Origin of the sequence: Nocardia sp. NBC_01009 (assembly GCF_045208035.1) — a bacterium.
In the GTDB taxonomy this organism is placed as follows: Bacteria; Actinomycetota; Actinomycetes; order Mycobacteriales; family Mycobacteriaceae; genus Nocardia.
The window spans coordinates 8,036,593-8,093,577 of record NZ_CP108695.1 but is presented as its reverse complement, the minus strand read 5'-3'; the positions used below and the strand labels follow the sequence as shown (position 1 = coordinate 8,093,577).

Sequence of the window (56,985 nt, the reverse complement as noted above, 5' to 3'; positions counted from 1 at the left end):
TGGTGCGCAGTACCGGCCCCGAGGACCGCAATCAAGCGCGGGTGCTCGACGCCGCCCTGCTGGCATTCCTGGATTTCGGCATCAAGCGCACCAGCATGGTCGAGGTGGCCCGGCGGTGCGGGCTCTCGCTCGCGACCCTCTATCGGCGTTTTGCCAGCAAGTCCGATCTCATCCAAGCGGTCGGGTTGCGTCAAGCGCGTCAGTTCATCGACGAGGTGGACGCCACCCTGCAGCGGCAGGTCGATCGGGACGCGAGCGCCGAGGATCAGATCGTCGAGCTGTTCGTCGCCTTCCTGAACGGGTTGCGCGGCAACAAATTACTGGACCGGCTGCTGAAGACCGAGCCGGAGATCGTGCTGCCGTACCTCACGGTCAAGGGTGCTCCGGTCATCGAAATGGGTCGCGACTATCTCGCCGAATTCATCACTCGGCTCCAGGGCGAAGGCAAGCTGCCCGACTACGACCCGGAGCCGCTCGCCGAAATGATTGCGCGGACGGCGGTTTCGCTGGCGCTCACGCCGCAGACGGTCATTCCGCTGGGTGACGATGTGGCAGCGCGGAAGTTCGCGCGCGACCACGTCGTCGTCTCGTTCCGTGTCACCTGATGGCACTGTCGGACGAAGTCCGCCGACAGCCGCGCCGGGCCGAGCGAAGGCGAGGCAGCCGCCTGATAGGCGCAGCCGGACGTAGTCCGACCGCAGCCGCGCCGGGCCGAGCGAAGGCGAGGCAGCCGCCTGATAGGCGCAGCCGGACGTAGTCCGACCGCAGCCGCGCCGGGCCGAGCGAAGGCGAGGCAGCCGCCTGGATCGTCCGGCCACCCGGGACTCAGGCCAGGCGCAGGCCGAGCCGTCGCCGGATGCGCATGTCCCATAGGAAGGCGTTGACCGGAAAAGTCTTGATCTGCTTCGGCATTCGGCCTTCGATGGCGCCGACCGTGTGCAGCAGCCTGGCCAGCGCTATGTCGTCGCGCGCACTCCAGGTCATACCCATTTCAGCGCGCAGATGTGGGGGCAGTAGTCCGGTGGTCACCCAGCGGTGCAATCGGCCGAAGGTCAGCTGCACCGGGCGCGGGAACATCTTCAGATCGACGATCTCCCAGAAGTATTCGCGGATCGGGGGATCGATGGTCGTCTTCGCCAGGTTCTCCGTCCAGTAAGAATCGAACGCGGACCGGTTGGCGGGCCACAGGTCCGAACGCATCTGCAAGGTGCTACCCAGTCGTTCGGCGTGCCGATAGAACGCGTCGGCGACGGTGTCGTCCATCGGGCCGTGCATGCGCTCGTAGAGGTCGCGAGCCCCCCAATACAGGCAGGCGGCCACCCACAACTGCAGTTTCGGGTCGAAGGCGTTGTACTTCACCGGGCTGTTCGCGGTCGAGTGCACCGGTTTGTGCGAGCGGTTGATGGCGTCGCGATAGGCCGCGCGCTCGTCGTCATCGCCGAGCATGGCGACGGCGAGGTAGGTGAGCGTGGTTCTGGTCCGCTTGATCGGGTGCAGCATGATCTTGCCGCTGTCGACGGTGCTCTCGACTACGCCATAGCCGACCGGTCGAGTGCTGAGCTGCATGATGACGTTCGCGGCGGCGCCGAAGAACGCGGCGGACCCGTCGAGATACTGCCCGACGTCGAACTTCTCGGGCTGCGTCGACGAGTGGGTGGGTGCGCCAAGCGGGCTGGTCATCATCGACCCCGTTCTCGTTGCTGAGAAGGATATGGATCAACGTTCTCACTGCCTCATGGGCGTGTCAACAGCCGCGCACAGGTTCATCGAGCTGTGATCGGCGCGGCCACGCCGGGCGGTGCGACAGGTTCGTGCGCCGCCGAAGTAGCGTGAGCGAATGTCGTTCGGTGCGCCCCTGCTGCTTCGGTCCCTGAATCCGCTCGCGGTCGCCGCCGGGGAGGACATCCCCGATGCGGTCACCATCGACGGCGTGACGCTGTCGCGCAGCGACCTACTCGGTGCGGCGACCTCGGTGGCCGAACGTATCGCCCGTGCGGAGCGAGTCGCGGTGCTGGCCAAGCCGACCGTCGGCACCGTGCTCGCGGTGGTCGGCTGCCTCATCGCCGGGGTCACCGTCGTTCCGGTGCCACCGGACGCCGGGATCGCCGAGCTCGAGCACATGCTGAACGATTCGGGAGCCCAGGCGTGGCTGGGGGAGGCGCCTGCCGGGACGATGCTGCCGGTGGTGCCGGTCCGCGTTCATGCCCGCTCGTGGCACACCTACCCCGAACCCGATCCTGCCGCAGCGGCATTCGTGCTCTACACCTCAGGGACCACCGGCCTGCCCAAGGGCGTTGTGCTCAGCCGCGCCGCCATCGCGGCCGGGCTCGACGCCCTCGCCGACGCCTGGGCGTGGTCCGCGAACGACGTTCTGGTGCACGGGCTTCCGCTGTTCCACGTGCACGGACTGATCCTCGGGGTGCTGGGCCCACTGCGCGTGGGCAGCCCGCTGATCCACACCGGCAAGCCGACCCCGCAGGCATACGCGGACGCGCCGGGCACGCTGTACTTCGGTGTACCCACGGTGTGGTCGCGCATCGCCGAGGATCCTGATGCGGCACGGCAATTGGCGAAGGCACGCCTGCTCGTCTCTGGCAGTGCGCCGTTGCCGGTGCCGGTGTTCGAGCGGCTGCGCGAGCTCACCGGCCACGCACCGATCGAACGGTATGGCATGAGCGAAACAATGATCACGCTGTCCACGCGGGCCGACGGCGAGCGACGACCCGGTTGGGTCGGCGTCCCGGTCGCGGGCGTGCGAACCCGGATCCGTGACGAATCGGGTGTGCCCGTCCCGCACGACGGCGAAAGCATCGGCGGGCTCCAGGTGCAGGGGCCGATGGTCTTCGACGGCTACCTCGACCGGCCCGAGGCGACCGCCGAATGCTGGACCGACGACGGCTGGTTCAAGACCGGCGACGTCGCGGCCATCGACGCCGACGGCTTCCACCGCATCGTCGGCCGGGAATCGGTCGACCTCATCAAGTCCGGCGGCTACCGCATCGGCGCGGGCGAAGTGGAGACCGCGCTGCTCGGGCATCCCGAGGTCGCGGAGGTCGCCGTCGTCGGACTTCCCGACGCCGACCTCGGTCAGCGCATCGTCGCCTATGTCGTACTGCGCAGCGCGGCAACGGATTCCATCGAGAAGGCGCTCATCGAGCACGTGGCCGAGCAGCTCTCGGTGCACAAGCGGCCACGCGAGGTTCGGGTGGTGGCGACGCTCCCGCGCAATGCCATGGGCAAGGTGCAGAAGAAACTGCTCGGGTGAGCGCCGTCGACGCCTCAGGCCAATCGGGCGTCCGACGACCCGGGGGGTGCGGCCGCACAGCGCGACCATGGTGCGGATCAGGTGCGGCTGATCGGCGAACCCGGTCTGGGCGGCCACCTCGGCGGCCGGGCGGAGGGGCAGTTGTAGTCCGGCCTCACGCAGCCGATGCCAGCGCCGCAGTGCGGTCAGCGGTCCACCGATCGTCTGGACCGACAGCATGCTCGGCATCTCACCGCTGCGGCATCTGCTCGTATACCCGCCGCTGCTGCGGAACATCGAGCGGAGATGGCGGCTGCAGACCGCGGAATAAGCCGCACCGACGGATACCGCGCAGCGCGGCCGCGGGACTGAGCGCCGGGTGAACCGGGGCATTTCGGTATTGACCTCTACTTAGGTCGAGGTCTTACAGTCGCGGCATGACCGCAACTCTGACGCCCGAACAGCTCGAATACCTGAACACGCAGCGGCTCGGCCGCTTGGCGACGGTGCGTCCGGATGGATCGCCGCAGAACAGCCCCGTCGGCTTCCGCTATAACGCCGAACTCGGCACGATCGACATCGGCGGCTGGAATATGGGCGCCTCGAAGAAGTTTCGCAACCTCGCCGACAATGATCGGGTGGCCTTCGTGGTCGACGATGTCGCCTCGGTGCAGCCCTGGCGGGTGCGGTGCCTCGAAATCCGCGGCACCGCAGAGGCGCTGACCGGTGTGCAGTCCTACATCGACGGTGAAATCGGCGAGTTGATCCGAATCCACCCGCACCGAATCATTGCCTTCGGGCTCGTCGAAAGCAACTGAGCGCCGTCGGTGTCGAGGGCAGTGAGATGGTGGGTCCGAACCGCATTGTCGGCCACCATTTCACTACGCTCGCCGCTGACGCGGGGTCAGTCGTTGGCGTGCAGGGCGGCGTTGAGCTCGATGCCGGTTCCCTTGCGCGGCACCACTTCGACGGCACCGGTCAGGGAGTTGCGGCGGAACAGGAGGTTGTTCTGGCCCGCCAGCTCCGAAGCCTTGACGACGGTGCCGTCGGGGGTGGCGACCTTGGTGCCCGCGGTGAGGTACAGGCCCGCTTCCAGCACGCAGTCGTCACCGAGCGGGATGCCGAGGCCGGCGTTCGCGCCGAGCAGCGAACGCTCGCCGACGGAGATGACGGTGGTGCCGCCACCGGAGAGGGTGCCCATGATGGAGGCGCCGCCGCCGACGTCGGAGCCGTCGCCGACGACAACGCCCGCGGAAATGCGACCCTCGACCATCGAGGTGCCGAGGGTGCCCGCGTTGAAGTTCACGAAGCCCTCGTGCATGACGGTGGTGCCCGAGGCCAGATGCGCGCCGAGGCGGACCCGGTCGGCGTCGCCGATGCGGACGCCGGAGGGGAGCACGTAATCCACCATCCGCGGGAACTTGTCCACGCTGTAGACGGTGACGGGCCCGCGGGCGCGCAGCTTGGCGCGGGTCAGCTCGAAGCCCTCCACCGCTGCGGGGCCGTGGTTGGTCCACACCACATTGCTGAGCAGACCGAACTGGCCGTCCAGGTTCAGCCCATGCGGGTGAACCAGGCGGTGCGAGAGCAGGTGCAGGCGCAGGTAGACGTCGTGCGCGTCGACCGGGGCTGCGGCGAGATCGGCGATGGTGGTCTGCACCGCGATCACCTCGACGCCGCGGGCATCGTCGAAGCCGACGAGCGCCGCGAGCTCATCGGGAGCCTGGTCCAGCCGCTTGGTGCCCGTCTCGGCGAACTCGCCCAGTTGCGGGTTCGGGTACCAGGTGTCCAGGACGGTTCCGTCCGCGGTCACATTGGCGATGCCGACTGCTGTTGCTCCCTGAATGCTCACGTCAAGAGAGAATACCGACCGCGGTCCTGCGGCCGGACCGCACATCTGTGACGTCGAGCGCACGGTGCGGTCCGGCTATCGGGGTGGACCGGCCGGCGGGCGTTCGCCGCTGCGAGCCGGGCGCGCGGTCGACGGCCGGGTGCCCGTCCTCCCTGCCGATCGCGATGGGCACGGACCTAGGCTGAGGCGGTGACCCTCGATCTGCGCGCCGACCCGATCCAGCTCACCGCCGCCCTCGTCGATATCGCGAGTGTGTCCCGCGACGAGGCGAGGATCGCCGATATCGTCGAAGGGGCGCTGCGCGGGCAGACTGTGGGATTCGAGGTGCTCCGGCACGGCAACGTGGTGCTCGCCCGCACCGATCGTGGCCTGCCGACCAGAGTGATCCTGGCCGGGCACCTGGACACCGTGCCCATCGCCGACAACGTGCCGAGCCGATTCGAGGTGAACGAGGCAGGGGAGCAGGTGCTCCACGGCTGCGGCACCGTCGACATGAAGTCCGGTGACGCGGTGTTCCTGCACCTGGCGGCCACCGTCGCCGAACCGGTGCACGACCTGACCCTGATCTTCTACGACTGCGAGGAGATCGCGGCCGAATTCAACGGACTCGGTCGCATCGAACGCGAGCTCCCGCACTGGCTCGACGGCGATATGGCGATTCTCGGCGAACCTTCCGGCGGCTGGATCGAGGCGGGTTGCCAAGGCACGCTGCGTGTTCGGCTCACCACGGCGGGCGTGCGGGCGCATTCGGCGCGAGCGTGGCTCGGCGACAACGCCATTCATCGACTTGCATCGGTTCTGCAGCGCCTCGCCGACTACAAGGCGCGCGAGGTCGATATCGACGGCTGCGTCTACCGCGAGGGCCTGTCCGCGGTGCGCGTCGGCGGCGGCGTCGCGGGCAATGTCGTCCCCGATGCCGCCGAGGTGGACGTGAACTTTCGCTTCGCCCCCGACCGTTCGGTCGAGAACGCCGTCGATCATGTCCGCGAGGTCTTCGCCGGGCTCGATCTGGCCTTCGAGGTGACTGACTCCGCGGCCGGTGCACTGCCCGGCCTCGCCGCCCCCGCGGCTGTGGACCTCATCGCCTCGGTGAACTCCCATGGCGGCGGCGGCGTGCGCGCCAAATACGGCTGGACCGATGTCTCCCGCTTCGCTGCCCGCGGCATCCCCGCCGTGAACTTCGGCCCCGGCGATCCAAACCTCGCCCACAAGCGCGACGAACACGTGCCCGTCGCGCAGATCACGGCGGTCGCCGCCATGCTGCGCAGCTATCTGACCGGTGCAGTCTGATCGAGATTCGGTACGGGACGGCGGTGCAACCCTGTGCTGCGCCCCGGCCCGGTACCGTGGGCGCCATGTCCACCGAAGCCGCCGATAACGAGGTCGTAAGCACGCCGAAGTCGACACCCAAGTACCGCGGGCCGATCATGTTCCGCCGCGATCGCAAACCGGGCGGCACCGCCGATCAGAATCTGCTGGATCAGCACGGGCCGAGCGACTGGGTGCACACCGACCCGTGGCGGGTGCTGCGCATCCAAGCCGAATTCGTCGAGGGTTTCGGCGCCTTGGCCGAGGTGCCGCGCGCGGTGACGGTTTTCGGTTCCGCGCGCACCCATGCCGGCCACCCGGAGTACCAGGCCGCACGCGCCATCGGCGGCGCGCTCGCGCAGGCCGGTTTCGCGGTGATCACCGGCGGCGGTCCCGGCGTGATGGAGGCGGCCAATCGCGGCGCATCAGAGGCAGGCGGATATTCGATCGGCCTCGGTATCGAGCTGCCGTTCGAGCAGAGCCTCAACGAGTGGGTCGACCTGGGGATCAACTTCCGGTACTTCTTCGCCCGCAAGACCATGTTCGTGAAGTACTCGCAGGCCTTCGTTTGCCTGCCCGGCGGATTCGGCACTCTCGACGAGCTGTTCGAGGCGCTCACCCTGGTGCAGACCCGCAAGATCACCCGCTTCCCGATCATCCTGTTCGGCACCAAATACTGGGCGGGGCTGGTGGATTGGCTGCGGGATTCCCTAGCGGGCTCCGGCAAGATATCGCCGGGTGATCTCGGGCTGATCCATGTCACCGACAACGTCGACGAGGTCTGTGAGATCGTCCTCGCCGCGGCCGAGAACGGTGGGAGCCTGGATGCGGTCGGGACGGAGGATCAGTGGTGAGCGCGGCTGCGGGGTACTCCGTCTGTGTCTACTGCTCGGCCAGCACTGCCGACCCGGCCCACATCGGACTCGCCGCCCGGGTCGGTACCGAAATCGCCAGGCGCGGTTGGCAATTGGTTTCCGGCGGTGGGCACATCTCGATGATGGGTGCGGTCGCTACCGCGGCGCGTGCCGGTGGCGCCAATACGGTCGGCGTGATCCCGAAGCACTTGGTGCACAAGGAAGTCGCCGATGTCGACGCCGACGAACTCGTCGTCACCGACACCATGCGTCAGCGTAAGCAGGTCATGGAGGATCGCGCCGATGCGTTCCTCACGCTGCCCGGCGGTATCGGCACGCTGGAGGAATTCTTCGAGACCTGGACCGGTGGCTATCTCGGGCAGCACGACAAGCCCGTGGTCATTCTCGACCAGGACGGCTTCTACACGGGTCTGTTCCGCTGGCTCGACGAGCTCTACGACCGAAAGTTCGTGTCCCAGTTCGCCAGGGACCGCATCACCGTGGCCACCGATCTGCGGTCGGCCTTCGCAGCGCTGGAACCCCTTGCGGCACTGGACGACAGTGCCACCCCGGACAAGGAGAAGTGACGCGTGAGCACCGACGCCCGCCCGACCGTCAGCTTGCTCGATGTGGCGAAACGACTGCCGGGCATGGCGGTCGACGCTCCCTCCATGCTTCGCGGCGCGATGAGCATGCTGGTCCGACCCGGCGACAGATCCTCGGTCGGGCTGTACTTCCAGCGCAACGCGCACCGTCATCCGGACCGCCCTTTCCTGCGGTTCGAGGGCAAGACCTTCAGTTACCGCGACGCCAACACACAGGTGAACAGGTACGCGAATGTGCTCGCCCAGCGCGGTGTTCGGCGCGGCGACGTGGTCGGCGTGCTGATGACCAACCGGCCGGAAACGCTGTTCGTAGTGCTGGCGACGGTGAAGCTGGGCGCGACCGTCGGACTGCTCAACCATCATCAGCGCGACACGGTGCTCGCCCACAGTTTCGGCCTGCTCGACAGCGTGCTGAATGTCGTCGGCGCGGAATGCGCAGCGGCGTTGGACTCGCTGCCGGGGCCACTCGCCAATGTGCTCGACGCGCAAGAACTGCACGCGGCTGCCGAGTCCGCCGACGCCACCGATCCGCCCAGCTGCGCGCAGATCACCGCGAAGGAGCGGGCTTTCCTGATTTTCACCTCCGGCACCACCGGGTTGCCGAAGGCCAGTGTGATGACACACCTGCGCTGGACCAAGAGCATGGCCGGACTCGGCGGGCTCGGAATTCGCCTGCGCGACACCGACACTCTGTACTGCTGCCTGCCGCTGTACCACAACAACGCGCTGACCGTCGCGTTGTCGTCGGTGCTGGCCGCGGGGGGTACGTTCGCGCTCGGCAGGAAGTTCTCCGTGTCCGGGTTCTGGGACGAGATCATCCGGGAGAAGGCCACCGCGTTCATCTACATCGGTGAGCTGTGCCGGTATTTGCTCAACCAACCCGCGAAGCCGGTCGACCACCGCCACAAGATCCGGCTCGCCGTCGGCAACGGGCTGCGGCCGGAGCTGTGGGACGAATTCAAGAAGCGTTTCGGCATCGACAGGATTGTCGAGTTCTACGGCGCGAGCGAGGTGAACATCGCCTTTGTCAATGCGTTCGGAGTGGACCGGACCGCAGGCTTCGGGCCGCTGCCGTACGCGATCGTCGAATACGACGACACCACCGGAAAAGCCGAGCGCGGCAAGAACGGACGGCTGCGGCGCGTCCCCTCGGGTGGGGTCGGACTGCTGCTCGCCAAGGTCACCACCCGCTCGCCCGCCGACGGTTATACCGACAAGGCCGCCTCCGAGGCCAAGCTGGTCCGCAACGGCTTCAAGGACGGCGACGTCTGGTTCGACACCGGCGACCTGGTCCGCGATCAGGGTATGCATCACATCGCCTTCGTCGACCGGCTCGGCGACACCTTCCGCTGGAAGGGCGAGAACGTCGCGACCACCGAGGTCGAAGGGGCCCTTGCCGCGACCGCAGCGATCTCGCAGGCCGTTGTCTACGGCGTAGATATTCCGGGCGCCGACGGCAAAGCGGGCATGGGCGCGGTGACGCTGTACCCCGACGCCGAATTCGACGGGCATGCGCTCGCCGAGCAGGTCTACGCGCAGTTGCCCGGGTATGCCGTGCCACTGTTCATCCGGGTAGTGCCGGAACTCGAGCAGACCTCCACCTTCAAGAGCCGCAAAGTGGACTTACGCAAGCAGGGCTACCAACCCGACGCCGAGAGCACCCTGTACGTCCTGGCCGGTCGTGCCGAGGGCTACGTGCCCGCCTACGACGATTACGCCACAGACGTGGCCGCGGGGCGCGCACCGAAGTGAGCTGAACGCGACAACTGGTTTCGTCAGCACCCGGGTAACTCGTCGGGTACGCCCAAAACTGATCCGTACCCAAACGCCGGACCTGAGTTCGACCTTTGTGATGCTCGAGTCGTACGGCCTCAATACGCGCCAGACGCGGGCTGTGCAGCGGACAGTCAGGCGGACAGCGAGGTGGGTTAGCTACAGTCGGGGGCATGTTCAGCCCCGTAACGCCGCTCCCGACTTTGTGCGGCAAGCCGGTGGCGACGGATCGCGCGCTCGTCATGGCGATCGTCAATCGCACGCCCGATTCCTTCTACGACAAGGGCGCAACCTTCACCGACGAGGCGGCCATGGACGCCGTCGCGCGTGCGGTCGACGAAGGTGCCGACCTCGTCGATATCGGCGGCGTCAAAGCGGGTCCAGGAACGCTGGTCGATGCGGCCGAGGAAGCCAGCAGAGTGGTCCCGTTCGTCGCGGCGATCCGGGCGAAGTACCCGGAATTGCTGATCAGCATCGACACCTGGCGGGCCGAGGTGGCCGCTGCGGCGGTCGGCGAGGGCGCTGATCTGATCAACGACACCTGGTCGGGCGCCGACCCGGATCTGGTGCGGATCGCGGCGGAATTGGGTGTCGGCATCGTGTGCAGCCACACCGGCGGCGCGATTCCGCGGACCAGGCCGCATCGGGTGCGCTACGCCGATGTGGTGCCCGAAGTGACCGATACCGTGGTCGCGGCCGCAGAGAATGCGGTCGCGGCGGGGGTGCGCAAGGATTCGATTCTGATCGATCCGACCCACGATTTCGGCAAGAACACTTACCACGGGCTCGAGTTATTGCGGGGAATAGACATTCTTGTAAATACCGGATGGCCAGTCTTGATGGCGCTCAGCAACAAGGATTTTATCGGGGAGACTCTAGGTGTCGGTCTTTCCGAACGGTTGGAGGGCACATTGGCGGCAACAGCATGGTCGGCAGCGGCAGGCGCCCGAGTCTTCCGAGTACACGAGGTTGCCGAAACCCGGCGCGTCGTGGACATGATCGCCGCGATTCAGGGCATCCGGCCCCCCGCACGAACCTTGCGAGGTCTGGTATGAAAATCCAACACCGCGAGCCCGCATGGGCGACGACCAATACCTGGGACACACCCGAGTGGACGGTGGACGAACTCGTCGCCGCCAAGAACGGGCGCACCGTTTCTGTAGTGCTGCCCGCGCTGAACGAAGAACGCACCGTCGCCGACGTGGTGGCCAGTATCCGGCCTCTGCTCGGCACGCTGGTGGACGAACTGGTGGTGCTCGATTCCGGGTCGACCGACGCGACCGCCGAACGCGCACGCGCCGCGGGCGCCGACGTGATCAGCCGCGAAGAGGCCGTTCCCGAACTCGATCCGCTGCCGGGCAAGGGCGAGGTGCTGTGGCGCTCGCTGGCGGTGACCAGCGGTGACCTGGTCGCCTTCGTCGACTCAGATCTGATCGACCCGGATCCGGCCTTCGTGCCGAAGTTGCTCGGCCCACTGTTGACGGTCGAGGACATGCAGCTGGTCAAGGCCTACTACCGCAGGCCACTGCGCCAGGGCGCCGCAGTGGACGCGCATGGCGGCGGCCGGGTCACCGAACTCGTCGCCCGCCCACTGCTGGCCGCGCTGCGCCCCGAGCTGTCGGATGTGCTGCAGCCGCTGGGCGGCGAATACGCGGGCACCCGGGAACTGCTGACATCGGTGCCGTTCGCCCCCGGCTACGGCGTCGAGATCGGGCTGCTGCTCGACACCTACGACCAGCTCGGCATGTCCGCGATCGGTCAGGTGAACCTGGGCGTGCGCACCCACCGCAATCGCCCGCTCGCCGATCTCGGCGTCATGAGCCGCCAGATTCTCGGCACTGTGCTCGGCCGCAGCGGCGTGCAGGATTCCGGCGCAGCGCTCACCCAGTTCCCGCTGGTCGGCGACGCCTTCACCGCGCACAGCACCGAGGTGTCGCTGGCCGATCGCCCGCCCATGAACACGCTGCGCCCGGCTCGCGCGGCCGCCTGATGATCGTCGGCTCGGCAAGTCCTGTCGAGTTTGCTGCCGGATCGCTAGTCTGGGTCGCAGTCCGTACCTGGTCGGCAGCCAGCCGCCGGGCTGTCGGGTGCCGCCGCGCACCTGACAGTGGGGAAGCCGGGTCCTAGCGGGCAACCAGGCCGTTTCATCAATTCGACGGTAATGGTCGCTCGAAGAGGCCTCAGTACAACCATTTCACTACCGTCGATACCTGAAGTGCTTGTTACGCAACCACAGCAGTCCTCATGCTGGGAGCTGTGTGTCTGTTTGCCCAGGCTGCGGAAGATCAAGTCGGGTACGGCACCCAACGTGCCAAGCACTGCTCGGTAAACCACTGGTAGGAGCGCCTATTGAGGAGTCTCTAGCTCTGGCGGTCCCGAAGAGGTTTGCCATCCAGCGGATTACCGGGGCAGTGCTGAGCGCGTCAGGTGGGGGTACCCGGTTTACTTTTCCGCAGCTCGGGCACGAAGTGTTGGATTCCAGCATGGTCGACTGGCTGCGGTTGCGGTGTCGGGCTTTTGGGGTCAACCGCAGAGAAATGGTTGCTAGCGGCTTTTTGTCGACCATTCCCATGCGCTCGGCTGAACGGTGGTCAGTAGTGGATGGGGCCGGCGAGCTGGTCGAGGGGGCGTGCCGAGGTGCGCCCGCGTTCGGCGAGGATTTGGGCGGCGATGGAGATCGCTGTTTCGTCGGGGGTGCGGGCGTTGAGATCCAGGCCGAGTGGGCTTTTCAGTCGCGACAATTGGCTGTCGGTCACGCCTGCGGCACGTAGTCGCTCGGTGCGTTCGGCGTGGGTGCGGCGCGAACCCAATGCACCGACGAAGGCGATGTCGGCCATGTTCAGTGCGGCCGCGATCGCGGGCACATCGAACTTGGTGTCGTGGCTGAGGACGCAGACCACGGTGCGCCGGTCGATCCGCCCTGCCGCCCGCTGCGCCTCCAGATATCGGTGCGGCCAGTCGACGACCACCTCGTGGGCGGCGGGGAATCGCGCTGTGGTCGCGAAGGTTTCGCGGGCATCGACCACAGTGACCCGGTAGCCGAGCTGGCGACCGGTCCTGGCGAGTGCGCGCACGAAATCGTTGGCGCCCGCCAGAATCATGCGGGCCGGAACGCCGAAGGTCTGCACGAAGACTCGGGGTCGCGGCGTCTGCGCCGTTTCGCACTCCTGCACGCCGACCACCCCGCTGGCTCCGGCGGTGAGCAGGGCCTGCGCGTCCTTATCCACGCCACGCCATGGCTCGGAATTGCCGGGCCGCAGTAGTTTCCACTCCGCGGCCGAGTCCAGCGTTGTCACAAGCGCCACTGGACTACCCGCGCCGATCTGTTGTCGCAACGCTTCCAACACCGAAAGGCGATCGCTGTCGACCCGTTCGACGAAGACCTCGATCTCGCCGCCGCAGGTCAACCCCACCTCTAGACCGTCGCCGTCGGCGTAACCGAAACGGTCGCTCATCGCATGCCCGGTGGCGAGCACCTGCCGCGCCGACTCGAGGACGGCAGATTCGATGCAGCCGCCCGACAGTGATCCGAATACCTCACCTGCTGCGGTGACCACCATGGCGGCCCCCGGGTCGCGCGGTCCGGCGCCGGTGGCATCCACGATCCGCGCCAATGCCACCGGCCCACGACGGGTCAGCATGATCAACTGCTGGAGCACGGTGCGCACGGAACCAGCCTAGCTACGCAACGGCTATTCGTCGCGGCGCTCGGCCATCCTCACTCGCGGGTCGGCTCGGCGTCGTCGGCGCCGCCTTCCTCGGCCAGGCGTGCCTGCAGGTCCGCCACGGTCAGGTGAGTACGTGGAGAGCGGGTCCGCAACAGGACAGCGGTCAGCATGATGAGCAGTCCGAGCACGATGACGACAGCGCCGACGATGAGCATGTTCACCGTTGCCGCCGCGGGCGGCCGCTTGCTGTTATGGCACGGTGCGGCCGCATCAGCCGAGCACCTCGCGGAGCTGGAAGCCGGGCGGGATGTCGTCGGTATGGAAGTAGGTCGCGAATACCTGCGCGGCGTGTGCGGCGGTGAAGACCTCGTCCGCATACACGCGCAGGAAGTCGGTCCCGTCCGGGATGCAGACGGTCGGCTCGCTGTCGCGACTGCCGGGCAGGCCGACGATGAAGTGCTGCGGTACTCCATCGACGGCAGTCCAGATCTCGATGACCAGCGCGTTCGTCGAGCCCGTGCACTGGACGGCGCTGGCGCCGCGCGCTGAGCCGACGGCCGTGGTGATGTCGGTGGCCGGAAGCGGTGACAGCAGCCTGCTCATGTTCACCGCGTAGCGGTGGTAGCCGTCCAGCCTGCACAGCGGGCGGAGGAAATTGTCGACCGTCTCGTCGGGTCCGATGAACACCTTCAGCCGGTCGCTGTAGGTGACGCGGTGCGTGGCGACCGTCGGCTGTACGCGGGTCGTCGAGTCGGTCGCCACGAGCTCTGTCGGGGCCGCCTCGGCCGGGGATGCGGTATGTGCTGTCATCGAACGTCGAACATTCATCGGGTCCACCTACCACCGATTAGTTATCTTTCAGCTATTGAAACATCGGTGTAGCAATTTCCGTAACGGGACACGCCCGTGACGTGTGACACAGGGCCTTCGAGTTTGGACCGACAGCGGATGGTCGAGACGTGCAACCCGATCCCGACCCCGGGTCGACCTGTCGAGTCCGTGCCGGCTCGGCGGCACGACCCGTGCAGGAAGACCGCCACGGGCCGGGCTCCGAACCGGCACATCATGTTCGACGACCACGAGCTGAATCGTGGAGTCCGGAAACGGCCTCGGCTACGACTCAGCGCCTGCTGCCGGGCAGTGTCGATCTCGGATCGTGGTCGTGCCAGTAGACGGGAGTAAGCAATTCGGCTTCCTGCGGTTCGCCGGTGGAGCGGTCGTAGCGCACCGCAACGAGCACTGAAAACAGATGGGCGGCTGCACGTTCGTGCAGCGTGGCCAAGCGTGTAGCGAGCAGGCGGATGGCGCCGAGTGAACCGGGCGGGTGCAGGCCATCGATGATCAGCACCGTGCCACGACCATCCGGGCGGGGCAGGCGAGCCAGGTAAGCGATGTCGTGCGGTTCGGGGCCGCCGGGCCGGTACACCCGCCGGGCCGCGCGATCCTCGATACCGCGGCGGGCGTCGCCCGCCCGAGCAACCGCGCGGCGCAGGCGCGGGTCGGCCGTGATCAATTGGCGCACACTGGGGGACAGCTCTGGACCGCCGAGCACGATCAGCCCGTCCCGGTTCAGATCGACAGGGCGGCCCGGGAGAAAGTGCTCGACCGCGGCAGCGAAACCGAGCTCGTGCAGCAGCTCGACGAGTCGCTGTGCCGCCGTGGGATCCGGTGCGCCGAGCACCCGGCCACTGCGAACCTCGGGGGCCAGCACGGTGATCGAGCCATGCCCGAAGAACAATCCCTCCGGCGCCGGACCCTGGGTGCTGACCTGATGAATGCGGGCGCGGGAAAGTCCCGCGGCCGCACCGATTCTGGCGAATGTCCAGCCTTCGGCATGGAGTTCCCTGATTACCGCGCGCCGAATCCGGGTGAGTTCGTTGATGGTCTGCTGGGCCGCCGCCACACCATCGGTGGCCGCTTTCAGTCGCTCGACCTTGTTTTCGATTGCGAAAACGCGCGCCACGTCATCGGCCGACATGTGCGAAGTCTAGACAGCTCGACAGGCCCCTGTGTCTACTCCGCTTGACAGAACCTTGCCCATTTCAATAATTCGGCGTCCCTTTTCAGGTCGCGTCGGTGTCGATCGGTGGACGTTCGTTGCGGTCCAACGGCTTTTCCAGCTTCGGCATCGGGTAATCCGGCATCCCACTCGCCGTGCCCAACAGGTCCTTCTGGTCCGGCACCGCGCTCGCCAAATTGCGCAGTAGCGAATCGTCGCCGTTGAGAAGATGTTTGGTCACCATCGAGCGCGGCGACATCTGGCGCAACTCGTTCAGGTCGGCGAGCGGCTTGCGCAGCTCCTCGAATTCGGGCCCGAGCTCCTGCTGCAGTTGCTGCGTGGCGCCACTGGCATAGTCGCGCACCTGGCGCAGGCTACGCGTGGTCCAGCGAACCGCGCCGGGCAGTCGCTCCGGGCCGAGGATCACGAGGGCGGCGACGAGCAGGATGACCATCTCGCTCCAGCCGATGTTGCTGAACACAGATCCAGGCTACCCGGGGACCCTCGGCGCAGCTCAGTCGGATTCCAGCGTGACCGGCACGTCCACCTGCCTGCCGTCCCGGATCAACTGCACGTTCACCGTCTGGCCGATCTTGCTCGACTGCACCGCGACGACCAGCTCGTCCGGCCCGGTCACCTCGCGGTCGCCGATCTTCACGATCACATCGCCCTCGACGATTCCGGCCTTCGCCGCAGGACCGTTGGGCGCGATGTCGGCGACAGCGGCGCCGCTCATCACTTCATTCGCCACCTGTTTGCTGCGGGCGCTGAGGCCGATCATCGGGTGGTGCATCTGGCCATCGTGGATGAGGGTCTGCGCGACCTCGGTGACCATGTCGACCGGTATGGCGAAGCCCAGACCGACCGAACCGCCGGTCTCGCTGCGGATCGCGGTGTTGATGCCGATGACCCGGCCCTGCAGGTCGACAAGCGCGCCACCGGAGTTGCCGGGGTTGATCGACGCGTCGGTCTGCACCGCATCGATCACGGCCTTGGTGTCGCTGCCCTCACCGGAGAGTGCGACCGGACGGTGCAGCGCACTGACGATGCCGTAGGTGACGGTCTTGCTGAGGCCGAGCGGCGAACCGATGGCCAGTACGTCGTCACCGACCTGGACGTCCTTGGACTTGCCCAGTTGCGCCACCGTGAGATTTTTCACATCGACCTTCAGCACCGCCAGGTCGGTCTTCGGATCGCGCCCGACGATGTGTGCGGGGACTCGGGTGCCGTCAGAGAAGGTGACCTGGATGGCCGCCCGATTGGACTTGTCCTGGGCCGCCATCGAGATCACGTGGTTGTTCGTCGCGATATAGCCCGCGCCGTCGATCACCACGCCGGAGCCGGTCGCGCCGTTGTCGCCGACGGTGACGCGAATCGACACCACCGACGGCAGCACCGCATTGGCGACCTTGGCGATCTGACCGTGCGGCCGCTCGGTGCCATCGGTCTGCTCCAGCGCGACCTTGCGGGAGGTCAGCGGCGCTGCGGACTCGGCGGTGAGCCTGCCGACCAGTCCACCGAGCACGCCGACCGCCAGCGCGACCACGGCGAGCAGCGCAAGCGCCTTCGGTGCGACGCGGGAACCGAACAGCACTTCGCGGGCGCCGAGCTTCTTCGCCTGCGGTAGCGGTGCGGGTTGCGGTGTCGGCAGGGCGGGCGCGCCGAGCCGGGCGCCGGTCGCCGGATCGCGCCATGGATCGGCAGGGCCGGCGACAGGCGCGGTGGCGTCGGCCGCGTCGGGGTCACGCTGCAGGAGTTCGGTGGAGCCTGCCGGGCGTCCGAAGGCCTCGGACAGCACCGCGTCCGGCGGGCGGTTCTGCAGGTCGGGGCCCAGATGCGGTGCGGCAGAACCGGACTGCGGCGCGGTGTACTCGGCGAACGAGCCGGTCTGGCCCGAAGGGCGGCGGAAGGCACGCGCCGTGTGGGTGTCGACATGGGGGCGGTAGACCGGGCGCGGCCCGAGCACAGGCGCGTCCGACGGCCTCAGGTTCCCCCGGTTGGCCGCCGAATCCGGGGTGTCGGCCGATCCGGAGTTCGTCGATTCGGTGGTCACTCGCCAAACTCTACTTGCGCCACCAGGTTGTCCACCGGGTCGCGGTGAACGAATCTGTCAGAAAGCCGAAAACCGCCTCGTTGCGCGGGGTCCCGGTAGGGGGCCGCGTAGATCCGTTGGATGCGCCGCCGGGCAGTTCGGCCAGCGGAATACGGGTCAAGCTGTCGTGCAGGCCGGTGGGAATCGACACCTGACCGGCCCGGCGCAGCGCGATCCTGGCCTGCTGCTGCGCATCGACCTCCGCCGCGCATTCCGGGCAGAGCGAAAGATGCTGAGCAGCGCGCAGGTAGGCGTTCATCCGCAGCTCGCCGTCGACGTACGCTGCGATCGCCTCACTCGCCAGATGCTCGGTGGGCTGAAAACGCTGCGGCCTGGCCTGCGCACGCCCGGGCTCCTCGTGCGACGGACGACCTGACGTGCTGGAGTCGCCACTCATTCGGTGCTCACCCTTCCAACCGACATCATCCAGGACATAGGTGACGTCGGCACCCGACCGATCACCCTACGTTCGTGTCAGCGGCGAACCGCTCCTCAGTTCCATTATGCGCAAGGTAGTCACGCAGTGCCTGACGGCCACGGTGGATTCGACTGCGCACGGTGCCGAGTTTGACGCCGAGGGTGGCGCCGATCTCCTCGTAGGACAGCCCTTCGATGTCACACAGCACCACCGCGGCACGGAACTCGGGAGCCAGCGAGTCGAGGGCGGACTGTAGGTCAGGGTCGAGCCGGGCATCGTGATAGGCCTGCTCGGGGCTCGGGCCATCGGCGGGCACCCGGTCGTAGTCCTCGGGCAGCGCCTCCATCCGGATCCGGTTGCGCCTGCGCACCATGTCCAGGAACAGGTTCGTGGTGATGCGATGCAACCAGCCCTCGAAGGTGCCCGGTTGGTAGTTCGACAGTGAACGGAACACCCGGATGAAGGTCTCCTGGGTGAGATCGTCGGCATCTTGGGCGTCGCCGGACAGGCGGTAGGCCAGCCGGTATACCCGATCGGCATGTTCGCGGACCAGTTCGTCCCAGGACGGCATCACCGATCTGTCACCGGTGGCATCGAACGCGGCAGTGCCGCTCAGTTCGTCTATCGACTCTGCTGCCGTCTCGAGCTCGATCGGCAGTGCTTGCTCTGGCAGGGTGGCGTATTCGCGCGCCGCATCGACCATGTGGATGGGGCTACCTCCTACTAGGGACCGCTGGCTCTGGAACTCGGCGCCGATCCGGATCTGCGGATCGTTGCTGACGGGTACAACAGACAACCGGTATGTCCTTGTTCCCGCGTCCCGCACCGGGCGGTCAGCTGGTCTTGCGTAGGGCTCACTCTCCTTTGTTCCGATATGCCACGGATATGGAGACCCTGAGGGACACCTGAGAATCTGCCGGGAGCGGCACTCCTTAAATCTGTTATCGCGTCGTACACCGCCGTTGTTGCCAGGTGTGCAGTACATAAGCCCGAAAGCGCGCAATTGCCCGCCGCGGTGTGGCGGCAAGATTCGACGCACGCAGTTGTGTGCTGGAAACGCGGACATACGTACTCGCGAGATAGCCTGCTTAGGTGGCATCGAACCTGGAGCGAAATCTCTCCTACGTGGAGGAATCCGTCGTGGAAGACGAGGTTCTCGTCAGTGCGCGCGAACGGGCCACCGAGCTCGGTGCTTCGCCGGTCGCACCGTCGGTGGGGGCGCTGCTGAGTATGTACGCGCAATTGCTCGGCGCGCGGACGGTCGTCGAGGTGGGCACCGGCGCGGGTATCAGTGGGTTGTGGCTGCTGGACGGTATGCGTGAGGACGGGACGCTGACCACCATCGATTCCGAGCCGGAACACCAGCGCGCCGCCAAGGAAGCGTTCCGGACGGCCGAGATCCTGCCCGCCCGCACCAGGCTCATCAACGGTCGTGCCCTCGATGTACTGCCTCGCCTCGCCGACGGCGCCTACGACCTGGTTTTCATCGACGCGGCCCCGCTCGAGCATCCGCAGTATGTCGTCCAGGCTGTGCGGTTGCTGCGCGCAGGCGGCGCCATTCTGCTCCACAATGCGCTGCTGGGCGGTCGCGTTCCCGATGCCACCCACCGCGACCCCGCCACCCAGGCTGTGCGTGCCGCCACGCGTGCGATCGCCGAGGACCCCGAGCTCACCAGTGTGCTCATCCCGGTCGGCGACGGCCTGCTCTGTGCTTCACGCGGCTAGTTTCCGCGGGCCCGGCTAGCGGGCGGGGGGTCTGCTGCGGGTGCCCGTTGTATTGGTGGGCGAGGACGCGGGCGCGCGGCCAGTGCGCGGCGATCGCGGTGAGTTGGTCGACCTCGTCGAGTAGATCGCGGGCCGGGGGCAGGCGCAGCGCGCCCACCCCGACTGCGGAGACGCCACGTTGCTTCGCGGTGCACGCCATGGCGAGGCACACGGCAAGGTCGAAGGCCTCGCGTTCGGGACCGGGCGGCGTCCCGTCGGCCACGGCCGCCGCCAGCCGCGGCGGATTCGGCATCGCGTACTGCGCGAGGGTCCGCACACCCGCGTGATCGCGCCTGGCCCGCCTGATCATGCCCCCAATCCTCGGGCCTGCTGTGGCGGATGTCCAGCGGCGTCGCAATGAGATTCGGCCGTCTGCGTCGTTCGTGCATCACTGCGCCGAAAGGTCCGGGTGCTCGGCTGGGCCGTTCGTATCCTGAATAGGTCGGGTAGTGGGAACGGCCCCAGAGAGGCCCGTCGCCATTGCCTGGTGCCATTCATGAGGCGGGAGGGGTACGAATGCGCCACAAGAGGTCGGCCTCGGATATCGGGGAGGCAGCCGCGGCGCAGGTGGCCGAGTCGCTCGGATTCGAGCGCGTCGAGGCCACCGGTCACCGCGAGCATCAACAGCGAGCGGTGCTGGATTACGTCAGCGGCGACGTGCATTCGGACTCCGTCGAGAAGCTGTGGGGCACACCGCTCGACGACGAGGTGCTCGCCGTGGTCCGTGCGGTCTCTGTGCACGCCCTGTGGGTCGGACTGCTCAGCGCCGGCCTGGGCGCGTCGGCGGCCGCGGCGGCGCTGGTTCGACTGACCGAGGTGGCCGAGCGCGGCATGATCACCGGCGAGTCCCGGGATGCGGACCGAGTCGGCTAGACCCACACGCCCTTGCCCACGGTGACGACGCCCCCGTGGCTCACCGCGAAGCGTTCGCGGTCGCGATCCAGATCGACGCCGATGATTTCGCCCTCGCCGACCACCACGTTCTTGTCCAGGATGGCGCGGCGCACGACCGCGCCGCGACCGACGCGCACACCGGGCATCAGGACGCTGCCCTCAATGGTTGCGCCGTCATCGACCATCACATTGGAGCTGAGCACCGAGTTGCGGACAGTGGCGGCCGAGAGAATGCAGCCGGAGCCGATGATGCACTCCTGCGCCAGACCGCCTTGCGCGAACTTCGCGGGCGGCAGGTTCTCGGCGGCGCCGCGGATCGGCCAGTGCTTGTTGTAGAGGTTGAACACCGGATGCACCGACACCAGATCCATATGCGCCTCGTAGAAGGCATCGATGGTGCCGACATCGCGCCAGTAGCCACGGTCGCGGTCGGTGGCGCCGGGGACATCGTTGTCCGCGAAGTCGTAGACGGCGGCCTCGCTCGCAGCGACCAGCGAGGGAATGATGTCGCCGCCCATATCGTGGTCGGAGTCGGAATTATCGGCGTCCGCGCGGATCGAATCAACCAGCACCTTGGTGGTGAACACGTAATTGCCCATGGAGGCGAAGGTCATGTTCGGGTCGTCGGGGGTGCCGGGCGGATGCGCGGGCTTCTCCAGGAACTGGGTGATCCGGCCGGACTCGTCGGAGTCGATGCAGCCGAACGCGCTTGCCTCGCTGCGCGGCACCCGGATGCCGGCCACGGTGACGCCTGCGCCGGAATCGATATGTGCGGCAAGCATTTGCTCCGGGTCCATCCGGTACACGTGGTCGGCACCGAACACCACGATGTAGTCGGGGTCCTCGTCGTAGATCAGGTTCAGCGACTGCATAATCGCGTCGGCGCTGCCGGTGTACCAGCGTGGACCGAGGCGCTGCTGAGCCGGGACCGGGGTGATGTATTCGCCAGCAAAGCCTGATAGTCGCCAGGTCTGCGAGATATGCCGGTCCAGCGAGTGCGACTTGTACTGCGTGAGCACACACAGTCGCAGAAAACCCGCATTGACCAGGTTGCTGAGGACGAAGTCGATGAGTCGGTAGGCACCCCCGAAAGGAACGGCAGGCTTTGCCCGGTCCGCGGTGAGTGGAAACAGGCGCTTGCCCTCGCCACCGGCGAGCACGATCCCGAGTACGTGCGGCTGGCTCCTCACACCTGCCAAACTACCGCGCCGCGCGCGCGAGAGTGGCCCCCTGCGACCTGAGCGTCTAGTTTGAACCGGTGAGTTTCGGCACGGAGGGCGCGCGCTCGGCGGCAGGATCCGGGCAGGAGCGAACCGACCACGGCCTTGCGCAGGACCGGCTTCGGGTCGCGATGTTGACGCGCGAGTACCCGCCGGAGGTGTACGGCGGTGCGGGCGTGCACGTCACTCAGTTGGCCGCACAATTGCGGCAGTTGTGCGAAGTGACCGTGCACTGCATGGGCGTGCCGCGCACCGAAGCGGTGGTGCACCAACCGGATCCGATGCTCTACGCCGCCAATGCCGCATTGCAGATGATGTCGGCCCAGCTGCGGATGGCCGACGCCGCAGGGCAGGTGGACGTGGTGCATTCGCACACCTGGTACACCGGGCTCGCCGGGCATCTCGCCGCCACGCTGTACGGGATACCGCACGTGGTGACCGCTCATTCGCTGGAGCCGCGCAGGCCGTGGAAGGCCGAACAGCTCGGCGGCGGCTACCGGCTCTCGTCGTGGTCGGAACGCAATGCGGTCGAACATGCCGACGCCATCATCGCGGTGAGCGAGGGCATGCGCCACGACGTGCTCGACGCCTATCCGGCGATAGACCCGGATCGGGTTCATGTGGTGCACAACGGCATCGACGCCGCGGTCTGGCATCCCGGACCGCCCGCGACCGGTTCCCCGTCGATCCTGACCGAGCTGGGGGTGCGTACCGACCGGCCGATCGCGGCCTTCGTCGGCCGGATCACCCGGCAGAAGGGCGTCGGGCATCTGCTCGCCGCGGCACGGGATTTCGATCCGGAAATCCAGCTGGTGTTGTGTGCGGGCGCAGCCGACACCAGGGAGCTGGAAGCAGAGGTGTCCGCGGCCGTCGCCGAGTTGCAGCACAACCGCGGCAATGTGTTCTGGGTGCGCGAGATGCTGCCCACCGAGCAGATCCGGCAGATACTCGCGGCCGCGACGGTCTTCGTCTGTCCTTCGGTGTACGAGCCGCTCGGCATCGTGAACCTGGAGGCGATGGCATGCGCGACGGCGGTGGTCGCCTCCAACGTCGGCGGCATCCCCGAGGTCGTCGCCGATGGTGCGACCGGACGACTGGTGCACTATGACCCGAGCACCACGCCGGATTACGAGCGGGCTTTGGCAGCGGCCGTGAACGAGGTCGCGGGCGATCCGGTTCTCGCCGCGGAATTCGGCGCTGCCGGCCGCGCGCGGGCGATCGCCGAATTCGACTGGCTCCAGATCGCCGCCCGCACGGTCGAGGTCTACGAGCAGGTCCGCAAATCGTGAGGCACGGCTAGCCAAGCGGTTTGCGGTAGCTGGACACTAGAACGGACGCGGTGACCTCAACGGTCTCGGGCATGGCAGCGATGCGCGGGTCGTCGGCGTGGTCGGCATGGTGACCGGACGGGCCCATCGCGACCACATTGGCCACGTCGGCCCGATCGAGTTTCATCGAGTACTCGACGAGCGTGCGGTCGATCGCATCGAAATGGCCGGACATGGCCGCGCCGAGCCTACGATCCTTGTCCGGGTCCACCGTCAGCATGCCGAGTGGCTCGATCAACTCGGCCAGATGGCGTTCGGTGGGGGTGGCGACAACAAAACTGCCGTCCACGGCGAGCACTCGGGCGACCTCACCGGGATTGCGTGGCGCGAATACCGAGAGCACCCGGCTCAGCGCGCCGTCCCGGATCGGCAGTCCGCGCCAGGCGTCGGCAAGCACCGATGCGGCGCGCGGATGCGCACGAGCGTTGCGCCGAGCCGCGGGCTTGGCCACGTCCAGCGCGACCCCGCGGGCGTCCGGCGCGCCGTCGAGCACACCGGCAAGGTAATAGCCGGTGCCTGCGCCGACCTCCAGCACTGTGCCGGACGTCGAACCGATCGCCGCGGCGACCGCAACGGCGATCGGCGCGAAATGTCCCTTACCTTGAAATGCGGCACGCGCGTCGAGCATTGCCGAGGTATCACCGGTCATCTTGGTCGACGCGCCGGTCAACAGACTGACGTAACCCTGCCGGGCTATGTCGAAGCTGTGCCCGACTCCGCAGCGCAGCACTCGATCCTGCGGCTCGAATCCGAGACCGCATTCGGGGCAGGCCAATAGACCGGCCACATCAGCAAGCGCCGAGCGACTAGCTGGTGACACTCTTCAATTCGTCACCAAGCGCTGCTGCCTCATCCGGCGTGAGCTCTACGACCAAACGCCCGCCACCCTCGAGTGGAACCCGCATGACGATTCCACGCCCTTCCTTGGTTGCCTCGAGGGGACCGTCCCCGGTGCGGGGCTTCATGGCCGCCATCCTCTGCTCCCTCCAGATCTGCGCGGTATGCTGCGCACTTTCTTGGAACTCCAGTTGTCACCAACCAGTGAGCTCGCCGGCATTTGGCGAGCTACACCCGTCCTATTCTTCCCTATCGCTCTTGTGGACGGATACCTGAGTTCGAAATGTGACCGCTCGGCCTGTGTTGGACAGGTCACCATCGACCCAGCAATCGGCCAGGTGATCGTCGACCATTCCGGTCGCCTGCATCAGTGCGTAGGCGGTTGTCGGGCCGACGAAACGGAACCCGCGTCGCTTCAATTCTTTTGCCAGAGCTACAGATTCGGTGGTGATCGCGGGCACATCGGCGACCTGCCGCGGGCGCGGGCGCGGCGGCGGTGCGAACGACCAGATCAACTCGTCGAGACCGATATCGAGGTCGAGGGCCACGCGCGCGTTGGCGATGGCGGCGACGATCTTGGACCGGTTGCGCACGATGCCGGGGTCGGCGAGCAACCGCGCCACATCGTCGTCGCCGAACGCGGCGACCTTACTGATCTCGAACCCGGCGAATGCGGTCCGGAAGGCAGGCCGTTTGCGCAGGATGGTGATCCACGAGAGCCCCGATTGAAACGCTTCGAGGCAGACCCGTTCGAACATCGCGTCCGCGCCGTGCAGCGGCCTGCCCCATTCGTGATCGTGGTAGTCACGGTAGAGCTGGGAGGCCTCCGACCATGGGCAGCGGATCATGCCGTCGCCTGCCGTATCGCCACCGGCACTCACTTCGACTCCGGTGTGACCGAAACCTGCCGCGGGAGGCTGCGCGCCTCCGCAAGCTGCATCTGCAACTCATCGATCCTGGCGGCCAGCCTGGTCAACGCCCAGTCCACCTCACCAGCCTTGTAGCCGCGCACCACCTGCTGAAAGCGCAACGCCCGCACATCCGCTCCGGAGATCCCCTCCACCGGAAGCACGGTCGCCGTCGTCCCCTCCGGCAACGGTCCGAGCTCCTCCGACCGTCCGAACACCGCACTGGCGACAAGAAATAGCACCGCGGCGACCAAGCCGACGATCAGCACATACAACAGCAGCGTGAGCATGCCACCGAGCTTATTGGCACCCCCCGACAGCGGTCACATCTCGTCCCGCGGAAATCAGCCGTCGAGATCGCGGAAGACCGTGAGTCCGAGCTGATCGTTGCTCGGGTTCGTGGCAGGAACTACAGGTGCCGGGTGGTGTCGATGCCGAGAGACATGCCCGCAAGGCCGCGGCGGCGGACGGCGAGCTTGTCGGCGACGTCGAGCAGCGCCTTGCCTGCCGCGCTCTCCGGGGCGCTGAGCACGATGGGGATGCCTTCGTCGCCCGCTTCCCGCACCGCCTGTTCGATCGGGATCTGACCGAGCAGTGGGACATCGGCGCCGACGGCGCGGGTGAGCCGATCGGAAACGACCTGGCCGCCGCCGGAGCCGTAGAGCTCCATCCGGCTGCCGTCGGGCAGGTCGAGCCAGGACATGTTTTCGATGACGCCCGCGATGCGCTGCCGGGTCTGCAGTGCGATGGCGCCAGCGCGCTCGGCGACCTCCGCGGCGGCGATCTGCGGGGTGGTGACGACCAAGATCTCGGCGCCGGGAATGAGCTGGGCGATGGAGATGGCGATATCGCCGGTGCCGGGCGGCAGGTCGAGCAGCAGCACGTCCAGATCGCCCCAGAACACGTCGGCGAGGAACTGTTGCAGCGCGCGGTGCAACATCGGGCCGCGCCACACCACAGGCGTGTTGCCCTGGGTGAATTGTGCGATCGAGATCATCTTCACGCCGTGGGCCTGCGGCGGCATGATCATTCGCTCGACCTGGGTCGGGCGGGCGTCGGTGCCGAGCATGCGCGGGATGGAGTGGCCGTAGATGTCCGCGTCCAGCACGCCGACCGAGAGGCCGCGCGCGGCCATGGCGGCCGCGAGATTGACCGTGACACTGGACTTTCCGACGCCGCCCTTGCCGGAGGCGACCGCATACACGCGGGTGAGCGAGCCGGGCTGGGCGAACGGGATCACCGGATCGGCCGAGTCGCCGCGCAGCTGCTTGCGCAGGTTGGTGCGCTGCTCGTCGTTCATCACATCGAGCTCGACCGTGATGGCGCCGACGCCGGCGACGTCGGCCACCGCCTTGGTGACCCGCTGCGTGATCTCGGTGCGCAGCGGGCAACCCGCGGTCGTCAAGAAGATCTCGATGTGGACATTGCTGTCCGCGCCGATCGCAATGCTCTTCACCATGCCGAGTTCGGTGATCGGCTTGCGGATCTCCGGGTCGTCGACCTTCGCGAGGGCTCCCCGCACATCCGCTTCCGTTACCACTGACATGGCAGTAATTTTACGTTGCGTCAGATCCGCGGCAGCTGTCCGGGCTGTGGTGCGACGCCGCTGCTGTAGGAAGTCGCCCACGCCATGACGTTGGCGACGTAGGCCATCGAGTTGTTGTAGCGCAGGATCGCCCGGGACTGCTGAGCGAGATCGTGCATGTTCAATCCGCCGTCGCAGAGGTACTTTCCTGTGGTCAGCGCCGCGTCGAAGAGGTTCTGCGGGTCGGCGATGCCGTCACCGTTGCCGTCGGCGGCGTAATGCTTCCACGTCTCCGGCAGAAATTGCATCGGCCCGATGGCGCGGTCGTAGCCGGCCAGGCCGTCCAGAGTGCCGCCGTCGGAATCGTGGATGACATTGTTGCCCGACAGGCTGCCGTCGAGCACCGGTCCGTAGACGGGTGTCAACGGGTTGCCGTCCGCATCGGCCTTGCCGCCGAAGGCATGGGTGGATTCGACGCGGCCGATTCCGGCAAGCAGGTACCAGGGCATCCCGCAGGCGGGATTCTCGGCGGCGAGGGTGTGTTCGGCGGATTGATACGCGGCGATAGCGACGCCGGGGACGCCCAGCGGACCCGGGGGCATGGCGGCGGGTTGTCTACCATCCGGCAGCGCAACGGTTTTCACGACGGGAGGCGTGGCATGCGCCTGCCTGGCCATGGTGTGAGCGACGAAGTCGGCCGTCGCTGGTGGTTCGGCGACGGCCACGGATCTGGGAACGTGGTCGTCTTGTTCGTTCCCCGACAGGTGTTCCAAGACCGACGCCGCGGTCTCATCTGCAAGGCCCACATTGGACGCGGCAGCCACTGCCACGAGCCCAGCGGGAACCAATCCTGTCAATGCGATAACAGAGCTACGTCTTACGTTGGCAGTTGGTGGTTTTCGGTGACGCCCCACTGTGCGGTGACCCTCCAATTGACTCGATGACGAGCCCTTCGTGATGGACGAAGTTGAGGGTACCGCATTCGAGATCTTTTTGTTACTACTTCGTGACCTGCTCTGGTGTTTGGTCTCAGCCCTGTGACGGCAGCGGGATCACGATGCCGAACGGCAACGTGATGCCCGGCTGTGGAGTTGTCGTCGGGGCAGCGGCGGCCGGGGCGGGTTCAGCAGGGCCCGACTCCGGTGTGCTGGCGACCCCCGGCTCCTCGGTCGGCTGGACCTGCTGTGTTTCGACAGGCGATTGCGCAGGCGCCTGCTCGTTCGGAGCGGATTGCGCAGGCGCCTGTTCGTTCGGAGCGGCGCCCGGCTGCGTGCACGAGGCGGGCAGTTGTGGCGGCGTCGGGTGCTCGGGGTCGACCGGTTCGCCCGCAGCGTTCGGTTCGCCCGCCGTGCCGTAGGTCTGTCCCGGCGCGACCGGGGCAGGCACCGGTTGACCGGGGATCGGAATCGGGATCGGTATCTGGATCGACATCGGGATCGGTATCTGGAACGGCATCGGGATCGGCGCCGTGACCACCGGCGGGTCGCACGGATTCACGGGCTTGGGCGGTGCCGGGCAGAAGATGCCGCACGGGATCGGCGGCAGCCCCGGGATGGTGATCATCACCTGGGTCGGCGCCGCCGGGGTGACGGTGGTCGACGCGGTCGGCGGGTGCTCGGCAGCCGTGGACGGCGCGACCGAATTGACGGCCAGCATGTCCGGTCCCGCCTGGATCGGCGCGGTGCCCGGCGGAATCAAACCGGGGGAGATGCTCACCTGGCTCGGTGTGCCACCGGTGCGGTAGGCCGCCGACCAGCTCAGCACATTGGCCGCGTAGGCCATCGAGTTGTTGTAGCGCAGCACCGAGCGCAGTTCCTGCGCCGGGTCGTGCAGGTTCAAGCCGCCGGAGCAGAGATATTTGCCCGCGGCGAGTGCGGCGTCGAAAACGTTGTGCGGGTCGGCGACTCCGTCACCATTGCCGTCGGCGGCGTACAGCCTCCAGGTGCCGGGTAGGAACTGCATCGGGCCGATGGCGCGCACCGCGCTGCCGTCGGCGGCCCTGACCACCTCGTTGCCGGGCAGAGTCCCGTCGAGTGCGGGCCCGAAAATGGGGGTGACAGTAGTGCCCGCGGCGTCGGTGCGCCCACTGCTCGCGTGCGCCGATTCGATCCGGCCGATGCCTGCGAGCAGGCTCCAGGACAGACCGCACCCGGGCATCGAGGATTCCAGGGCCAGTTCGGCATTGCGGTAGGCCGCGAGCACCACTTCCGGAATTCCGAGAGCGCCGCCCGTCCTGGGCAGCGCGATATCGTGCAGCGGAACGGAGCCCGCGAACATCGGCAATCCATCGGCGGACGGAGTCATTGCTCGAAGTTTGCGTGGTGCATCCGGAGTGACCGGAAGCAGACCGACTGTCCTGGACAATGGCGCATCGGCGCCCGCCGCGCTGCTGCCCACCGCAGGACCTCTGGACGCCGCGAGCAAAGCCTCCGGCGCTTTGGGTGGCGTGGTCGATTGGGTGGTGTGTGTTGCCGATCCAGCAGAGACAAGACCCGCGACCACGAGGGCCGACACGGTTATCGGAGCAGATATTCGCATTCGGCCACACCAATCCTCTACGTCGTGAGAGCATGCCTGTCCGGTGGGGCGCGGTTCGGGCGAAGGCCCGACTCGCGCATCCCCTGCCCGTCCGCTCGGGACAACGTGCTCCAGGTTACCCACCAGTCAGGTGAGTTGTTGAGCATTTCCGGTCAATCATGAGCTAGTGGCGGCCATTCCGGGCCCTGCGTCGGCTTTCGGCCGGAGCTCTTCTTGCGATTCGCCTTTGCGGGTTTTTCAGCCTGCGTGACTCGATCCGAAGACCCCGCAGCGGCTTCGATGCGATCGAGCACTTCACGCATTTCGTCCAACTCCCGACGCAGATAATCGCGGGTGGCCACTTCACCGACCGCGATGCGCAATGCCGCGAGTTCGCGGGCGAGGAATTCGGTGTCCGCTTTGGTCTGTGCGGCGCGAGTTCGGTCCTCCTCCAACGACACTCGGTCGCGGTTGTCCTGCCGGTTCTGGGCAAGCAGGATCAGCGGCGCCGCGTAGGCGGCCTGGGTGGAGAACGCCAGATTGAGCAGGATGAACGGATACGGGTCCCAGCGCAGCGCGATCACGAACACGTTCAACGCAATCCAGACGATCACGAGGATGGTCTGCATTGCCAGGTATCGTCCGGTGCCGAGGAATCGGGCGACCCGCTCGCTGCTGCGCGCCAATGCCTCGGCGTCCCAATCGATGCGGAACCTGGATTCGACCGGCGTTTCGAGGCGTTGGCGCGCTGAACTCGGGCCGGCCCGGCCGCTCGTGGATTTGTCACTCATGTCCGGGTACTCCCACGTGCGATTCTTCCTGGTCGCGCCAGTCTTCCGGCAGCAGGTGATCGAGGACATCGTCGACGCTCACCGCGCCGAGCAGATGATTCTGGGCGTCCACCACCGGCCCGCAGACCAGGTTGTAGGTGGCGAAATAGCGCGTTACCGCACCGAGCGGGACATCGGGCCGCAGTGGGGCGAGGTCGGTGTCCAGGATGCCGCCGACCAGATGCGCGGGCGGTTCGCGCAGCAGTTGCTGAATGTGCACGCAACCCAGGTAGCGGCCGGTCGGGGTGGCCGTCGGCGGGCGGACCACGAACACCATCGAGGCGAGTGCGGGCGTCAGGTCCGGATTGCGGACCCGGGCAAGCGCTTCGGCGACCGTGGTCGCCGGGGTCAGGATGATCGGCTTCGGTGTCATCAGACCGCCAGCGGTGTCGGGGGAGTGTTCCAGCAACCTACGTACCGGCTCGGACTCCTCCGGATCCATCAGCGCGAGCAGCGATTCGCGCTCCCCGGTGGACAGCTCGCCGAGCAGGTCGGCGGCGTCGTCGGGGTCCATGGCCTCCAGCACGTCGGCGGCCCTGCGTACCTCCAGGTGTCCGAGCAGTTCGACCTGGTCGTCGTCGGGCATTTCCTGCACGACGTCGGCGAGCCGTTCGTCGTCGAGCGCCTCGGCGACCTCGATGCGCCGCTTCTCCGGAAGTTCCCGAAGCAGGTGTGCGACGTCGGCGGGTCGCATGCCCTCGAACTGGGCGAGCAATTGGGTGACGTCCTGGCCCGGCCTGCCGACCTCGTAGGGGGTCAGGCCGCTGACCTGTGTCCAATCCACCACGTGCACGGTGCGGCGGCGGCCGATGCGCCGGTGCCCGCGCACCGCGACCCTGGTCACCACCCAGTCCCGGGTCCTGGTCTGCTCGATCCCGAGATCGGCGACGAAGACGTCGACCTCGGCGAGGTCGGGCAGACCAGGATCGTGCACGCGCACCGTGGAATCCACGATTTGGGCGATCGCGAGCAGTTCGCCGGGCCGCGGCGCGAATCGGCGCAGGCTGACCGTGCCGGTATTGAGCGTCACCACACCGGGCTCGATCGCGGTGACCCGCAGCATCGGCACGAAAATCCGCCGCCGGGTCGGCAATTCGACGACCAGGCCATGGATGCGCGGCTGTTGGCCGTCGTACCGGATGGCCACGACGACGTCGCGGATGCGGCCGATAGACTCGCCGTCCGGGCCGAGCACCACCAGGCCGGCCAGCCTGGCGACGTACACCCTGGTTGCTGCCATGGCTGCCAGGCTAGATGTTCGCGGGCGGGTGTACCCGCCACGCCACGATCGACGGGAGTGATCATGAAGCCGCGCCGTTCGGTGCTTGCCTGTCCGGGCAGCAACCCGAAAATGATCGAGAAGGCCAAGGGCCTGCCCGTGGACGAGGTGTTTCTCGATCTCGAGGACGCGGTCGCGCCGGTGGCCAAGGCCGCCGCCCGCGCGAATATCGTGGCGGCGCTGAACGAACCGGGCTGGGGTGCGCAGCTGCGGGTGGTGCGAGTCAACGACTGGACCACCGAATGGACCTACGCCGACGTCATCACCGTCGTCGAGGGGGCAGGCGCGGCGCTGGATGCGATCCTGCTGCCGAAGGTCACCGACGCCGGTCAGGTCAGGGCCCTCGATCTGCTGCTCACCCAGCTGGAGAAGGCCAGCGGACTCGAGGTCGGCCGCATCGGCATCGAACCGCAGATCGAAAATGCGTTGGGGCTGCGCAATATCGACGAGATCGCCACCGCGAGCGAGCGGGTGCAGACGCTGGTCTTCGGCCCCGCCGATTTCATGGCGAGCATCAACATGCGCACCCTGGTGGTCGGCGAACAGCCCGAGGGTTACGACACCGGTGACGCCTACCACCACATCCTGATGACCATCCTGCTCGCGGCCCGCGCGCACGGTCTGCAGGCGATCGATGGCCCGTACCTGCAGATCCGCGACGTCGATGGGTTCCGAAGGGCAGCGGCACGCACCGCGGCGCTCGGCTTCGACGGCAAATGGGTGCTGCATCCCGGCCAAATCGACGCCGCCAACGAGATTTTCAGCCCGCGTCAGACCGATTACGACCGCGCCGAGCAGATTTTGGACGCCTACGCCTTCCATACCTCCGCGGCGGGCGGAGCGCGTGGGGCGGTCATGCTCGGTGACGAGATGATCGATGAGGCGAGCGCGAAAATGGCGCAGGTGATCGCCGACAAGGGCCGGGCCGCGGGAATGCAGCGTTCGTCTCAATGACGGGCAGCGGGGCGTTTCACACCACCGAACGATCAGTCGAAATAGCACAATAGAGGTATGACGAATCCCATGGGGAACGCGAATCGCGCCCGGCAGGGTCTGCCGACGCCGCCGACCGGCTGGCCGGTGGGCTCGTACCCGACCTATGCCGAGGCGCAGAAGGCGGTCGATTTTCTGGCCGACGGGCAGTTCCCGGTACAGGACGTGACCATCGTCGGCGTCGATCTCATGCAGGTCGAGCGGGTCCTATACCGACTGACCTGGGGCAAGGTCATCGGTGGCGGCGTCGTGTCCGGTGCGTGGCTCGGCCTGTTCCTCGGTCTGCTGCTGAGCCTGTTCACCACCAGCGGCGCGCTCGGCCCGCTGATCGTCGGTCTGGTCGGCGGCATCATCTTCGGTGTCATCTCGACCTCGATCCCGTACGCGGCGACCAGGGGCCAGCGCGATTTCGCCTCCACCATGCAGTTGGTGGCCGGCCGCTACGACGTGCTGTGCGACCCCAAGTCGGCCGAGCAGGCGCGCGACATGCTGGCGCGGCTGGCGATCTGATCGCATGGAGGTAGTGGATAAGGTCCGCACCGAGGTGCTGGACCATTTCGGTGTGGACACCGCGGGTGTGGATTCCGCGTCGGTGACGTTCCTCGGCTTGGAGCCCATCGAAATACTGCGGATTCCCGGCGATGATCTGGTGCATTATGTGACGTTGGGCGGATCGCGCCATCCGATGGGTGATCCGAGCGACCTGCTCGCGGATCCGGTGCGCGGGCCGCGGGCCGAGCTGGTGCTCGTCTTGCGAGCCGGGTCGGGGACGAGTGCGGGCCTGGCCAAGACGCTCGGTGTGCTCGCCGCGACGCCCGTCGTGGAAGGTGTTGTGCTGCAGGCGGATGCGCTGCTGGACCTGGGTGAGCCGATGTGGCGGGATGCGCCGTTCACCGCGGTTCTGTTGGGTGAGAGCGACATTCCCGCGGTGGTGTTGCCCGAGCCCGCCGAGCCGGTCAGGTATCTGACGGTCGTTCCGGTGACCGCGACCGAGGCGGCGTGGGTGCGGGTGCGTGGTGCGCAAGCGTTGCGCGACGCGTGGGCCGAAGCCGGAATCGATGTGCACGATCCCGCGAGAGGCGCTGCCTCGCTGTAGCTCTGGTCAGAGCCAGTTGTTGCGGTGGAAGGTGACGTACAGACCGGCGCAGATACCGAGGGTGACCAGGAGCACCACCCAGAAGCCCCAGGTCGCTTCCAGCGCGGGCATATGGGTGAAGTTCATGCCATAGATGCCTGCGACCATCGTCGGTACCGCCGCGATGGCAACCCAGGCCGAAATCTTGCGCATATCCGTGTTCTGCTGCACGCCGATCTTGGCGAGGGCGGCGCTGACCAGTTCGCTCAAGGACTCGTCGAAGTCGGTGATGCGTTCGGAGACGGTGGTGTGGTGGTCGGCCACATCGCGCAGATAACGTCGAATCTCCTTGGGCAGCGGCAGATCCGGCTTGTGGCCGAGTAACTGGAGCGGGATCTGCAGCGGATTGACCGCGCGCCGCAGTTCGACGACCTCGCGCTTGAGCTGGTAGATCGATTCGATGGTGATGGCATTGCGCGGAGTGAAGACCGCCTCCTCCATCTCCTCGATATCGTTCTCGACCGAAAGGGCCACCTCGATGTAGGAATCCACCACATGGTCGGCGACCGCGTGCAGCACCGAACTCGGACCGAACATGAGCTGTTCGGGGTGGTTCTCCAGCTCCTTTCGGACGCCGGCGAGTCCGGTGTGCTCGCCGTGCCGCACGGTCACCGCGAAATTGGGTCCGGTGAAGACCATGATGTCGCCGGTTTCGACGATCTCACTGATGCTGTGCATTTCGTGCTCGACGTAGCTGACGGTGCGCAGCACGAGGAAGAGGGTGTCGTCGTAGCGTTCCAATTTCGGTCGTTGATGTGCTTTGACCGCGTCCTCGACGGCGAGTGGGTGCAGGTCGAAGGTGGTGGCGATATCGGCCATCTGGTGTTCGTCGGGTTCGTGCAGCCCGACCCACACGAACCCGTTGCCGCGATTGCGGACCTCGGCCATCGCATCGGCATGGCTGAACCGGCCGGGCAGTCGCTTGCCGTTGAGGTAGATCGCGCAGTCGACCACCGCACGTGCGGTGGGAACGGGAATACGGGGCAGCGGTGGATGCGCTCGACCCTGGCCGCGGAAGGACGGCAGCGGCGGAATGGATGGCACCGGTCGATGCTACGTCGCGTGCGGGGCCGCGACGAGCGCACTGTAAGACTGGAAGGCGTGCGCATCGACCTGCATACCCACTCGACCGCGTCCGACGGTACCGACAGCCCTGCCGAACTTGTTCGGAACGCCGCTGCCGCAGGCCTGGACGTCGTCGCGATCACCGACCACGACACCACCGCGGGGTGGTCCGAAGCGGTGGACGCGTTGCCGAAGGGCATGACGCTGGTGCGCGGCATGGAGATGTCGTGCGTCGGTCTGGGTGAGGACGGCTGGCCCGTTCCTGTGCATCTGCTCGCGTACCTCTTCGACCCGACCGATCGGTGTTTCGCCGACGAGCGGGAGCGGTTGCGTGCCGAACGCGTCGATCGGCTGCGCGCGATGGCCGAGCGCATGCGGGCCGACGGCCTACCCATCGATCCCGATGCGGTGCTGGCCTCGGCCGGACCGTCGGCCGGACGGCCGCATCTGGCACGGGCGCTGGTCGAGGCGGGTGTGGTGGCGAGCGTCGACGCGGCCTTCATCGAATTGCTGGCGCCACACGGGCCGTATTACGCGGAGAAGGCCGACACGCCGTTGCGTCGCGCGGTCGAAATGATTGCCACCGCCGGTGGCGTGAGCGTGCTCGCGCATACGAGGGCGCGCAAGCGCGGACGGCTATTGGCGCTGGACGATATTCGAGAACTTGCCACGCTCGGTCTCGGCGGGCTCGAGATCGACCATCCCGACCATTCCGCGGCCGACCGCGCGCTGCTCGGTGGGCTGGCCGCCGAACTCGGTCTGCTCACTACCGGCTCGTCGGACTACCACGGCGCGAACAAAACCATCCGGCTCGGTGAATTCACCACCGACCCAGCACAATTCGAGGAACTTGCGGGCAAAGCCACGGGAGTGTCGGTGATCGCCTCGTGAGACTGGTGCGCGGGCTGAGCGGTGTGGTGGCCGCCGGGACGTTTGTGCTCACGCTCGTTGTCATCGGCACTGCGATCATTGCTGCCAGGCGGGAGTTTCCCGGTCCCGGCGGTGTATCGGTGACCTGGCATCTGACCGCGTCCGTGACTGCCATTGCGGCACAGATTTTTTCGGACAGGCATCGGGGTTTCGCCGCTTTTTCCGGATCGATGGTTGTTTTTCTGGCTGCCGGACTATTGCTGTGGTCACAGTGGTGGAGCTGAATTTCCGGGAATGGTTGCGGCCGGGTGAATTGTGGTCGAACATTTCTCTTTGTGGGTGAAATAGAGACGGACGTACTGGTTCTGGGCGGTGGCCCCGCCGGTGCCTGGGCCGCCGTCTCGGCCGCCGCCACGGGAGCCCGCGTCGTGCTCGTCGACAAGGGACGCTGCGGCACCAGCGGTCCTACCGCCTTCGGGACGACCTCGCTGTGGAATATCCCGCCGGGACCAGCGAGGGACGAGGCGGTGCGGCACGCCTACGCGCATGGTGGTTACCTCGGCGACCCGGACTGGATGCATCGGGTGCTCGAGGAGACCCATCTGCGTGTCGAGCAGCTGGTGCAATGGGGGTATCGGTTTCCCGGCGAGGGCCGCAATGCCGGTGACCGTGGACTGACACCCGGCGAGCCGCGCGGCGGCGCGCCGGCGGAAAGACGAACCTCGCTGCGAGTGTGCCTGGACGGCGCGAGCTACCTGCGCCGGATGCGCCGCAGCCTGCTCGACGCCGGGGTCCGCATTCTCGACCACCATCCCGCGCTGCAACTGCTCGTCGATCGCGACGGTGTGGTATCCGGAGCCATCGGCGTCCAGCAGCACAATAGGTTTCGCAGTTGGACGGTCCGTGCGGGTGCGGTGGTGGTGGCCACCGGCGGCTGCGCCTTCCTGTCCGGCGGCGCGGGCACCGACGTCGACACCGGCGACGGACTGTTGTTGGCCGCCGAGGTGGGCGCGCAACTGTCCGGCATGGAGTTCTCCAGCGCCTACGGGCTGGAGCCGGTGCTGAACTCGGCGTTCACCTCCGGCTTCGCGCTGCACTTCGCCACGCTCTACGACGAATCCGGCGCGGCCATCACCGGTCATCGCGCTGCGGCCTTCGCGGCGATCGCCGACGGCCGCCGCGTGTACGCCGCACTCGAAGACGTGCCCTACGTCGTGCGGTGCAGGCTGTCGCAGCAAGGTGTGGTGGACAACACCAAGCGGGTCCCGTTGCGCGCGGTGCTCGAAGGCACCGTGCGGGGGACCGGCGGCCTCCGCATCGCCGGCGCCGACTGCGCGACCACGGTGGCCGGACTGTACGGCGCCGGTGACGTGACAACGCGGGAGCCGATCACCGGTGCGGTGAGCGGATTCGGTGGCCAGGGCGGCGCGTGGGCCATCGCCTCGGGTGTATGGGCAGGCGCGGGCGCTGCCTGCTTTGCGCGTGCCAGGGGCCGGGTGGGCCGGGCACGCGGGGTGCCAGGGGCCGGGCTCAACCCGGAGGCGCGGATCGACCCGCGCGCGGTCGTCGGACTGGTGCAGGAACATACGCTGCCGCTGCGGCGCAGCTACTGGCGTAGCGCGGGCAGCCTGCACGACAGCATCGGCGAACTCGACGGCATGTGGCCCGGCGCGGAATTCGGCCTCGGCGGCGCCGGTGTGGATCGACTGCGGGCCAGACAGGCAGCAGCACTGCTCGCGGTGGCGAGGTGGACCAAGTACAGCGCGCTGGCGCGTACCGAGAGCCGGGGCATGCATCGGCGCACCGACCACCCGGACGTCGCCGCGGATTGGCGCGTGCGATTGACCTCGGGCGGCCTCGACACGGTGTGGGTGCGCGCGGACGCCCGTCGGTCGGCGTCCGACGAATCGACTCCGACCGTGCCGGCGACGCCCGCGCGGCGGGAGCAGACCGTCACACCGGACGAAGCATCGATCGTCAGGGAGGTGACGGCAGGCGTGCGCGCAGCGGTACCCGGCACGCGGGCGGCGACCCCGGTCGTGCCACCGTCGGTGGTGGCCGACCCCGACCTCACCGCAGGTGACCCGCTGCCCTTGTGACAGCTCACCGCCGCGGCATGGGGACGTGCGAGTTTCCCCTTACGCCGGGGTAATTCCGCCGACCTATCCTGGCCATATGGCGCTCGACCGGATTCCGACACACCGGTTTGGCAAGTCGTCGACCCGGCTGGCAGAATGTGTCGGATTCCCCGCCTATGCCACCGCCGGGTTCGGGAATAATGGAGGTCTACGCCTCGCAACGCACCGTCGCGACCCGAAGATCTCTCCGCATGTTCCGTCCGGACCTACCCGTCCGGCTCCCGCTCTGCGGATCAGTGCCGCGCCACGTGATCGAGATATCGGCATCCCTTGCTTCTGTGTAAGTCGCCGCGATACGGACCGGTCAGCGCACTCGATGAGCGGTATGAGTCACCTATTACCTAAATACCCGGCGGTAACCGTTTCCCGGTTGTGCCCGACCCGAGCAGGAGTGAAATCGTGTCACCTGTGACTGACGCACCGAATGCCACTGCCAGCCTTTCTGAGATCACTCACGAAGAGATCTTCGCGGGTCACCTCGGCGGTAAGCTCTCGGTCGAACTCGCCGCGCCGCTGGAGACTCAGCGCGACCTTTCGATCGCCTATACCCCCGGCGTGGCTCAGGTCAGCCGCGCCATCGCAAACGATGAGGCGCTGGCCAAGCGCTACACCTGGACCGACCGGCTAGTGGTCGTGGTCAGCGACGGCACCGCGGTGCTCGGTCTCGGTGACATCGGCCCGCGCGCCTCGCTGCCGGTGATGGAGGGCAAGGCGGCGCTGTTCAAGAAGTTCGCCGGGCTCGACTCGATCCCGATCGTGCTGGACACCAAGGATTCCGACGAGATCGTCGAGACGATCATCCGGCTGCGCCCGAGCTTCGGTGCGGTGAACCTGGAAGACATCTCCGCCCCGCGCTGCTTCGAGATCGAGAAGCGGCTGATCGAGGCGCTCGACTGCCCGGTCATGCACGACGACCAGCACGGCACCGCCATCGTGGTGCTCGCCGCCCTCAACGGCGCGGCCAAGGTGCAGGGTCGCAGCATCGCGGGTCTGAAGGTCGTGGTGTCGGGCGCCGGCGCCGCGGGTGTCGCGTGCACGAACATCCTGCTCGCCGCGGGTGTGCAGGACGTGATCGTGCTCGACTCCAAGGGCATCGTGAGCCGGGACCGCAGCGACCTCAACGACGTGAAGGCCGAACTGGCCCAGCGCACCAACCCGCGCGGGCTGACCGGTGGCGCCGCTGAGGCGCTGGCTGGCGCCGACGTGTTCCTCGGCCTGTCGGCCGGACTGATCGCCGAGGAGCTCATCGCTTCGATGGCGCCGGAGTCGATCGTGTTCGCCATGTCCAACCCGGATCCGGAGATCCACCCCGAGGTGGCTCGCAAGTACGCCTCGATCGTGGCCACCGGCCGCAGCGATTTCCCGAACCAGATCAACAACGTGCTCGCCTTCCCCGGTGTCTTCAAGGGCGCTCTCGACGCGGGTGCGCGCCGCATCACCGAGGGCATGAAGATCGCCGCCGCGGACGCCATCCTCAGCGTGGTCGCCGACGAACTGGGTCCGGAGAAGATCGTCCCGAGCCCGCTCGACCCGCGTGTGGCACCGGCAGTGGCCGAAGCCGTCGCCGCCGCCGCGCGCGCCGAGGGTGTCGCCTGATCCAGGTGTAGCCGAGACAGATACGAAGGCGCCCCGCTCATCTCGAGCGGGGCGCCTTCGTATGTGTTCGGGGAAAGAAACTCAGTCCGCGGTCTGCAGGATGCCCGCCGGTGTCACGGTGACCTGATTCGAGCGGCGCAGGCGGCCGGTTCCCGGCGCGCTGGCCCAAACCGTGAAGGCGAGCAGGCCGTCGAGGAACATGGCGAGCACAGCCACTAGCAGGGCTCCGACGAGAACGCGGTCGTAGCGGTAGAGACCGATGCCGTCGAAAATGTAGCGACCGAGGCCGCCGAGGTTGACGTAGGCGGCGATGGTCGCTGTGGCCACCACCTGGAGGGTCGCGCCGCGCAGACCGGTGAGCAGGATCGGCAGTGCGTTGGGGACTTCCACCCGGAACAGGATCTGGGTTTCGGTCATCCCCATGGCGCGGGAGGCGTCGACCACATCCTTAGGCACATTGGCGATTCCGGCGTAGGCGCCGGCGAGCAGCGGCGGGATGCCGACGGTGACGAGGGCCAGCAGCGGTGGGACAAGGCCGAGGCCCATCAGCAGCACCAGGAAGGTGAGCAGGCCGAGGGTCGGCAGGGCGCGCATGGCGTTGGCGAAGCCGACGAGCACGGCCGCACCGCGCTTGGTGTGGCCGATGATCAGACCGAGCGGCACGGCGACGACTGCCGACGCGGCGACCGCGAGGAAGCTGTACCACAGGTGTTCGGCGATACGGTGCTGAATGCCGGTCGGCCCGCTCCAGTTCGCGCCGTTGGTGAGGTAGTGCCAGGCGTCGAGGAAAAGGTTCATGCGGCAGCGCCTTTCGCTTTCGAGGCCCTGGCGTCGGCGCGCGCCCATGGCGTCGACCAGCGGCCGAGCGCGTACACCAGCCGGTCGAAGATCAAGGCCAGCGCGAGGGTCACGATGATGCCCGCGATGATCTCGTCCGGATAGTCGCGCTGGTAGCCCTGGGTGAACAGCTTGCCGAGGCCGCCGACACCGATCAGGGCGCCGACCGAAACCATGGCGATATTGGAGACGACCACCACCCGGAGACTGGATATGAAAACCGGTACGGCAAGGGGCATATCGACGGTCAAGGTCCGTCGCAACGGACCGAATCCGACGGCATCCGCGGCATCGATCACGTTGGCCGGCACCGAATCCAGTGCCGTCGGCACCGCAATCACCAGCAGCGCAGTCGAATACACCGTGAGTGCGATGATCACATTCATCGGATCGATGGTGGAAATCCCGGCCAGCGGCGGGATGATCACGAACAATGCCAACGATGGCACCGTGTAGGCCAGGCTCGACACCGTCACAGTGACACGCCGCAGCCAGGACACCCGACGAACCAACGCCCCCACCGGAATCGCGATCACCAAACCCAGCGCCAGCGGTACCAGCGCCAAGTACAGGTGAGTCTTGGTGAACCCCATGATCTCCGAGAAGTTGTCGATCAAGTACTTCACGAGACCGCCTCCCGCCGGCGGGGCGAGACCGACGCGACGTTCGGTGCGGTACTCATTGCGCGGCTTCTTGTTCGAAGTAGTGCCGGTTGCGTTCGGCGTCTTCGGCGGCCCGTTGGCCTGCCAGTTGCTCGAGCACCTCGGTGGCGAGCACCCCGCCGCGGACCGCCCCCGAATCATCCACGGCGACACCGACTCCAGCCGGTGAGGAGATGGCCGCGTCGAGCGCTTGGCGCAGGTCGCCCGACGGCGTGAACAGCGAGCCCCCCGCCGACATGCTGTTGTGCAGTTCCCGTCCGGCGCGCACCGCCTCGACCCCTGTCACATCGACCCAGCCGACCGGCCGCTTGTCCGTGTCGATCACCAGCACCCAGTCGCCGCGTTCCAGCCGCAGTTTCGCCGCCTCATCGGCGGTCGTGGTCCGGATCTCGTGCAGCGGAACGTTGTTCGCGGTGCGGAAGGACAGGCCGCGATAGCCGCGATCACGGCCGACGAAGTCGGCGACGAAGTCGGTGGCGGGCTGGGCGAGGACGTGTTGCGGCGGATCGTATTGCTGCAGCACGCCGCCGCGACCGAAGACCGCGACCCGATCGCCGAGGGTGATCGCCTCGTCGATGTCGTGGGTGACGAACACGATGGTCTTGTGCAATTCGGCCTGCAGCCTTTGCATTTCGACCTGCAGTTCGGCACGCACCACCGGGTCGACGGCACTGAACGGCTCGTCCATCAGCAGCACCGGCGGGTCGGCGGCCAACGCCCGCGCCACCCCGACGCGCTGCTGTTGCCCACCGGAGAGCTGGGCCGGATACCGCCCGGCCAGCGAGCGGTCCAGACCCACCCGGTCCAGCACGTCGAGCGCCGCCGCACGCGCGGCGCGGCGCGAATCGCCACGCAGCACCGGCACCGTCGCGACATTGTCGACAACGGTCCGGTGCGGCAGCAGCCCGCCGCTCTGGATGACGTACCCGATACCGAGCCGGAGCTCGACCGGATCGACTGTCGAAATATCTTGCCCGGCAATGGTGATCGTGCCGCCGGTCGGGCGGATCATCCGGTTGATCATCCGCATCGAAGTCGTCTTACCGCAGCCGGATGGACCGACGAACACGGTGAACGATCCCGATTCGATGCGCAGGTCGAGATTGGTGACGGCATGGGTGCCGTCCGGATAGGTCTTGCTGATACCGCTGAATTCGATATCGGACACGCGTGCTCCTGTGTTCGGCGCGGCGGGGCCTGCCCCGCACACGGACGAGCACAGGCGCGGCCACCGCTTATCCGGTCGGCTTATTCAGTCCCTGCGCGGCGACCCATGCCGCGGCGGCGGCCTTGGGCTCGGTCTTGCTGCTACCGGAGACCGCTTCGTTGAGTTTGATCAGTTCGTCGGTGGTCAACTTCGCAGAAACGGCGTTGAGCGCGGCGAGCGACTTGTCCGATTTCTTGGCCGCATTGAACAGCGGGACCACGTTCTGGGCCGGGAAGTTGTGCTTCGGATCCTCCAGCACCACAAGGTTGTTCTGCGCGATCGCGGGCGAGGTGGTGAAAACATTGGCCGCTGTCACCTGGCCGTCGACCAGCGCGCGCACCGTGGCGGGCCCGCCGCCGTCGGCGATCGGCACGAAATTGTTCGCGGCGATGTCGAGGTTGTAGTTCTTCTTCAATCCGGGCAGTCCGCCGGCGCGCTCCTGGAACTCGGCGGGCGCACCGAACTTCACCTCGGCCGAATGCGCGGCCAGATCGGCGATGGTGCGCAGGTTCCAACGCTCGGCGGTCGCCTTGGTGACGACGACGGCGTCGGAATCCTGACCGGGCGCCGGGGTGCCGATGGCCAGATCGGAGCCGAGCGCCTTGCTGAGTGCGGTGTCGATGTCGGCGGAACTGGTCGCGGTCGCGCCCTTGTCCAGGTATTGCAGCAGGTTGCCGTTGTACTCCGGGATCACCGAGATGGCGCACTGGCGCAGCGCCGGGATGTAGGCCTCGCGGCTGCCGATATTGAGCCGGGTGTCCACCTTGAATCCGTTGGCCCGCAGCACTTCCGCGTATACATTGGCGACAGTCTCGGACTCGGGGAAGTTGGCGGAGCCGACGGTTAGCCCGTCACCCTCGCAGCTGCCCGTTGCCGCGAGCGGGTCGGAATTGCCACATGCGGACAGGATCATGGCGGCGGCCAGCGCTGCGGCGGCGACGAGGAACCGGGTCGCGCGCAGCATCATGCGCAGCGCCGACCGCCCGTGCCGCGCGGCATCGGGGGAGATCGTGGTTTTCACTGGGGGTCCTTCCGGCAAGGGCGAGCGGTGCGACGGGCCGTGCCTCAACGGCCACCGGTACATTCTGGTTGTTGTTCATACTGCCCGGTTCGTGGTGTTCCTGTTGGCTACGGAGAGTTGGTGTCGCCGGATGTTGCTGGCCGTGTCGAGGCGAGTGCTGGCTCGGGGTTTGGTCGTTGCGGCCGTCACGCTGGCCGTTTCCTGTGGAAACGATGACCAGGGCCTCACAATAGTGGTCGGCGCGGGCGATTCGATGGAATCAAATCTGCTTGCGCAAATCTATTCCGGAGCGCTCTCCCGTACCGGTGTGTCCACCTCCGTCGCACCGCATCTCGGCAATCGCGCCGACTATTTCGCCGCATTGGACGCGGGCACCGTCACGGTGGTCGGTGAACACACCGGCGAGTTGCTCGCATTTCTCGATGCCAATTCGAAGGCGCGCAAGCCGGCGGATGCCACCGAGGTGGCGACCGACGGGGTGCCCGAACCGTCGGTGCCCAAGGCGGTGAACGCGTCGCTGCCCGAGGGGCTCGCGGTGTCGGATCCTGCCGACGGCACGGACATGCGACCGCGAATGCTGCTGACCGAGGCGGCGGCGACCCGCGATCGAGTCCGGTCGATCGGCGATCTCGCGGCCCGCTGCGGCGAACTCGAGGTCGGAGTGGCTCCGGTGCCGGAGGTGTTGCGCGCGTCCACCGATACGCTGCGAGTTTCGGGCTGCGGCTTCGCCCGGACCAAGCTGTTCCCCGACGCCGCCGCTCTGCGAAAAGCCTTGCTGGACGGCGAGGTCCAGGCCGGAATCCTGGGCGGGCCGCCCGCACTCGTTCCTGGAGCGACCGACGGCCTGGCTGTCCTTTCCGACGACGACTACGCACTTCGCGCGGAGAATGTGCTGGCCGTGTACCGCAAGGGCGAGCTCGGCGACCGTCAGATCCGGAAGCTGAACTACGTTGCGGGCGAGCTGACCACCGATGACCTCGTCGTCATGATCGGCCGGATCCGCGATGGTGCGGTCCCCGCCGATGTGGCGCGCGACTGGCTCGATAGCCACGCTCTGTAATTTCCGTCCGGGTAGCTCCCGGATCGCGTTCGGTGGATTGCCGCCGCTCGACTATTGCCGCCCACTCGGAGCGGACACCCGCACCGGACCACGTGGTTCGGCTTGGTCGGAGATCATCGCGTTCAGTGATCACTGTCGCCGTATCCGCTATGTCGCCGATCACATTTCCGATCGACCGAAGCGTCTTGCGACCGTGCTGTTCCGCGCCGTATATTCCATGTGGAATATTGCACTGGGGAGCATGTCGGTAGCTGCGGCTACCGTGCGTGGTCTCGAGGATCAGTAGGAGGTAACCGGATGGGTCAGCAGGCGCGCTCCGCGGTGACGCCCCTGGCAATCGCCGTGCTCGCACTGCTCGAAGAGCGGCCCATGCATCCCTACGAGATGTACCAATTGCTGATCGCCCGCCGCGAAGACCGGCTGGTGAAGGTGCGGCCTGGCTCGCTCTATCACACGGTCGCGCGGCTGGCCGATCAGGAACTGGTGTCGGCGGAGGGCGTCGACCGAGCGGGTAATCGACCGGAGCGAACCACCTATCGAATCAGCGATAGCGGCCGAACGGCGTTGCGCACCAGGATCACCGAGATTCTGCGCAATCCCGCACCGGAATATCCGATGTTCCCCGTCGCGCTCGCGGAGGCGCACAACCTGCCGAAGGCGGACGTGCTCGCGCTGCTGCGGGAGCGCGTGGAGCACCTGGAACACGACCTGGCCGACATCGAGATGATCGGCCGATGGGCAGGCATGAACGCGGTGCCGCGCCGCTATTGGATCGTGCTCCCGTACCTGCGCGCCACCGTCGCCGCCGAGATCGCCTGGGTCAACGACCTCACCGCCGAGCTCGACAGCGGTGAGATGGAATGGGAGGAATTCGATCCGGCGACCGGTGCCCGGATCTCCGACCATCAGCACGCCTGGTCCGAAGGCGCTGAAACCGTGGAAGCCGCCCTGCCACCGGTGCCGCTGCCCGCGGCGCGGACGAGCCCGTCGCGAACCAGTCATTTCATCGAAGGTTCGTCGTCCAGAGACTTCCGAGATAGGAACGAAAAACATGTCCACCCAACGTAATCCGTGGCTGGCGCTCTTCGCGCTCGTCGTCGGCTTCTTCATGATCCTGCTGGACATGACGATCGTCGCGGTCGCCAACCCGGCCATCATGGTCGACCTCGGCGCCGATATCTCCCAGGTCATCTGGGTCACCAGTGCCTACCTGCTCACCTACGCGGTGCCGCTGTTGGTCACCGGCCGTCTCGGTGATCGATACGGCCCCAAGAACATGTATCTCATCGGACTCGCGGTCTTCACCGCCGCGTCGCTGTGGTGCGGTCTGTCCGGAACCATCACCATGCTGATCGCCGCGCGCGCCGTGCAGGGCCTCGGCGCCGCGCTGATGACGCCCCAGACCATGGCCGTGATCACCAGGACCTTCCCACCGGACAAGCGCGGCGCGGCCATGGGCCTGTGGGGCGGCGTGGCCGGACTCGCTACTCTCGTCGGTCCGATCCTCGGTGGCGTGCTGGTCGACGGCCTCGGCTGGGAGTGGATCTTCATCGTCAACGTCCCGGTCGGCATCGTCGCCTTTGCGCTGGCGGTCTGGCTGGTGCCCGCGCTGCCGACGAACCAGCACAAGTTCGACATTCCCGGCGTGCTGCTCAGTGGAGTCGGTCTGTTCCTGCTGGTGTTCGGAATCCAGGAGGGCAATACCTACGACTGGTCGTTGCGGATCTGGCTGATGATCGGTGCCGGTGTGGTCGTGCTGGTGGCCTTCTTGGTGAACCAGGCGCGCAATACCGGTGAGCCGCTGCTGCCGTTGCGCCTGTTCCGCGACCGTAACTTCGGGCTGTCCAACCTGGCCATCGCCTCGATGGGCGCCGCGGTCACCTCGATGATGGTGCCGTTGTACTTCTACTTGCAGGCGGTGCGCGAGATGTCACCGACCAGGTCCGCCTTGGTGTTTGCGCCGATGGCCATCGTCACCGGTATCTTCGCGCCAGTGATCGGCAAGTACTCCGACAGGTTCCATCCGCGCATTGTGCCGACCATCGGCTTCATCGGTTTCGCGGCCTCGGTCTTCTGGTTCGCGGCCGTCATGACACCGCACTCGTCGATCGTGTGGTTCCTGCTGTCGGCCGCACTCGCAGGCGTCGCCAACGCCTGCATCTGGGCGCCCCTGGCCTCGACCGCGACCCACAACCTGCCGGTGCAGTTGGCGGGCGCGGGCGCGGGCGTCTATAATACCACCCGCCAGGTGGGCTCGGTGCTCGGCAGCGCCGCGATCAGCGCTCTGATCGCCGCGCGGATGACCGCCAACGGCCTGCACGGCGGCAAGGTCACCGAGGGGGCCGGCGGCCCGGTCCCCGAGATGGTCAAGGACGCCTTCAGCACCGCACTCGGCCAATCCGTCCTGCTCCCCGCGGGCATCCTGCTGATCGGCGTCATCGCCTCGGCGCTGTTCATCCGCCACGGTGACGGCGCCACCGCAGGCCCCGAGTCTGCACCCGTCGAAGCCGACACCGTCGCGGCCTGATTTGCGTGTGCCCCGTGAGCAATTCGCTCACGGGGCACCGCTATGTCAGCGCGCGAGCCCAGTAAGTCGATCCCAGTCGATCGACATTCGAATCGGCAGGTCGATAGTCGTTTGAGGCCCGCCTGGCGTCAACTGGGCATGAGGTCGGCAGTGGCACGCCGACGGAAAGCGCGCTCGGATCGGGGAGGCGTAATCGTGGTGCTCAACGGCAGCGTTTGTCGGATCAGCTCACCTGGACAGTGATGGTGGGGTAGCCGGTGGCGCCGTCGGGGACTACGTCGCGGCGATCGGCGGTTTGGGTTTCGCCGGTGCCATCGGTGGCGCGGGCGCGGAGGGTGTGGGTGCCGGGGATGGCGTTCCAGTCGTAGACCCATTGGCGCCAGGTGTCGATGGACTGTTCGGTGGACAGGCGGGCGGGTTGCCAGTCGCCGTTGTCGATTTGGAGCTCCACGGCTCTAATGCCGCGGTGCTGGGCCCAGGCGACGCCGGCAATCGGGGTGGGGCCCGCCTTGATGCGGGCTCGGGATCGCGGGGTGTCGATGCGAGACTCGGTTTTGATCGGGCCGTAGGCCGACCAGCCGCGGCGGGTCCAGTAGGCGGTGGCGCGGTCGAATCGGGTGACCTCGAGTTCGGTGACCCATTTGGTGGCGGAGACGTAGCCGTAGAGGCCGGGCACCACGAGCCGGGCCGGATAGCCGTGCGCGACCGGTAGTGGTTCGCCGTTCATGCCGACCGCGAGCAGGGCATCGCGGCCGTCGGTGAGGACGGCAAGCGGGCTGCCCGCGGTGAAGCCGTCGATGCTGTGCGAGAGCACCATGTCGGCATCGGGATGCGGGCCCGCCTCGGCGAGTAGCGCGTCGAGGCGGTAACCGCGCCAGCGGGCATTGCCGATCAGATCGCCACCGACCGGATTCGAGACGCAGGCCAAGGTCACCAGGCTTTCGACAGCCGTCCGATTCGCAAGATCGGCCCAGGTGATGTGGATTTCGCGATCCACCATGCCGTGGATGCGCAGCGACCAATCATCGATGGACACCTGTGGAACGATCAGCGCGGTGTCGATGCGGTAGAAGTCGGTATTCGACGTCACATACGGTGTCAGCCCCGGCAAGCGCAGATCCACACCTGGCGCGAGCGGCGCCTGCGGCTCGATCGGCTCCGGCAATTGCACCCCGGCCCGCTCACCCGAAACGTCGTGCCGCTGAGCACCGAGCAACCGCCCACCCACTCCGGCGAGCACCGCCAGCCCGCCGGTCATGGCAAGCCCGCGCAATACCTGCCGCCGCTCCGGGGTCGTCGCTGCACCCAGCCCGGTGCGTCCGGCATCGTCTGTGCGCGCTTGCACCGACCGCACGGTGGGTCCGGGCGGAGTAGCTGCGACCGAGAGATCTGTGGATTGTGTTGCGGCATGATCATTTTGCGCGGTTGAGGCGGGATCTGCCGAACTGGTGGGGCTACCGGCGCCCGGGGTGCGGCCGGAGGCGCCGATGGCGGCGGAGGAAGATTCGGGGGCCATAGATTCGGCGGCCTCGTCGATGCGCCAGGTCAGCGCTCGCAATGCGTAAATGCCTGCGGCGATGCCGATTACGGTGGGAATAGCGCCCGCGAGGCCGGTGCGATCGGCGGCGATTACGGCGGCAAGGAGACCGAAGAGGGCAAGCAGGATGGAGCCTGCGGCCCGGGTGGTGCGCTCGATCGCGCCCGCGCCTGCGGCGACCATGATCGCGACTGCCGCCATGCAGAGGTACAGCACCGTCTTGTCGTTGGTTCCGAAGGTGGAGATCGCCCATTCGCGCAGGCCATCGGGAGTGTGGTCGACGACGGTGTTGCCGAGGGCGGCCAGCGGTGCGCGTTCGGGACCCATGAAGGCGGCGAGCAATTCGGCGACGCCGAGTGCCAGCCCGGCCGAAACGATCCCCGCCATTACACGCTGTACCCGCAGGTCGGCCATGAAGCGAGCCTACTGCCGGATTTACGACAAAAGTATGACCACTCGGTGACGTATCCCGGCCCGCCGTGCCGTTGTACACCCGGTGTTTCGCGAGGCCCGAGTGGATTCAGTTCGCCGAGCCCTCAGGCTTGTGCCGCTGGTAGTAGCGGGCGACACGCACCCGATTGCCGCATCGCTGTGCCGAACACCAGCGCCGACGGGGGTGGGTGGGCAGGAACAGCAGCACGCAGTCGTCGGCTTCGCAGCGCTTGAGTTTGTCGATCGATGGGTCGGTGAGCAGGTCGATGGCGGACTCGGCCAGCGCCGCCGCGGCGGCAGCGCCGAGTGGGCCGTCGCGGCGAGCGGTCGCGACCACGGCGTCGCCGTTCCAGGTCAGCTCTCGGATGAGCGGCGCTGCGGCCTGGGCTTTTTCCAATCCACGCAGGGCGGTGGTGGGCGGTTGCTGCCCCGCCAATATGGCCTCCAGCGCGGCGGCAGTGTCGTCGCGGACTGCGCGGACGGCATTCAGGTCGGTCGCGGTCGGCTGCTCGATCCCGACGCCGTGCAACCGATCTGCTTGCCGTGCAAGCCATTTCGCCAGCTGCTCCGCCGTGCCGAGCAGGTCCGGCCCGTCCGGTGCGGTGTTGACCAAGTCCAGTGCCAGCGGCTCGCCGATCAGCGGGGTGGAATCGCTCATAGTTCTAATGCTACTCCCATGGGTTGACACATTAGTCCGCCTTGGGCTAAAACTAATGCAACATCTCATCAAGAAAGCATGTGAAAAGATGAACGCCTTGCCTCGAGTCGAGTACCGCAGCACCGATGTCGCCGGAGTCCAGGTCTTCTACCGGGAGTCGATCCCGGACCACGCCGACGCGCCGGTGCTGTTGCTGCTGCACGGCTTTCCCTCGGCCTCGCACCAGTTCCGCAGGCTGATCGACGTGCTCGGCAGCCGATACCGGCTGATCGCCCCCGACTACCCCGGTTTCGGCAACACCGTCTCCCCAGCCGATTTCGAGTACACCTTCGATCGGCTCGCCGACGTGGTGGAGGGCTTCGTCGAACGCCTCGGCCTGCGCCGCTTCGCGATGTATGTCTTCGACTTCGGCGCTCCCGTCGGCTTCCGCATCGCTACCCGCCACCCGGAGTGGATCGCGGGCCTCGTGGTGCAGAACGGCAATGCCTACGAGGCAGGTTTGTCCGATGGCGCAAAGGAATTCACCGCATTGACACCGGCGCAGGCGGGGGCCGAGGACACCATTCGCGGCTTGCTCACGCTGGAGGGCACCCGCGGCCAGTACGAGCACGGCGTCGCCGACCCCACCGTGATCTCGCCGGAGTCCTGGACCCTCGATCAGCACTTCCTCGACCTGCCCGGCCGCAAGGCCGCACAGGTTGCCCTGGCCTTCGACTACAAGTCCAACGTCGCCGCCTATCCGGAATGGCAGGCTTGGCTGCGCAAGTACACCCCACCGGCCCTGATCGCGTGGGGCGCGAACGACCCCTTCTTTCCCGCTCCCGGGGCGCACGCCTACCTCGCCGATCTCCCGGATGCCGAGTTGCACCTCTTCGACACCGGTCACTTCGCGTTGGAAACGCACTTGGGTGACATCGCGCCGCTGATCGCCGACTTCCTCGACAAGCTCCCCGACTACAGCGTGTCTCCCGATCGGTGAGATCGGTGGACACCGTCCTTCTCGGACGTCCTCCACTCACGCGTCGACCTCGACGACAAACCAAGGGGGAGACACGCCCTAGGCGAAAGACGCTGCCGCCCGGCCCAACGCGTCCGGCAGCGCCACGGCAGCGCTCCGCGAGCAGCTCACACACCCGGCCTATCTCACCGTCGCGATCGGTGTCTCGGCGCGGCTGTCTCGGTGCCGCTCGACAAGGCCACCGAGGCGTTCGACTCCAGCCGGCCGCCACACCACTGACGCCGCATAAAAAGCGTGGCCCGCGACAGGTACCTGTCGCGGGCCACGCTTCCTCTGGAACTACCTCAGCTGTAGATCTTCTCCACCTCGGAGGCGTACTGCTTCATGACCACCGCGCGCTTGAGCGACATCTTCGGGGTCAGTTCGCCGGTCTCCTGGGTCCAGTCGACGGGCAGGATGCGGATCTTCTTGATCGCCTCGGCGTGCGACACCTTCTTGTTGGTGTCGGCGATCGCGGCATCGACCTCCGCGACCAGCTCGGCGTTCTCGATCAGCTTCTCGATCGGGGTGTCCGCGGGCAGGTTGTGGCGTTCCTTCCAGCCCGGAAGCGCCTCCGGATCGAGAGTGATCAGCGCGCCGATGAACGGCTGGCCGTCACCGACGACCATCACCTGGCTGATCAGCGGATGCGCCCGCAGCGAATCCTCCATCAGCCCGGGGGAGACGTTCTTGCCGCCCGCGGTGACGATGATTTCCTTCTTGCGGCCGGTGATGGTGACGTAGCCGTCGGCATCGATCGCGCCGAGGTCGCCGGTCTTGAACCAGCCGTCGGCGAACGCTTCCTCGGTGGCCGTGGCATTGCCCCAGTAGCCGTTGAACACCACCGAACCGCGCAGCAGCAGCTCGCCGTCCTCGGCGATCTTGACAGCGTGGCCCTCGGTCGGCTTGCCGACGGTGCCGACCCGGATGTTCTCCGGAGTGTTCACGGTGACGGCCGCGGTGGTCTCGGTGAGCCCGTAGCCCTCGTAAATGGTGACGCCGACGCCACGGAAGAAGTGGCCCAGACGTGCGCCCAGCGGTCCACCGCCGGATACCGCGGCCTCACACTGTCCGCCGAGCGCGACGCGCAGCTTGCTGTAGACGAGCTTGTCGAACAGCGTGTGCTTGAGCTTCAGCACCAGGCCGGGGCCACCGTTGTCGAGCGACTCGCTCCAGGCGATGGCGGTCTCGGCGGCCGCGTCGAAGATCTTGCCCTTGCCGCCGTCGTGCGCCTTCTGCTTCGCGCTGTTGAACACCTTCTCGAACACGCGCGGCACCGCGAGGATGAAGTGCGGGCGGTAGCTGCCGAACTGGTCGACCAGGGTGGACCAGTCGGAGGTGAAGGCGACGATGACCTTGGCGTCGAAGGCAGCCAGCGTGACGCCGCGTGCGAAGACATGCGCGAGCGGCAGGAACATCAGCGTCTTCTTGCCCGCGGTGACGTACTTGCTCAGCGCGATACGGTCGGACTTCGACTCGGCGTAGAGATTCGAGTGCGAGAGCATGACGCCCTTGGGGCGACCGGTGGTGCCGGAGGTGTAGATCAGGGTCGCGGGCGAGGCCGCGTTGACCTGTGCGCGGCGCGCGTGCACCGCCTCGTCGTCCAGGTCGGCGCCGCGGGTGGTGAGCTCCTCGATTCCGCCCTTGTCGATCTGCAGAGTTTCCTTCAGATCGGTCAGCGCGCCCGCGTCGATCTCGTCGATGACTGCGCGGTGCTTGTCGCTGTCGACCACCAGCAGCTTGGTGGCGGAGTCCTGCAGGATCCACTTGGCCTGCTCGGGCGCGGAGCTGTCATAGATGGCGACGGTGCAGCCACCGGCAGCCCAGATGGCGAAGTCGAGCACGGCCCACTCGTAGCGGGTCGGGGCCATGATGGCGACGCGGTCACCGAGTTCGATACCCGAGGCGATGAAGCCCTTGGCGACGCTGGTGACGGTCTTCGCGAATTCCGCGGCGGTCACATCGGCGAATCCGCCGTTGCCGTTCGGAATGTTGAAGAGCACCGCGCCCGGCGACTGCTCGGCGTGCCGGAAGACGTTATCGGAATTGTTCGCGTCTTCCGGAATGGTGTAGGAAGCCGGGACTTCGAACTCTCGCATCAGTGCCCTTCCACGTGGTTTTACTCGCCAGTAATCTACGACACCTGAGACCGGGCCATTCCCTCGACCACCGAAAAGTGATCCGGCTCGAAAATGGCGGCCGATCGAGGCCTTAATCGTACGCAGCCGGACTCGGCCCGTCCTCGGCTTTGCGTGGGCCGGGGACGACGAGGCGGCTGCTTATCCTAGGTCGCGAGCGGACGCCGGTTGGATCGCTTCGCGCAGAAATTCGGCCAGTTCGGTCAGCACCGCCGCGGCAGGCGCGACGAGCGCGGCCTGCAACTGCGCGACGTGCCACAGTCCCTGCGTCTCGGCGAACCGCACCTGCACGCCTGCGGCCCGCAGTGCGGCGACCAACTCGGTGCATTGGCTGTACAGCAGCTCGCTCGTGTCGACCTGCACATACGTCGGCGGCAGGCCGCGCAGCTCGCCGGTCAGCGGGGCGTAACCGGGGTCTGTCGAATCGCCGTTGCCGAGATAGGCGGCAGCGCACGCCCGCGACCACGGCTTGTTGATCACCAGATCGCGGTGGCGCTCGGGGATCTGGTTCGGATCGGCCCATGGCGCGATCAGTCCGAGCGCGGCGGGCGTGTGCCCGTGCTGGGCGAGCAGGCGCTGCGCCGTGGCAAGCGACAACCCGCCGCCTGCCGAATCACCGGCGAGGGCGATATTGTCGGGACGGTAGCCCACGCTCTCGACCAGCTCGAGGAACGCCAACTCGGCGTCGTCGAGCCCGGCGGGGAACGGGTGTTCCGGCGCCAGCCGGTAGTCGAGAACGTAGACGGTGCAGCCGGTTTCGTGTGCAAGTCGGGCGGCGAGCGAACGGTGCGTCGCGAGCGAACCGACCGCGTAGCCGCCGCCGTGCAGGTAGAGGATCGCGCCCCGCGCCGTCGCGCCGCGCGGAGATTGCGAACCTGCCGAGATCTGCTCGGCGGGCCTGCCGCCGAGGCGCAGTTTGCGCACGGCAGTTCCCGCGGGCAGCAGCTGCGCACGGGAACCGACATCAAGTAACAGGCGTTGCCACCGCCACGGCATCCGCTCGTTCAGCGTCACTCGGAAGATCGGCCGCAGCATCGCCCGTGCGACGGGCAGCGGAAGGTTGATGTCGCGCATGGTGTTTCCTCGACTGTGCCTTCTCGTGATCAGAGCTGGAACCGGCGATTCACCACGGCGGCGATGCGCTGGTAACCGGAGGCGGTGACACGGACGAACAGGTCGAGCGCCTTCGCCTCCCAACCGATCAGCACCCGGCCGTGCCCCTTGCGCACGCCCTCGGTGATGGTCTGCGCGGCCATCTCCGGGGTGTGCATCGCCAGCTTCTTGTCGAACATCGATGCGGCGTTCTTGCCGTCGATGCCCTCGGCGTAGGTGGCGTTGCGGGCCACCGCGGTCTGGATGCCGCCGGGATGCACGCAGGTCACCTGCACCGGGTGCCTGCCGACCAGCATCTCCTGGCGCAGCGACTCGGTGAACCCGCGCACCGCGAATTTTGCTGCGTTGTAAGCACTCTGGCCGGGCACCGCGATCAGGCCGAACAGGCTGGACACGTTGACGACATGGCCCGCGCCGGACTCGATCAGCATCGGCAGGAACGCCTTGGTGCCGTTGACGACACCCCAGAAGTCGACGTCCATGATGCGTTCGATGTCCTTGAACTCCGAACGGATCACCTCGCCGTGGTAGGCGATGCCCGCGTTGTTGTAGACCTGGTTGACCTTGCCGAAGTGCGCCTGTACGGCGTCGGCGTAGAGCAGCACGGCCTCGCGCTCGGCCACATTGATCCGGTCCGACTTCACCTCGGCGCCGAGCGCTTCGCAGCGGCGCACCGTTTCGGCGAGGCCCTCGGTGTCGATGTCCGACAGCGCGAGCTTGGCGCCGCGCCCGGCGAGGTTCTCCGCGAGCGCGCGGCCGATGCCGGAGCCGGCACCGGTGATGACACAGACCTTGTCCTTGAAGTAAGCGTCATTGCGCCCACCCGTTTCCCGGCCGCCACCCCTCATCGAATCGCTGCGCGATGCTGTATTCACTGTGCAGTCACCACTTTCAGATCGTTTCGGGAATTGTCGCTTGTCGTTTCATAGGCAGTGACATCGAATGTTCTTGTCAGCCTGCGGAATTCGAAAGTGAAGTCGGGCCACAGCGTGGTGTTGTTGCCATGCTTGTCCAGGTACCAGCTGGAGCAGCCGCCGGTATTCCACACGCTGCCTTCCAGCTTGTTCTTCAGTTCTGCGTTGTATGTGTCCTGCGCGGCGCGGCGCACCTCGACAGTCCGCAGGCCCAGCCGGTCCACCGTGGCCAGCGCGTCGGCGATGTAGTTGATCTGCGATTCGATCATGAACACCATCGAGGTGTGGCCGAGACCGACGTTCGGTCCGAGCAGGAAGAACATGTTCGGGAAGTTGGCGATGGACGAGCCCTTGTAGCCCTGCTGGCCGATTTCGTCGAACACTTCCGAAAGGGTGCGCCCGTCCTTGCCTGCGATGGTGTTGTAGGCAGGGGAATCGGTGACATGGAAGCCGGTCGCCACGATGAGGGCGTCGATCTCGCGCTCGGTGCCGTCCTTGGTGACGATCGAATTCTCGCGCACCTCGGCGATGCCGTCGGTGACCACGTCCACGTTGTCGCGGCCGAGCGCGGGATAGTACTCGTTGGAGATCAGCATGCGCTTGCAGCCGATCCGGAAGTTCGGTGTCACCTTGGCGCGCAACTCGGGATCGCGGATCTCGAGCTTCAGCTTGGCCCTCGCAATCAGCTCGAACGCCTGCATCAGCGCGGGAACCTTGGCCAGGCCGACGACCTGGGTCTCGCGGGCCGCGTAGATGGCCGCGCGCGAGAGGCGCTGGAAGCCGGGGATGTGCTTGAAGGCCAGACGTTCCGGCAGCGTGTACGGCCGGTCCATGCGGGGCAGCAGCCACGGCGCGGTGCGCTGGTAGACGTCGAGGTGAGCGACCTGGGCCGCGATGGACGGCACGATCTGGATGGACGAGGCGCCCGTGCCGATGATCGCGACACGCTTGCCGGTCAGGTCTGCGTCGTGGTTCCAGCGGGCGGAGTGGAAGATCTCGCCCTTGAAGTTGTTGATGCCCTTGATGTCCGGCAGCGCGGGCTCGCACAGTGCGCCGACCGCGGAGACCACGGTGTCCGCGGTGAAGCTGCCCTTCGCGGACTCGACCTCCCACCGGTTGGTGCCGGTGTTCCAGCGCGCTGAGGTGACATCGCAGTCGAAGAGGTGCTTGTCGAGCACGTTGTACTTCTTGGCGACGCCCTGGATGTACTGCTGGATCTCGCCCTGCCTGGAGAACGAGCGCGACCAGTTCGGGTTGAGCGCGAAGGAGTACGAGTACAGGTGTGAAGGCACGTCGCAGGCGGCGCCCGGGTAGGTATTGTCGCGCCAGGTGCCACCGACATCGCTGCCGCGTTCCAGCACCAGGTAATCGGTGCGGCCCTGCTGGCTCAAGCGAATGGCCAGGCCGAGGCCGGCGAATCCACTGCCGATGATGATCGTCTTGACGTGACGGACGGGGCGGTTGGCGACAGCTTTGTCTGTAACCTTGCGACTCATATAGACGAGACTACGGTCTTATTGAGCATGAGTCAACAGTATTGACTGTCGTTCAGTAAGATGGCCGTGTGAGTACCAAAGGCACCGGAGAGACCGTGAAGCGCACCCGGCTCAGCCCGGACGAGCGCCGCACGCAGTTGATTACCTTGGGTGCCAAGATGCTTGGCGAACGAGCTATCGAAGACATCTCCATCACCGAGATCGCCGAACAGGCGGGCATCTCCCGCGGCCTGCTGTTCCACTACTTCCCGACCAAACAGGATTTCCAGTTGGCGATCGTGCACCACGCAAATGCCGAACTGCTCGAACGCGTCGCTCCCGACCGCTCGCTCGGCACGTTCGACATGCTGCGCGACTCGATCGACCGCTATATCGCCTACGTCAGTGAAAATCGCACGTCCTACCTCGCGCTGCTGCGCGGTCCAGCCAGCACCAGCCCACTGCTGGTCACCCTGGTAGAGGAAACCCGCAACGCCATCGTCGGCATCATCCTCACCGAGGCCCCCGTCCCCGTCGACGACGCAGACCGCCCCCGCCTGCTCCTGGCCATCCGCGGCTGGATCGCCTTCGTCGAGGAAACCACCCTCAGTTGGCTCCGCGACGAACCCATCTCCCGCCACCAACTGGTGGACCTCTTGGTCGAATCCCTCGTGGCCCTTGCACTTTCGCTCAGCCCCGCTCTTGCCGCCGCGCTGTCGAGGGTGACGGATATACCCTGACGTATGGGTCTGTCTCGCCGGGAGCTGTTGAGATTCGGCACCGCCGGATCGGTTGCGGTGCTGGTCGGCGCGTCGGCGGCCGGTAGCGGGCGGTTTCGGGCGCCGCGGTGGCCGGGGGACCCTTTCAGTTTGGGGGTGGCGTCGGGAGATCCCACCTCCGATGGCGTGGTGTTGTGGACCCGGTTGGCGCCCGACCCGTTTGCCCCGGACGGGCTCGGCGGAATGCCACTTGCTCCGGTGACCGTGGAATACGAAGTCGCTCATGACGAGCACTTCCAGCAGGTGGTGGCCCGGGGGAGCGCGGTCGCGACGCGCGCGCTCGCCCACACCGTGCATCCCGAGGTCCATGGATTGGCCCCGGACCGCTGGTACTTCTACCGGTTTCGCGCGGGATCGGCGATCTCGCCGATCGGCCGGACTCGCACCGCACCGCCGCCCGGCCGGCCCACCGCACGCATGCGTTTCGCCTTCGCCTCCTGCCAATCGTGGACTTCCGGCTTCTACACCGCCTACGAGCACATGAGCGCCGAAGACCTCGATCTGGTCGTGCATCTCGGTGACTACATCTACGAGCGCGGCTGGAACCGTGGCCGCGAGGGCATGACGGTCGAGCCGCAGTTCCGTGCCGAAGCGGTCGACCTGGCCGGCTACCGGCTGCGCTACGCACAGGCCAAAGCCGAGCAGCCGCTGCGTGCCGCGCACGCCGCGTTCCCCTGGCTGGTCACCATGGACGACCACGAGGTCGACAACAACTGGGCGGCCGACGCGCCGGGGCTCGGGCTCGACATCTATCGCATTCCTGCGCTGTTCCGCCGCCGCCTTCCAAGCGATGTACGAGCACCAGCCGCTACGGATCGAACAGCTGCCGGCCGGGCCGAACATGCGATTGCATCGGCGCTACGGTTTCGGCGACCTCGCGGAGATCACCATGCTCGACACCCGGCAGTACCGCAGC

The 56,985-nt window shown here is 67.0% G+C and carries 56 protein-coding genes and 1 pseudogene (2 of these 57 cut by a window edge); 25 read left to right on the top strand and 32 right to left on the bottom strand.

Translation table 11 applies throughout. From position 1 onward, the window contains the following. Positions 1-605: the 3' portion of a TetR/AcrR family transcriptional regulator gene (locus tag OHA42_RS36615; RefSeq protein ID WP_328405711.1), read on the top strand. 28 nt of this gene lie to the left of the window's left edge; the window shows 605 of its 633 coding nt (coding positions 29-633); its start codon lies beyond the left edge, outside the window; it ends in the stop codon at positions 603-605. A gap of 220 nt (positions 606-825) precedes the next feature. Here OHA42_RS36615 and OHA42_RS36610 read toward each other — a convergent pair whose 3' ends face one another. Further along, entirely contained in the window at positions 826-1,683 is an 858-nt protein-coding gene (locus OHA42_RS36610) for an oxygenase MpaB family protein (RefSeq protein WP_406232805.1), read from the bottom strand. 154 nt (positions 1,684-1,837) lie between these two features. Between OHA42_RS36610 and OHA42_RS36605 the strand changes: the two genes are divergently transcribed. Then, positions 1,838-3,265, top strand: coding sequence for an acyl-CoA synthetase (locus OHA42_RS36605; RefSeq protein WP_406232803.1), 1,428 nt, complete (start codon positions 1,838-1,840; stop codon positions 3,263-3,265). Positions 3,266-3,681: 416 nt separating this feature from the next. Beyond that, positions 3,682-4,062: a PPOX class F420-dependent oxidoreductase gene (locus OHA42_RS36600; protein WP_406232801.1), complete on the top strand. Its 381-nt coding sequence runs from the start codon at positions 3,682-3,684 to the stop codon at positions 4,060-4,062. Positions 4,063-4,148: 86 nt separating this feature from the next. On the opposite strand, the gene dapD is transcribed toward OHA42_RS36600, so the two are convergent. Next, a complete protein-coding gene (dapD, locus tag OHA42_RS36595; protein WP_406232799.1) occupies positions 4,149-5,096 on the bottom strand; it encodes a 2,3,4,5-tetrahydropyridine-2,6-dicarboxylate N-succinyltransferase in 948 nt (315 codons plus the stop codon). 189 nt (positions 5,097-5,285) lie between these two features. Here dapD and dapE point away from each other — a divergent pair, with 189 nt between their 5' ends. The 6 genes from dapE to OHA42_RS36565 all read left to right on the top strand — a co-directional run bounded on the left by dapE (position 5,286) and on the right by OHA42_RS36565 (position 11,626). Continuing rightward, positions 5,286-6,386: a succinyl-diaminopimelate desuccinylase gene (dapE, locus tag OHA42_RS36590; RefSeq protein WP_406232797.1), complete on the top strand. Its 1,101-nt coding sequence runs from the start codon at positions 5,286-5,288 to the stop codon at positions 6,384-6,386. A gap of 65 nt (positions 6,387-6,451) precedes the next feature. Next, on the top strand, positions 6,452-7,258 hold the full coding sequence (locus OHA42_RS36585) for a TIGR00730 family Rossman fold protein (RefSeq protein WP_406232796.1): 807 nt from the start codon (positions 6,452-6,454) through the stop codon (positions 7,256-7,258). Next, positions 7,255-7,845: a TIGR00730 family Rossman fold protein gene (locus OHA42_RS36580; RefSeq protein ID WP_406232794.1), complete on the top strand. Its 591-nt coding sequence runs from the start codon at positions 7,255-7,257 to the stop codon at positions 7,843-7,845. The genes OHA42_RS36585 and OHA42_RS36580 overlap by 4 nt, the downstream gene beginning before the upstream one ends. A gap of 3 nt (positions 7,846-7,848) precedes the next feature. After that, complete coding sequence (locus tag OHA42_RS36575) at positions 7,849-9,615, top strand: long-chain-acyl-CoA synthetase (RefSeq protein WP_406232793.1); 1,767 nt, start codon at positions 7,849-7,851, stop codon at positions 9,613-9,615. Positions 9,616-9,809: 194 nt separating this feature from the next. After that, positions 9,810-10,691: a dihydropteroate synthase gene (gene folP / locus OHA42_RS36570; RefSeq protein WP_406232791.1), complete on the top strand. Its 882-nt coding sequence runs from the start codon at positions 9,810-9,812 to the stop codon at positions 10,689-10,691. After that, on the top strand, positions 10,688-11,626 hold the full coding sequence (locus OHA42_RS36565) for a glucosyl-3-phosphoglycerate synthase (protein WP_406232789.1): 939 nt from the start codon (positions 10,688-10,690) through the stop codon (positions 11,624-11,626). Before folP ends, OHA42_RS36565 begins: the two co-directional genes overlap by 4 nt. A gap of 601 nt (positions 11,627-12,227) precedes the next feature. On the opposite strand, the gene OHA42_RS36560 is transcribed toward OHA42_RS36565, so the two are convergent. The 8 genes from OHA42_RS36560 to sigE form a co-directional block, all read right to left on the bottom strand. Then, on the bottom strand, positions 12,228-13,304 hold the full coding sequence (locus tag OHA42_RS36560) for an XdhC family protein (RefSeq protein WP_406232787.1): 1,077 nt from the start codon (positions 13,302-13,304) through the stop codon (positions 12,228-12,230). 50 nt (positions 13,305-13,354) lie between these two features. Further along, on the bottom strand, positions 13,355-13,525 hold the full coding sequence (locus tag OHA42_RS36555; RefSeq protein WP_406232785.1) for a hypothetical protein: 171 nt from the start codon (positions 13,523-13,525) through the stop codon (positions 13,355-13,357). 49 nt (positions 13,526-13,574) lie between these two features. Beyond that, positions 13,575-14,132, bottom strand: a complete 558-nt coding sequence (locus OHA42_RS36550) for a hypothetical protein (RefSeq protein ID WP_406232783.1) — start codon at positions 14,130-14,132, stop codon at positions 13,575-13,577. Positions 14,133-14,424: 292 nt separating this feature from the next. Beyond that, positions 14,425-15,282: a hypothetical protein gene (locus tag OHA42_RS36545; RefSeq protein ID WP_406232782.1), complete on the bottom strand. Its 858-nt coding sequence runs from the start codon at positions 15,280-15,282 to the stop codon at positions 14,425-14,427. Between the two features lie 85 nt (positions 15,283-15,367). Next, the gene (gene tatB, locus OHA42_RS36540; RefSeq protein WP_328405677.1) at positions 15,368-15,784 is read right to left on the bottom strand and encodes a Sec-independent protein translocase protein TatB; all 417 of its coding nucleotides are present in this window, start codon (positions 15,782-15,784) and stop codon (positions 15,368-15,370) included. Between the two features lie 33 nt (positions 15,785-15,817). Continuing rightward, entirely contained in the window at positions 15,818-17,356 is a 1,539-nt protein-coding gene (locus OHA42_RS36535) for a trypsin-like peptidase domain-containing protein (protein WP_406232780.1), read from the bottom strand. 10 nt (positions 17,357-17,366) lie between these two features. After that, on the bottom strand, positions 17,367-17,792 hold the full coding sequence (locus OHA42_RS36530) for a hypothetical protein (protein ID WP_406232779.1): 426 nt from the start codon (positions 17,790-17,792) through the stop codon (positions 17,367-17,369). Between the two features lie 61 nt (positions 17,793-17,853). Further along, positions 17,854-18,516, bottom strand: coding sequence for an RNA polymerase sigma factor SigE (gene sigE, locus OHA42_RS36525; RefSeq protein WP_328413379.1), 663 nt, complete (start codon positions 18,514-18,516; stop codon positions 17,854-17,856). Between the two features lie 389 nt (positions 18,517-18,905). Here sigE and OHA42_RS36520 point away from each other — a divergent pair, with 389 nt between their 5' ends. Next, entirely contained in the window at positions 18,906-19,538 is a 633-nt protein-coding gene (locus OHA42_RS36520; protein WP_406232778.1) for an O-methyltransferase, read from the top strand. Here OHA42_RS36520 and OHA42_RS36515 read toward each other — a convergent pair. After that, the gene (locus OHA42_RS36515) at positions 19,495-19,887 is read right to left on the bottom strand and encodes a hypothetical protein (RefSeq protein ID WP_406232777.1); all 393 of its coding nucleotides are present in this window, start codon (positions 19,885-19,887) and stop codon (positions 19,495-19,497) included. The two genes, OHA42_RS36520 and OHA42_RS36515, sit on opposite strands and share 44 nt — an antisense overlap. 206 nt (positions 19,888-20,093) lie before the next feature. On the opposite strand from OHA42_RS36515, the gene OHA42_RS36510 reads away from it, so the two are divergent. Beyond that, positions 20,094-20,450 (top strand): hypothetical protein, encoded by a 357-nt coding sequence (locus tag OHA42_RS36510; RefSeq protein ID WP_406232776.1) that lies wholly within the window; start codon positions 20,094-20,096, stop codon positions 20,448-20,450. On the opposite strand, the gene glgC is transcribed toward OHA42_RS36510, so the two are convergent. Then, positions 20,447-21,661, bottom strand: coding sequence for a glucose-1-phosphate adenylyltransferase (glgC, locus tag OHA42_RS36505; RefSeq protein WP_406232774.1), 1,215 nt, complete (start codon positions 21,659-21,661; stop codon positions 20,447-20,449). The two genes, OHA42_RS36510 and glgC, sit on opposite strands and share 4 nt — an antisense overlap. A gap of 161 nt (positions 21,662-21,822) precedes the next feature. Here glgC and glgA point away from each other — a divergent pair, with 161 nt between their 5' ends. Beyond that, positions 21,823-22,980: a glycogen synthase gene (gene glgA / locus OHA42_RS36500; RefSeq protein ID WP_406239852.1), complete on the top strand. Its 1,158-nt coding sequence runs from the start codon at positions 21,823-21,825 to the stop codon at positions 22,978-22,980. Positions 22,981-22,987: 7 nt separating this feature from the next. Here the strand turns inward: glgA and OHA42_RS36495 are convergent, their stop codons facing one another. From OHA42_RS36495 to OHA42_RS36455, 9 genes are all read right to left on the bottom strand, one after another. Then, positions 22,988-23,839: a putative RNA methyltransferase gene (locus OHA42_RS36495; RefSeq protein ID WP_406232772.1), complete on the bottom strand. Its 852-nt coding sequence runs from the start codon at positions 23,837-23,839 to the stop codon at positions 22,988-22,990. Then, positions 23,826-23,993: a DUF3117 domain-containing protein gene (locus OHA42_RS36490; protein WP_011211259.1), complete on the bottom strand. Its 168-nt coding sequence runs from the start codon at positions 23,991-23,993 to the stop codon at positions 23,826-23,828. The genes OHA42_RS36495 and OHA42_RS36490 overlap by 14 nt, the downstream gene beginning before the upstream one ends. 102 nt (positions 23,994-24,095) lie before the next feature. Continuing rightward, positions 24,096-24,704: a DNA-3-methyladenine glycosylase I gene (locus OHA42_RS36485; protein WP_406239850.1), complete on the bottom strand. Its 609-nt coding sequence runs from the start codon at positions 24,702-24,704 to the stop codon at positions 24,096-24,098. Positions 24,705-24,733: 29 nt separating this feature from the next. Then, positions 24,734-25,054: a DivIVA domain-containing protein gene (locus OHA42_RS36480; protein ID WP_406232770.1), complete on the bottom strand. Its 321-nt coding sequence runs from the start codon at positions 25,052-25,054 to the stop codon at positions 24,734-24,736. A 119-nt stretch (positions 25,055-25,173) separates the two neighbouring features. Then, a complete protein-coding gene (locus OHA42_RS36475; protein WP_406232768.1) occupies positions 25,174-26,310 on the bottom strand; it encodes an Mrp/NBP35 family ATP-binding protein in 1,137 nt (378 codons plus the stop codon). 20 nt (positions 26,311-26,330) lie between these two features. Further along, positions 26,331-27,203: a lytic transglycosylase domain-containing protein gene (locus OHA42_RS36470; protein WP_406232767.1), complete on the bottom strand. Its 873-nt coding sequence runs from the start codon at positions 27,201-27,203 to the stop codon at positions 26,331-26,333. 115 nt (positions 27,204-27,318) lie between these two features. After that, positions 27,319-28,686, bottom strand: a complete 1,368-nt coding sequence (locus tag OHA42_RS36465; RefSeq protein ID WP_406232765.1) for a lytic murein transglycosylase — start codon at positions 28,684-28,686, stop codon at positions 27,319-27,321. Positions 28,687-28,979: 293 nt separating this feature from the next. Then, positions 28,980-29,597, bottom strand: a complete 618-nt coding sequence (locus tag OHA42_RS36460) for a DUF1003 domain-containing protein (protein ID WP_406232764.1) — start codon at positions 29,595-29,597, stop codon at positions 28,980-28,982. Then, complete coding sequence (locus tag OHA42_RS36455; RefSeq protein ID WP_406232762.1) at positions 29,590-30,876, bottom strand: magnesium transporter MgtE N-terminal domain-containing protein; 1,287 nt, start codon at positions 30,874-30,876, stop codon at positions 29,590-29,592. The genes OHA42_RS36460 and OHA42_RS36455 overlap by 8 nt, the downstream gene beginning before the upstream one ends. 63 nt (positions 30,877-30,939) lie before the next feature. On the opposite strand from OHA42_RS36455, the gene OHA42_RS36450 reads away from it, so the two are divergent. The 3 genes from OHA42_RS36450 to OHA42_RS36440 are packed head-to-tail and all read left to right on the top strand — an operon-like array spanning position 30,940 to position 33,004. Then, positions 30,940-31,869, top strand: coding sequence for a CoA ester lyase (locus tag OHA42_RS36450; protein ID WP_328405645.1), 930 nt, complete (start codon positions 30,940-30,942; stop codon positions 31,867-31,869). Between the two features lie 57 nt (positions 31,870-31,926). Continuing rightward, positions 31,927-32,418, top strand: coding sequence for a general stress protein (locus OHA42_RS36445; RefSeq protein ID WP_328405643.1), 492 nt, complete (start codon positions 31,927-31,929; stop codon positions 32,416-32,418). A 4-nt stretch (positions 32,419-32,422) separates the two neighbouring features. Continuing rightward, a complete protein-coding gene (locus tag OHA42_RS36440; RefSeq protein ID WP_406232759.1) occupies positions 32,423-33,004 on the top strand; it encodes a suppressor of fused domain protein in 582 nt (193 codons plus the stop codon). A 6-nt stretch (positions 33,005-33,010) separates the two neighbouring features. Here the strand turns inward: OHA42_RS36440 and OHA42_RS36435 are convergent, their stop codons facing one another. Then, positions 33,011-34,087, bottom strand: coding sequence for a magnesium and cobalt transport protein CorA (locus tag OHA42_RS36435; RefSeq protein WP_406232758.1), 1,077 nt, complete (start codon positions 34,085-34,087; stop codon positions 33,011-33,013). A gap of 57 nt (positions 34,088-34,144) precedes the next feature. Between OHA42_RS36435 and OHA42_RS36430 the strand changes: the two genes are divergently transcribed. The 4 genes from OHA42_RS36430 (at position 34,145) to OHA42_RS36415 (ending at position 38,712) form a co-directional block, all read left to right on the top strand. After that, entirely contained in the window at positions 34,145-34,999 is an 855-nt protein-coding gene (locus OHA42_RS36430; RefSeq protein ID WP_406232757.1) for a PHP domain-containing protein, read from the top strand. Between the two features lie 5 nt (positions 35,000-35,004). Beyond that, a complete protein-coding gene (locus OHA42_RS36425; protein ID WP_406232756.1) occupies positions 35,005-35,262 on the top strand; it encodes a hypothetical protein in 258 nt (85 codons plus the stop codon). Positions 35,263-35,313: 51 nt separating this feature from the next. Beyond that, a complete protein-coding gene (locus OHA42_RS36420) occupies positions 35,314-37,077 on the top strand; it encodes an FAD-dependent oxidoreductase (protein ID WP_406232754.1) in 1,764 nt (587 codons plus the stop codon). 438 nt (positions 37,078-37,515) lie between these two features. Beyond that, positions 37,516-38,712, top strand: coding sequence for an NADP-dependent malic enzyme (locus OHA42_RS36415; RefSeq protein ID WP_406232752.1), 1,197 nt, complete (start codon positions 37,516-37,518; stop codon positions 38,710-38,712). Positions 38,713-38,793: 81 nt separating this feature from the next. Here the strand turns inward: OHA42_RS36415 and OHA42_RS36410 are convergent, their stop codons facing one another. From OHA42_RS36410 to OHA42_RS36395, 4 genes are all read right to left on the bottom strand, one after another. After that, complete coding sequence (locus tag OHA42_RS36410) at positions 38,794-39,510, bottom strand: ABC transporter permease (protein WP_406232750.1); 717 nt, start codon at positions 39,508-39,510, stop codon at positions 38,794-38,796. Next, positions 39,507-40,175, bottom strand: coding sequence for an ABC transporter permease (locus tag OHA42_RS36405; protein ID WP_406232749.1), 669 nt, complete (start codon positions 40,173-40,175; stop codon positions 39,507-39,509). The genes OHA42_RS36410 and OHA42_RS36405 overlap by 4 nt, the downstream gene beginning before the upstream one ends. A gap of 52 nt (positions 40,176-40,227) precedes the next feature. Next, complete coding sequence (locus OHA42_RS36400) at positions 40,228-41,379, bottom strand: ABC transporter ATP-binding protein (RefSeq protein WP_406232748.1); 1,152 nt, start codon at positions 41,377-41,379, stop codon at positions 40,228-40,230. Between the two features lie 67 nt (positions 41,380-41,446). Further along, complete coding sequence (locus OHA42_RS36395) at positions 41,447-42,385, bottom strand: ABC transporter substrate-binding protein (protein ID WP_406239848.1); 939 nt, start codon at positions 42,383-42,385, stop codon at positions 41,447-41,449. Between the two features lie 196 nt (positions 42,386-42,581). On the opposite strand from OHA42_RS36395, the gene OHA42_RS36390 reads away from it, so the two are divergent. From OHA42_RS36390 to OHA42_RS36380, 3 genes are all read left to right on the top strand, one after another. Then, positions 42,582-43,499: a glycine betaine ABC transporter substrate-binding protein gene (locus tag OHA42_RS36390; protein ID WP_406232747.1), complete on the top strand. Its 918-nt coding sequence runs from the start codon at positions 42,582-42,584 to the stop codon at positions 43,497-43,499. Between the two features lie 297 nt (positions 43,500-43,796). Further along, entirely contained in the window at positions 43,797-44,567 is a 771-nt protein-coding gene (locus tag OHA42_RS36385; protein ID WP_406232746.1) for a PadR family transcriptional regulator, read from the top strand. Then, positions 44,551-46,026 carry a DHA2 family efflux MFS transporter permease subunit gene (locus OHA42_RS36380; protein ID WP_406232745.1) on the top strand — a complete coding sequence of 492 codons (1,476 nt, stop codon included), beginning with the start codon at positions 44,551-44,553 and terminating at the stop codon, positions 46,024-46,026. The genes OHA42_RS36385 and OHA42_RS36380 overlap by 17 nt, the downstream gene beginning before the upstream one ends. A gap of 223 nt (positions 46,027-46,249) precedes the next feature. On the opposite strand, the gene OHA42_RS36375 is transcribed toward OHA42_RS36380, so the two are convergent. Together OHA42_RS36375 and OHA42_RS36370 are read right to left on the bottom strand one after the other, a co-directional pair. After that, positions 46,250-47,977 (bottom strand): molybdopterin-dependent oxidoreductase, encoded by a 1,728-nt coding sequence (locus OHA42_RS36375; RefSeq protein ID WP_406232743.1) that lies wholly within the window; start codon positions 47,975-47,977, stop codon positions 46,250-46,252. Between the two features lie 106 nt (positions 47,978-48,083). After that, on the bottom strand, positions 48,084-48,653 hold the full coding sequence (locus tag OHA42_RS36370; RefSeq protein ID WP_406232742.1) for a CGNR zinc finger domain-containing protein: 570 nt from the start codon (positions 48,651-48,653) through the stop codon (positions 48,084-48,086). Between the two features lie 88 nt (positions 48,654-48,741). Between OHA42_RS36370 and OHA42_RS36365 the strand changes: the two genes are divergently transcribed. Further along, positions 48,742-49,632 (top strand): alpha/beta fold hydrolase, encoded by an 891-nt coding sequence (locus OHA42_RS36365; protein ID WP_406232740.1) that lies wholly within the window; start codon positions 48,742-48,744, stop codon positions 49,630-49,632. A gap of 323 nt (positions 49,633-49,955) precedes the next feature. On the opposite strand, the gene OHA42_RS36360 is transcribed toward OHA42_RS36365, so the two are convergent. The 4 genes from OHA42_RS36360 to OHA42_RS36345 all read right to left on the bottom strand — a co-directional run bounded on the left by OHA42_RS36360 (position 49,956) and on the right by OHA42_RS36345 (position 55,311). Then, positions 49,956-51,749 (bottom strand): AMP-dependent synthetase/ligase, encoded by a 1,794-nt coding sequence (locus OHA42_RS36360; RefSeq protein ID WP_406232738.1) that lies wholly within the window; start codon positions 51,747-51,749, stop codon positions 49,956-49,958. Positions 51,750-51,929: 180 nt separating this feature from the next. Further along, positions 51,930-52,862: an alpha/beta hydrolase gene (locus tag OHA42_RS36355; RefSeq protein WP_406232736.1), complete on the bottom strand. Its 933-nt coding sequence runs from the start codon at positions 52,860-52,862 to the stop codon at positions 51,930-51,932. Positions 52,863-52,891: 29 nt separating this feature from the next. Further along, positions 52,892-53,749, bottom strand: a complete 858-nt coding sequence (locus OHA42_RS36350; RefSeq protein ID WP_406239846.1) for an SDR family NAD(P)-dependent oxidoreductase — start codon at positions 53,747-53,749, stop codon at positions 52,892-52,894. 23 nt (positions 53,750-53,772) lie between these two features. Next, on the bottom strand, positions 53,773-55,311 hold the full coding sequence (locus tag OHA42_RS36345) for a flavin-containing monooxygenase (protein ID WP_406232734.1): 1,539 nt from the start codon (positions 55,309-55,311) through the stop codon (positions 53,773-53,775). 68 nt (positions 55,312-55,379) lie between these two features. Here OHA42_RS36345 and OHA42_RS36340 point away from each other — a divergent pair, with 68 nt between their 5' ends. After that, entirely contained in the window at positions 55,380-56,030 is a 651-nt protein-coding gene (locus OHA42_RS36340) for a TetR/AcrR family transcriptional regulator (RefSeq protein ID WP_406232732.1), read from the top strand. Between the two features lie 3 nt (positions 56,031-56,033). Continuing rightward, a pseudogene (locus OHA42_RS36335) lies at positions 56,034-56,985 on the top strand (alkaline phosphatase D family protein); it runs 684 nt beyond the window's last position.

Excerpts from the sequence above, each read along its gene's own strand:
- OHA42_RS36610 (WP_406232805.1), bottom strand. The coding sequence starts at position 1,683 with ATGATGACCAGCCCGCTTGGCGCACCCACCCACTCGTCGACGCAGCCC.
- OHA42_RS36605 (WP_406232803.1), top strand. The coding sequence starts at position 1,838 with ATGTCGTTCGGTGCGCCCCTGCTGCTTCGGTCCCTGAATCCGCTCGCG.
- OHA42_RS36600 (WP_406232801.1), top strand. The coding sequence starts at position 3,682 with ATGACCGCAACTCTGACGCCCGAACAGCTCGAATACCTGAACACGCAG.
- OHA42_RS36585 (WP_406232796.1), top strand. The coding sequence starts at position 6,452 with ATGTCCACCGAAGCCGCCGATAACGAGGTCGTAAGCACGCCGAAGTCG.
- folP (WP_406232791.1), top strand. The coding sequence starts at position 9,810 with ATGTTCAGCCCCGTAACGCCGCTCCCGACTTTGTGCGGCAAGCCGGTG.
- OHA42_RS36565 (WP_406232789.1), top strand. The coding sequence starts at position 10,688 with ATGAAAATCCAACACCGCGAGCCCGCATGGGCGACGACCAATACCTGG.
- OHA42_RS36550 (WP_406232783.1), bottom strand. The coding sequence starts at position 14,132 with ATGAATGTTCGACGTTCGATGACAGCACATACCGCATCCCCGGCCGAG.
- OHA42_RS36545 (WP_406232782.1), bottom strand. The coding sequence starts at position 15,282 with ATGTCGGCCGATGACGTGGCGCGCGTTTTCGCAATCGAAAACAAGGTC.
- OHA42_RS36530 (WP_406232779.1), bottom strand. The coding sequence starts at position 17,792 with ATGAGTGGCGACTCCAGCACGTCAGGTCGTCCGTCGCACGAGGAGCCC.
- sigE (WP_328413379.1), bottom strand. The coding sequence starts at position 18,516 with ATGGTCGATGCGGCGCGCGAATACGCCACCCTGCCAGAGCAAGCACTG.
- OHA42_RS36515 (WP_406232777.1), bottom strand. The coding sequence starts at position 19,887 with ATGATCAGGCGGGCCAGGCGCGATCACGCGGGTGTGCGGACCCTCGCG.
- OHA42_RS36510 (WP_406232776.1), top strand. The coding sequence starts at position 20,094 with ATGCGCCACAAGAGGTCGGCCTCGGATATCGGGGAGGCAGCCGCGGCG.
- glgA (WP_406239852.1), top strand. The coding sequence starts at position 21,823 with ATGTTGACGCGCGAGTACCCGCCGGAGGTGTACGGCGGTGCGGGCGTG.
- OHA42_RS36490 (WP_011211259.1), bottom strand. The coding sequence starts at position 23,993 with ATGGCGGCCATGAAGCCCCGCACCGGGGACGGTCCCCTCGAGGCAACC.
- OHA42_RS36485 (WP_406239850.1), bottom strand. The coding sequence starts at position 24,704 with ATGATCCGCTGCCCATGGTCGGAGGCCTCCCAGCTCTACCGTGACTAC.
- OHA42_RS36480 (WP_406232770.1), bottom strand. The coding sequence starts at position 25,054 with ATGCTCACGCTGCTGTTGTATGTGCTGATCGTCGGCTTGGTCGCCGCG.
- OHA42_RS36475 (WP_406232768.1), bottom strand. The coding sequence starts at position 26,310 with ATGTCAGTGGTAACGGAAGCGGATGTGCGGGGAGCCCTCGCGAAGGTC.
- OHA42_RS36460 (WP_406232764.1), bottom strand. The coding sequence starts at position 29,597 with ATGAGTGACAAATCCACGAGCGGCCGGGCCGGCCCGAGTTCAGCGCGC.
- OHA42_RS36455 (WP_406232762.1), bottom strand. The coding sequence starts at position 30,876 with ATGGCAGCAACCAGGGTGTACGTCGCCAGGCTGGCCGGCCTGGTGGTG.
- OHA42_RS36450 (WP_328405645.1), top strand. The coding sequence starts at position 30,940 with ATGAAGCCGCGCCGTTCGGTGCTTGCCTGTCCGGGCAGCAACCCGAAA.
- OHA42_RS36445 (WP_328405643.1), top strand. The coding sequence starts at position 31,927 with ATGACGAATCCCATGGGGAACGCGAATCGCGCCCGGCAGGGTCTGCCG.
- OHA42_RS36440 (WP_406232759.1), top strand. The coding sequence starts at position 32,423 with ATGGAGGTAGTGGATAAGGTCCGCACCGAGGTGCTGGACCATTTCGGT.
- OHA42_RS36410 (WP_406232750.1), bottom strand. The coding sequence starts at position 39,510 with ATGAACCTTTTCCTCGACGCCTGGCACTACCTCACCAACGGCGCGAAC.
- OHA42_RS36395 (WP_406239848.1), bottom strand. The coding sequence starts at position 42,385 with ATGATGCTGCGCGCGACCCGGTTCCTCGTCGCCGCCGCAGCGCTGGCC.
- OHA42_RS36385 (WP_406232746.1), top strand. The coding sequence starts at position 43,797 with ATGGGTCAGCAGGCGCGCTCCGCGGTGACGCCCCTGGCAATCGCCGTG.
- OHA42_RS36380 (WP_406232745.1), top strand. The coding sequence starts at position 44,551 with ATGTCCACCCAACGTAATCCGTGGCTGGCGCTCTTCGCGCTCGTCGTC.
- OHA42_RS36375 (WP_406232743.1), bottom strand. The coding sequence starts at position 47,977 with ATGGCCGACCTGCGGGTACAGCGTGTAATGGCGGGGATCGTTTCGGCC.
- OHA42_RS36370 (WP_406232742.1), bottom strand. The coding sequence starts at position 48,653 with ATGAGCGATTCCACCCCGCTGATCGGCGAGCCGCTGGCACTGGACTTG.
- OHA42_RS36365 (WP_406232740.1), top strand. The coding sequence starts at position 48,742 with ATGAACGCCTTGCCTCGAGTCGAGTACCGCAGCACCGATGTCGCCGGA.
- OHA42_RS36360 (WP_406232738.1), bottom strand. The coding sequence starts at position 51,749 with ATGCGAGAGTTCGAAGTCCCGGCTTCCTACACCATTCCGGAAGACGCG.
- OHA42_RS36355 (WP_406232736.1), bottom strand. The coding sequence starts at position 52,862 with ATGCGCGACATCAACCTTCCGCTGCCCGTCGCACGGGCGATGCTGCGG.
- OHA42_RS36350 (WP_406239846.1), bottom strand. The coding sequence starts at position 53,749 with ATGAGGGGTGGCGGCCGGGAAACGGGTGGGCGCAATGACGCTTACTTC.
- OHA42_RS36345 (WP_406232734.1), bottom strand. The coding sequence starts at position 55,311 with ATGAGTCGCAAGGTTACAGACAAAGCTGTCGCCAACCGCCCCGTCCGT.